We start from the raw sequence: 57,671 nt of genomic DNA, 5'->3' as shown, positions 1-57,671 counted from the left end.
ATAGCTCTCTCCGCGGACCGTGAGCGAGCCGTTCGGGAGCTCGAACATATATTCGGCCGAGAGGTCGATTGTATAATCGGGCGCTTGCGGCAGTGCATTGCCAGCGAGGTTGAATGCGGGGATGCCATTGCCGTCGACGGTCGTGCCGTCGCCCGCGGGACGCGCCTGGTCAGCGGTAACGTAGCTCTTGAACCGCGCGTGAAGGTAGCTCGCGTTCAAGCCCACCGTAAAGTTGCGAACCGGCTCGAGCGTGAACTCGCCTTCAAGGCCGTAGATTTCGGCGGTGGCGGCATTTTCGAGCACGAGGAGCTGGCCGCGCACTTGGCCGACCTGAAGGTCGGAATAATCGTAATAGAAGCCCGACAGATTGGCGCGGAGCGCCCCGTCGAGGAGCGTCGACTTCAGGCCGATCTCGTAGGCGTCGACCTTCTCGGGATCGAGGGCGGGCCCGGCAGCCCCGAGGTTGAACGTTCCCGCCTTGAAGCCCTTCGAGAAGGACGCATAGATCAAAGTCCGTGGTCCGAGATCGAAGTCGAGGCCGACCTTCGGCGTGAAGGAATTGAACGACTTCGCTTCTTCATGGACCGGGAAGCGCGGCAGATTATCGGGCGAGTAGAGACGATCGAAATCGAAATCTGACTGGTCGGCGACCCTCTTGCGCTCCCAGCTGTAGCGTGCACCGAGCGTCAGGCGCAGCGTATCGGTCAGGCTGAACGTGTCCTGCGCGAAGGCGGCCGCGGCTTCGGTCTTGAGGCGCCCGCCCGCAAAATAGCCCTGCACGAAGAGATCGGGTCCGCCGACGGCGAGCAGGTTGAAGGGCGCCGCCAGAAAACCGTCTATCTTTTCATTGAGATAGAAGACGCCGATCACCAGCTTGTTGCGGTCAGTATCCCAGTTGAGCTGGAACTCCTGCGTATATTGATCGGACTCTTCGGCGTTAGTGAGCGGGAAGATGTCGAGCCCCAGCGGGTCGATGTCGGTTCGGTTGACATATTGGCTCCGCCGATAGGTGATCAACGAACGCAGCGACACCTCGTCGCTCACCTCATAGTTGATGTCGGCGCGGACACCCCAGAATTCGGCGTCGGACTTGGGATCGCGCGCGCTCGCAATGTCGCGCGGACTTGCCGGTGCGGTACCGCCGAGAAGCAGCGATGTCGGCGTAACCGGGTCGCCCGCCGCAGTCAGGCCCGCAGGCCCGAAGTAGCGGTAGCTGTTCGACCGGTCATCCGACCGGTAATAATCGGCACCAACGAGAATGCTGAGGCGATCGCTCGGCTCGAAAAGAATCTGGCCGCGGATCGCCTGCGAATGCTTGGTGTCGATATCGGTACCGGAGACGATATTCGTCCCATAGCCCGAATGATTCTGAATCTGTCCCGACAGACGCACCGCGACGGTGTCGCTGAGCCCGCCCGATATATAGGCCTCAGCGTTGATCGTGTCGTAATTGCCGCCAGTCAGCGAGACCCCGCCCTTCAAGTCGAAGGTCGGCTTGCGGGTCAGGATGTTGACCGAACCACCGGTCGCATTGCGGCCATAAAGCGTGCCTTGCGGACCGCGCAGTACTTCGACACGCTCGATATCATAGAAGGAGGCGAGCGCGGCCGCCGAGCGCGAGAAGAAGACGCCGTCCTGGTTGAAAGCGACGCTGCTCTCAGCGCCCGCCGAAATATTGTCGACACCGATCCCGCGCAGCGTCAGACGCGCCTGGCCGACCTGCTCGGACACGTTGAGCCCCGGAACGGCCGAGCTGATCGCGGACAAATCGCTCGACGCCCTTGTCGCCAGCGCATCACCGCCAATGGCAGACACCGCAATCGGAATTTTCTGGAGGGATTCAGCGCGGCGCTGCGCGGTGACGACGATCTCTCCCTGCAGCGCGGCTTCGTCGGCTGTCGGTGTTTCAACAGCCCCGCCATCCTGCGCCAATGCGGGCGAAGCAAGTCCAATGGCCAATGCGATGGTGGCAACCCCGCAAAAACGTTCGTGTATGGTCATGACCCTCTCCCCAGTTCTTCTGTTCTGGGACGTGGGGTAGGAGCGCCAGGGGCGAGCGACAAATCACTTTGGTCATTGATTACCACAAATGAGATTTGTAGTAGGGTGCCACTCGCTCGGGTGCGCGTGATATTTGATTTCCCTCGGCCAGCTATGCGCGACCGTAACGCGATCGAATCGGGATGAGTGATGAATTTTTCGCACTTCGACCTTAACCTGCTCAAGGCGCTCGACGTCCTTCTCGAGGAGAAGAATGTTACGCGCGCCGGCGAACGGCTGTTTATCACGCAGCAAGCGGCGAGCAGCGCGCTCAATCGGCTCCGGTCGCATTTCGACGACGAACTGCTGGTACGTGTTGGCCGCAAGCTTGAGCTGACCCCGCTTGCACGCTCGCTGGCCGTGCCGGTCCACGAGGCGCTTTACGCCGCGCGAATGGCGATCGAGACACGCCCCGATTTCGATCCGCTCCGCGAGGTACGCGAGTTCTCGGTAGCGATGAGCGACTATTCGATCGCGATCTTCCTGCCGCGGATCATCCGCAAGCTTGCTGTCGCGGCGCCCGGTTTTCGCGTGAATGTGCGCCCCTTCAACAAGGAAAGCTTCAATCTCATCGACAGCGGGCGCATCGACTATTGCATCACCGCGAACGACTGGCGCCTCTACGGCGAACGCCGCTCGTCGAGCGACATCCAGTCTCGAATATTGTTTACCGACGATTTCGTGTGCGTCGCCGATAAGGACCTACTACCCGGCCGGGAGAGTCTCGACTTGGAGACCTACGTCGGGCTTGCGCACAATTCGGTCTTCTTCGGCGAAGGCATAGCCACCCTGGTCGAGCGCGCGTGGAAGCAGGCCGACCTCGACATCGACGTGGTGCTGACCGTTCCGACATTCTCCGCTCTGATCACCGTGCTACCCGGAACGCGGATGATTGCGACGACGCAGCGGAAGCTCGCGAATGCCCTCGCCCCGCCACTCGGACTGCAGATTCTCGAATGCCCGCTGGGCATGCCGCCGCTCGAGCAGAATATCTTCTGGCACAGGCGCAGCGCTAATGATCCGGCGAACAAATTCTTCGTGCAATCGATCGTCGAGGCGGGCGCGACGATGTAACCGGAGGCGGCAAACAAGCCGTCGGCTGCTTGCTAAAGGAAGATTCCCAGGTTCGGCGTCTGGAGGATCGTCTCGGCTAGAATGATCGTCCGGCGCACCAGCCGGCAGCCATCGCTCTCGACGCGAATGAGATCGGAGCGGCGCGCTGGAATCCACTCATAGGCGCGGTCGAGCGCACGTTGGCGGTAAAGTGTGAGCGCGCTGTGCACCCGGAATACCTTCGCGTCGTCGGTCGGCTCGATGAAGATCGAGCTGACGTTGCGCACGGTGCGCGATGGCGGATCCTCGGCCCAGTTTTCCGCCGTGCCATGCCGCTCGATCCGCTTCTGGATCATCGCGAGATCGTCGCGAACGCGGAAGCTGCCCGGCGGAAATTCATCGTCTGCGCCGCCCTTCGCGACGATCCGCATCGGGATTTCATAGATGATCGCGGGATCAAGCAGCGCCGCCCAATCCGCGAGCCGGTTCTGGTCGAGGAGCAGCGCTTCGTAACCGAGGAACTGGCGGATCGCGTGCTCGGTCGCGGGTGCGATCGACGGCGGGGTAATGCTCATGCACGATCCCCTTTCATCTCGTTGATCCAGTGCCGGTAGAACGCGCGCTGGCTCGGCTCTCCCGGTCCCGGACGATAGGCCTCGCCCGGTCCGTCCCAGCTGTCGTCCCGCGTCTGCTGGCCGACACCTTCCATGCCCATTTGCATGTTGAACGCAGCGCCGGCCTTGCGCGCCCAGACGCTGCGCGCTGCCTCGGGCGCGCCTTCCCACACCACAGTGTCGTCCTGCTCGAAGATGCCTGCGGAACTGAACCCGTACTGGCCAGCGGCATAGCTCGCCTGCGCCTGCGCCTCGTCCATGAAGTTCCACTTGAGCTGCCAGCTCCAGAGCTCCATCTCGCCGGGCCCTGACGGCTGCCACTGTCGCCACGACGTATAGACGACGGGGGGCTGCCCGGGCGACGGCGGACCGAAAAAACGGATGAAGCTGAGGTTAGGGAAGATCGTACCGACGATCGGCGGATTCTTCTTCACCACCTCCTGCAGCAGCGGGTCGAGCCGCTCCAGGTCGAACTGGCTGAGCACGTCGGGCGGATAATACCAGACATGCCCGGCCTCGCCGAACATCGTATCAAAATCATGCCCCAGGAAGCTGTGCCCGCCGCCGAGCACATAATGGGTCGAATGATCGTTGAGGACGTCGAAGCCCTGCGCGAGATCGATCGTCTGGACCGACCCGTGCGCGACGCTGACATGATAGATGTCGCCGCCGAAATTCTCCGCGCCCGTCTTCCAGTCACCGCGCACCTTGTAGCGGTCGGGCGGCCCCATTGCGCTCATGCCGTCGGGGTGGAGATCCATCAGCCCCTTCATCATCCACGCGGCTGGACCGAGATACTCCAGTAGCGTTGGTGCATCGGGGGCGAGCGACGCGAAAATCATGCCGTAGATGCTATCGACGTGCGGTGCCTTCAGCAGTCCCCATTCCTTGGTGTCGAGCCCTTTATAGGCTTTGTTCTTGTCTGGCGCGCCGATCCAGTCGCCGTTATTCTTGAAAACCCAGCCATGATAGGGACAACGAAAATGGCTCTGGTTGCCGACATCGGTCTGGCAGAGCTTGGTGCCACGGTGACGGCAGAAATTTGCGAGGACATGGATTTCGCCCTTGCCGTCGCGCGTCACGATGACGGAATCGCGGCCGATCTTGCGCTGCATGAAATCGCCGGGGTCGGGAATTTCGGACTCGAAGCCGATGAACACCCAGCTCTTGGCAAAGATGCGTTCCATCTCGAGATCGAAGATGTCCGCGTCGGCAAAAATTTCGACCGGTACGAGGCCATTCGCGATCTGCGCGTCGACGCGGTCGAGGAGCACGCCGACATTCTGGCGGGGAGCGGGGCGGCTGGGCGCTGCATGTAATACCATGATGGCCTCCTCAGCCTGCCGAGATAATGGGGCGGTTGGCGAGCCCCTGGTCGGCCATGATGATCTCGCCCGTCAGGACGCGCTGCCCCGGGTCCCCAAGAAGGGCATAGGCTGGGCCATATTCATACCCGCTCGGCAGATGGTCGAGCAAAGTGACCTTTCGGATCATGCCCATGAACATGTCCTTGGGGATGTCGTTCTGACTTTCCCCGTCGAGGCCAAGTGCCCCCGGGCCGCGGAGATCGCTGTTGGCGATCCCGCACGGCGAGACCGCATTGACGCGAATGTCGGGCGCGAACTCGAAGGCGAGCTGGCGCACGACGCCGAGCACTGCATGTTTCGAGGCTGTGTAGAGCAGTCCGCCCCCGTCCGCACAATAGGAGGCGTTCGACGATGCCGTCAGGACGATCGATCCCTGCCGCTTCGCCAGTTCTTCCCGGAACAGCGTCGCCGACAGTATATAGCCAAGGACATTGATGCTCATGACCTCGGCAAACGCGTCGGAGAGCTTGTCGACCGGCAACTCGGATATCGGGCGATTGCCGTCGAAAATGCCCTGTGCACCTACGAGGCAATCGACCCCGCCGAACTTCGCGACAGTGGCATCGCGAAACGCGGTCAGCGCGGCGACATCGCGGACATCGCCCTGCATCGCGAGAATCTCGTCACCAAAGGCGTTGCGGAGCGCATCCACCTTTTCCGCCGAGATATCGAACAGCGCAAGCTTTGCGCCCTGCTCGCGGAAATATTGCGCTAGCCCGAGACCGAGGCCGGAGCCTCCGCCGGTCAGCGCGATCACAGAGCCCGATAAGCCAGCCATTCTGCATTCCTCTCCCGTATTTCTTGTTATGGTCAGCAATAGGAGGGAGCTGCGAACCGAACAAATCACTTCGGTGATTGTCTATCACAAATCGCATTTGTGGCTGATTAGGTCCATGTTTGACCATTTCCTGACTGTCGACCTTGCCAGCCATGGTCGCCGCCAGATGAGGCAAGCACACGTGGCTGCGGCCGTGTAGATCGGGCGAGCCTGCAACGGCAGATCAGGGGCACGCGCTCTTAAGGCAGGATACGCAATTCCCCCTCGCCCGCCTCACGGCCCATGCAGAAGGGCTATAGGCATTTCAGGCGCCAGGCTTCCCGATGGCGGGGCTCGCGAGCAGGCGCCTATATCCACCGGCCGTCATGCGCTGCGCGTCATGCGCAAGCCTCCGCAGTCGGCTCTTCATAAAATCAGACCTACTGTTCCAGGCGGCCCTGACGGTTGCACAGCCGAAAACCAATTCGCCCGCTTCCCTCAGGCTCGCCCCCGCCGCGCGGGCATCAAGCACAGCCAGCATGGCCGCGACGCGCGCTGCACCTCTCACCGGAGGCCAAAGGGCGGATCTGCGCCTCTCAAGCATCATCTTGCATCGCCGGAGCGCAAGCGACTGGGGTCCGATCGTTCCAAGATCGACAGTGAACCTGAGACCCGTCATGCCCAGGTCCAGGGCATGACCGGAAAGATCGATGGCCACCCGCCGGCCTTCGCTCAGAAACACGACATGCGCCTGCCCCGGCTTCTGCAGGACGGAGGTCCGAAGCGGAAGTTTCGAAATGTCGATCCTGAAGCCGCCCCCCGCCTCGTGCGGCTCGGCTGCCAGCACGAACGGATCGCACTCGGCTGTCCAGAACAACCGGGCATCGGCCGCCGGGGTTTCAGGGTGCTCGGCGAAAGTGCAGCCCCCAGACACGCGCCGCGGCGTCGGAGGCTTCCGGGGTGAGGATGGTCAGCGCATGGGGACCGCGCGCTGCCGGGGCGACCCGCGCCGCCGGAACCGAGGCCCTGTATGCCGGATTGCGCCGAAGAAACTCCCAGGCCAGCGCCGACGTATCGAACGGCGCGATATGGAATTCGGTATTCATGGTCACCTCGCGGAAGGCGTGTGCATGGGCGCCCTGCGCGTGCACGTTTGTTGCAATTCCGTTTCGAAAGGCAGCAATGGACCGATGATTGGCGCCGGCAAATCCCCTTGGCAGAGGATCGACGACACTGTCGTCAATGACGGCCGCTCGGGGGAGAACTCAAAAAAGTCGATGATTCGCGTTTTGGAGGTCAGATCATTGTGATAGTCTGACAAGACAAGGCAGCGTCACTTCAAGACGCTCGAACCGGACCCGATGGTCGCGCTGTAAACAACCGGGAGTGTTCGAAATGATGTCTGCTTTTGATTTTGGCGCGTTTGTACGGCGCTTTTCTTCCGTTGCAAGCGAGGGCGATCTTTTTTCTATCCTTGACGACCTGACACGTGAGCTTGGCTTCAAACAGTTCGCGCTCGGCCACAATATCGATCTGTCGCGACCGCCTACCGATGCGATCCGCCTGACGAGCTACAATCCGGAGTGGGTCGAACGCGTTGCCGAACAGAACTACCTGCCGGACGATCCGATCCATGCCGCGAGCATGCGCCGCGTCGCGGGGTTTCTCTGGCATGACGCCATCGCCTCGCTTGTGCTCACCGAGCGCCAGGATCGCATTCTGAAGGAGGCCGCGACTTATGGGCTGCGCGCGGGCGTCTCCATTCCCGTCCATGTCCCCGGCGAATACTATGGCGGCTGCTCCTTCGGCGCGGCCGCGCTCGACGATCTGCGGCCGAACGCGCTCTACCTTGCACAGCTGGGTGGCCTCCTTGCCTTTGAGTCGGCGCGTATGCTGATGCTGAAACGCGATGGCCGCTCGCCGCCGCCCCCACCCTATCTTACGCCGCGCATGCACGAAGCTTTGATCTGGGTGGGGCGCTCGAAGACCGACAGCGAGATCGCAACGGTGATGCACGTCTCGCGCGCAACCGCCCACGAACATGTCGAAAGGCTGCGCCGCGCCTACGGCAACGCGCAGCGCACCCAGCTCATCGTGCGCGCGCTTTTCAATGGTCAGGTGACCTTCGCCGACCTGCTTCGCCGCTGAAGGCAACCCCCTACCTGGAGGGTATGGCGTCGGTGCGTTCCATGCAAAGCCCCTGCCGATCAGCAGGAGACTTTGCATGGGACTATCCCATCAAACGCAAGCCTCCGGGACGCAGCAGGCGAAAATCGCCGCGCGGGAAACCGCGCTGCTCCTTGAGCACGGCTATTGCGTGATACCGGGCGCGATGACACCGGATGCGGTTGCCGCGTTGTCCGATGACCTCGCGGACGCGTTCGCGCGGACGCCCCGATCGAGTGGCGCATTCTACGGCTCTGGATCCAAGCGTTTCCACGGCCTTCTCCGGCGCAGCCCGAAAGTCGCAGCCTTTGTCGCGCACCCCGTCATCCTCGAAATGGCCGAGGTCGTGCTCGGCGCCCACTGCGATCATATCCAGCTCAACCTCACGCAGGCGATCGAACTCCTCCCCGGCGCGGAGATGCAGCCCCCTCACCGCGACGAGGAGATGTGGCCGCTGCGCCAGGCGGGCGCCGAATATCTGATCAACGTCATGTGGCCGTTCACGCCGTACACCGGGCAGAACGGTGCAACGATCGTCTGGCCGGGCAGCCACAGGCGCGACGGCGATGACAGCGAGCGGCAACCAATCGCGGTGGAGATGGTGCCCGGCGACGCGCTCGTCTTCCTCGGCTCGACGCTGCACGCAGGCGGCGCGAACATGTCGGAGCTCTCGCGCCGCGGGATGATCGTCAGCTACTGCCTCGGCTGGCTCAAGCCCTACGAGCTCCCGTGGCTCGCCTACCCTCCCATCGTCGCGAACGATTTCCCCCGCGATGTAGCCGCGCTCACCGGGTACCGCGCGCACCGGCCCAACCTCGGCACCTTCGAGGGCCGCTGTCCTTCGACGTTGCTGGCAGGCCCGCAGGGCGCCATCGACGCGCTGTTGCCGGCGCAGGAGGACGCGATCAGGCACTTCCGCGCGGAAACCGCGGGCGGCGCTTCGTCGTGAGCCGCGCGCGTCCAGTCTCGGTGACGACGACGGCATGATCGCAAGGACCGTTACGGATCCTGCCGCAGTGCGCCGGCATATGATGTGCCGGTTCCTGATCGCGGAGCAGCGCACCGTGAACGCAGAAATCAACCTTAAGACGCCCTACAGCCCCGAGTGGGCGATGCTGCTTGATCTTTATGAGGCAGAGCACGCAGGCGCGATCGTCAGCCTGTCGGCGCTCTGGGCGGTCACCGATATCCCGACGACAAATGCCTTCCGCAGAACTCAGCGCCTGCTCGCGCGCGGGATCATTGAGCGCCGCCGCGACCGCCGCGACCGTCGGCGCACGGACGTCGGTTTGTCCGATTCGACGCGCTCGTCCATGAATGCGGTCATGGACCGGCTCGTTCAAAGGCTTCCCACGCGCGAAGCCGATGCTCCCGATGTTGCATAAATCGCATTCAATGATTATAATGCAGTCATTGACTAATGGAGACGCGCTATGGCCGTCATGACCATCCGCAACATCGATGAGACGATAAAGGCACGGCTTCGCGTACGCGCGGCCATGCATGGCCGCTCGATGGAGGACGAAGCCCGCGATATCCTGCGCTCCGCGCTGTCGAGCGAACTGCCGCCGACGCGTGACCTCGCGCGCAGCATCAGCAAGCGGTTCAAGGCGCTCGGCGGCGTGGACCTGCCGGAGGTTAAGCGCGACGCGGCCCGGGAGCCGACACACTTCGAATGATCGTCCTCGACACGAACGTGATTTCCGAACTGATGCGTGCCGAGCCGCATCCGACCGTCGTCACCTGGCTCGGCCGGCATCCGAACACGAGTCTGTTCACGACAACATTGACGCAGGCGGAAATATTCTACGGGTTACGCCTGCTTGCCGATGGCAAACGCCGCACCGCGCTGATGGAAGCCGCCGACTACCTCTTCGAAACCGACATGGCGGGCCGCGTGCTTCCATTCGACACGGACTCGGCGCACTTCTTCGCTCTCATCGCTGCGGAGAGACGCGCTGCCGGTCGCCCCGTCAGCCAGATCGACTGCCAGATCGCGGCCATTGCGCGCTCACGTGGCGCAGCACTCGCAACGCGCAACGTTCGCGATTTCGAAGGCTGCGGCATCACGGTCCATGATCCGTGGGAGGAATGATACCGCGCAAGCTCAGCGCCTCCAGCTTCGGTCACGCCCGCTCCAGATTGCTCGAACCGAAGCCGCCATTCGCCAAGAGACGCCAGTAGCATCCTGAATGACTGGGCTGGCGGACGATCCGGAAAGTCTGCTTTCGGACAAGGGAAGCGTAAAGTGGACGTTCGGGTAATTGGATCCTGGCGATAGCTTCGCGCCCAAAAAATCGGTCAATCGGCGCCAAGCCAACTCGGTTCACTTCAGGCGTCCCAACGATTGGACAACGGGATGCCGCTGTCGGCGCAAACATGAACAACTCCACTCCGGACCCAAAAATGCGCGAATGAACCAGCTGTCTGTCGAACCGATGGATTTATGGTTGCTCGCCGGAGCCAATCCCAGCGGACCCGCCAACAGGGGCGATGTTTCTGCATCAGCGACAACTGAATGATCTCGGTACGATCTGCAGGGCAGCGGAAGTACGCCCATTTCACGTAACCCTTCCCACCCACCACGTAGATGATCCCATCGAGGATTTCGTCATCGACGGGATGTTCATCGACGAGACGAACGAGAAAGTCGGGCCTGCGGATAAGGCCGAGGAATATGAGCAAGCGCCGGATTAGCTCGATGGTGGCCTGCATGCTCAGCTCACCCGACCGATGAACGGGTCCACATCGCCGCGGCCCCACAAACCGTCATCGTCGCAAATGCGACAGCCCGTCCGCGGGCGATAGCCGGGGCGACGATCTTCGCAGAGGTGGAATTTGCGCACCCGGTTTGCTGCGCTTCCTTCCACGGCCCGGAATCCAGTCATGCGTTGGATGAGCTCATTGACCGCCATGCAGGCGACTTCCGTTGTGAAGGTCACAACCGCAGGCGCCGAATTGCCCTCTCCGAGAACGTAAGCCTCTCGCTTCAGCTTTTCGTATTCGTCAGGATGCTCGCGCTTCAGCGCCTCAGCCCGCGCGATCTCAGGGTCCACCAGCCCAGCACAAACCAGACACGGGTTTTCCGGCCCCAAAACCGTTACCCGCCCATCCATGGACTCGATCTCGGGCGGATCGCTGTCAGAAACATCGATCGCAAGGCCCATATCCATCACGGGAACAAGATAGTAGTAGGCGAACCGGCTCAGAAACATCCGCCCCTCGTGGTCGTCGGTACAGCCGAAGATGGCATCGCACGCGCGGAGAGCGTCGCGGTTGGTCTTGTCGCCGACCCAGCCTTCAAATGGCACCGCTCTTACGCCTAGCCCCATCTGTGCGATATGGTCGGCAACCACCCTCACCTTGGGCTTCATCGCATCCGCGTCACACTGTGAAGCACCATGCAGGCGGTTCAGATTGCTGGTCTCGACGATGTCGTTGTCAAACAACGCGATCTGCCCGACGCCGAGCCTCGCGAGTAACATGGCGAGGGCACTGCCCGTGCCGCCGCATCCGACAACCCCGATCCGCATGCGCTTCAGATCGCCATTGAGCGCGTTTCCGAATGCCAGGGCCTGCCGAGTCAAAATCTTGGAGCTTTGCACCGCCTCGCTGCCGGAAAACCAGAAGTGCAGGTCGTTCCCCCACACCTTGATCATCCGCAGCTTTTCCCATCCTCGTTTCGAAGGTTCCAGCCACACGCGCCCAAAGAGTTCGTTCTCATCCGCAAGGACCAAGCTGATGAGCTTCGTACCAGGACCATTCCGGTTGACGGCGAGCTGAGCAAGGTCCTGTTCGTTTTCATCGTCCTGCTGCGAAAACGCCGGGAATCCTTTGGGGTGAGAGTGGACGATGGCCACGGTATGGTTGTTCGCTTCGGCATCGCGCAGGGCTTTCACGTAGGAGTCCGTCAGCCAGCTCACATGGATGCTGTCTGCGCTCACGATATCTTCGAACGGAATTTCTCGGACGTTGGCCGACAAAAATTTCTCGTGGGATTCGCGGTCCCACGGGTCCCGCTGAATATCAGCGGAGCTAAAAAACACGTACGCCGCGCGCTCCTTGCCATCGTCCCGAAGCAGCAGGGCTTTGAGCCGCTCAAGATGTCGCTGCTGAAGCGTGGCGCTGTACTGGGTCATGCCGCCACCAGCAGAGCGTGCTCGACCCGCTTGAGCATGGTCCAGATACCGTCGATGCCAGGACGCCAATCGTCGCAGTGGCGCGACCAGCGCTGCCAATTCCCGCCGTTGAAACTCACCGCTTGATCCGCTGCTTTCGGATATCTGTTGCCATTGGTTAGTTTCACCCAAGGAATCAGGTGGAACATGTCTGGCTTGACGTCGGGATATCCGTTGGGAATGAGGATCAGGACATCGACCCGATCAGCATCGTACATCCCATCCGGCAGGAGCCAGCTACGGATGATGACGCCCTTCTTCTTCCCGTCCACGCATTCCTCGAAGACGATTTGCTTGGCTTTGAGGTAGTCCAAGTCCTCCGGCGGTAGAAAGCTCATCTAGCCCTCCGTGGAAATTTTCTTGCCCGTGAAGAATTTCTCGACACCGGGCGCGGTCAGGTCGACCGACTGGTTATCTGCGATCGGCAGGTCCTCCGGTCCCGGGACATCCTGCCAGACGTTGTATTTGGCCACGTCCACGCCGGCGAGGTTTTTGATCTGGAGGCCCGTGATCGTGTCCTTGTCCCAGTCGTACTTCTTGCGGTCGATGAAAATGTGGTCGGGCCTGTTCGGTTTGTCTGCCATTTTGATTTCCTTTCGTTAGCCTTTAGGCGGGTGAGGGTCGTTGCCGTGGCTGTCGCTGCTGGCGATGCGACCATCCCGGTTGTGAATGCGCAGTTCGGTCGACTGATTGCGGCTGATTTCCCGCCCCCGGCCGATGGCCTCCTGCTTCGTATCGTGATGGCTGCTCGCCCGGCTGCCGCCGCCGCGTTTCACATCCCAACCGCCGCTCGGGTTGGGCACCACGTGATGTGTCTTTGGTCCTTTGCTCATAACGCGTCCTTTTCGATGCCGATCCGCTGTTCCGCAAATCCGCTAATTAGCGTACTTTACTTCGCGGGATTTCGCAACGAGATTTTAAAGACCAAAAATCAGTGGGTTATATGCTAAAGAGCGAGGGGCCAGCGTCGACGGCGCCGAGTACGTTCAGCTTCAGCAGCCGGATTCGCGCCGCGTCCGCCGAGACCTGGAAATGCTGTTGTACCTTCTGAATAAGCGCCTGACCGTGCACACCTCCGGTGCCAATAGCACCGAAAAGGCCGTTGGTTTCCTGATATGCCGTCACGATCTGGCGGACATGGGAGAGGGGCATCAGCAGTGCACCGCAGCAATAGCCTGCCTGCCACTCCATCCAATCGGTTTGCGAAGCGTCCAGAATTCCATCGCGCTTGCAAATCTGCTTGTCGGCGTTCGGTCGCTGCCGAAGCAAGTCCGGACCTGGCGGCTCCATCTCCCACAGATAGGCATGAAACCGGACGTGACCATATTCGTGGGTCAGCGTTGTCCGAAGCCGGTTCTCACGGCGCTCATCGTTTGAAAGAGCCTCGGCGATCTTCACGTTTGGCTTTTTGCCGACACGAAATTCGGTGACGCCTTCAACGTCGTGGCCATATATCGAGAGGTCAGCGTAGGGGTCGAAATCCTCGATGTCCCTTTCGATCAGCAAGGTCAGGTCATCAGTGGAAACCGGGAATTCGACCTTCCCATACTTGTCTCGCAGGAACTGGCTAATGATCGTCTCGCATTCGCGATCCAGTTCCTCGGGCTTGTAGTGAGGTCTCTGCGAGAAGCGTCCTGTCGTGTCTCGAACGTACCTCACCATAATGCCTACCTCTTCTTAGGAGGTGCGCGAAACGCCAACATAGCTGTCGTGAACTGTGTCTCCGACAGCTTATTCTGGCGAACGTCAGCAGGAAATCTCCCTGCGAGATAATAGAGCCAATCGGTCTTGATGTTGAGAACGTCGGCGAATTGCTGAACCATCCTGTCGGATGAAGGACTCCGGCGGTCATGTTCGATGTCGTTCAGATATTGAGGAGAAATCGGTTCGTCATCCTCGCGAAGAATTTTAGATGCAAGTTCCTTCTGGCTCATCCCGAGAGCCTTGCGCGCCTGGCTGATGGCGCGGCCAAATGTTTGATCTGCTTCTGTCATGGTATCCTTGAAAATACGCTCATTCGCTAATTAGCGTACTCGCGAGCCCGATGCAGGTCAAGATTTTTGGTAGATTGCTGGCATTGCCTTCGGCCCGCGCTCTGGCGCGCGATGCACTCCGAGCCGATGTTCCATCTTTTCGGCCTTAACCCCAATGGCCTGCCTGAACGAATGGCAGCTTTCGTAATGACGTGATTGACTCGCTAACGACTGCAAAGTCGGCGGCTATCGACATAAAGGAAGGCCGCGCCAATGCCCGTTTTGGTGTTTCCTGCCTGATGCGGGGCTTTCAGCCCTTCGCGGCAGCTTCGAGTTCAGCAATCCTCTCGCTGCACACGGCGTGCACGACGCGGCCGAGTTCCTCGACCTGCTCCCCGAGCCACGCGAGTTCCTCGGCACTGATGCGGTAATGCTTCGAGTAGCGCGCCTTGACGTAGGCCTCTTTCAGCTTCTCGAACATCGCGCGCTGCTTGCGGTTATCCTCGGGCCAGACGTAGATCAGTCGACGGTCGATGAGGTTGGCCTGCGAGCGCAGAAAGCCGAGATTGTGAACGTGCGGGGTATAGAACGTGCAAACCAGAAGCACGCAGTGGTAGAGCATTTCGGTTGACTGATGAAGATTGAACGCCGCTTCTTTCAGGCGCCCCTCCTTTTGAACGTAGCGAGCAGTATCCAACCTTCCTGCACCTGAAGGAAACCACTCATCGAAGTACTCCTTGGCCATGGCGAGCGCCTGACCCGGCGTCTTCGGCTTCGGCGTATGGAGCACGCTGTCGTCGCTCTGGTAGAGCGCGATGCCATCCTTCGCGACGTCCATGAAGAAGTAGCGGCCATGGGCAAGGCCGTCGTTCACCTCCTGCAGCGTGTGCACGATGAAGTTGACCGGCGTCTTGATCGACTTGGTGATGCCGTACTCACGGTGGAAGCGCTCCTCGGCCTTCGCCCAGTACGTCACATAGTCGGTGAGGCGCTTGTCGTTGACGATGACGAGCAGGTCGAAGTCTGACTTGTAGCCCTTGGCGGTGTGCGGTTCGTCGACCCAGCCGCCGCGTGCGTAGCTGCCGTAGAGAATGACCTTGGTGATGCGGCCTTTCTTCTTCCATTGGTGCTGGGCGAGCACGAGGACGTCATTGAACTCCTCGAACAGAATCTCGACGACACGCTCGAGCTCGCGCTGCTTTGCGGGCGGAAGATGATCGAGGCTCGTGCGCATATGAGACCTTCCTAGCAACTCAGACATGACTTTGCACTGCAAGAACAGGCTGTTGCCACCGGCATGACAATGGCAACCCCCTGATCAGAGGGATGCGCCGCCTTCGCGCGCGCTGCGCGCGCGGCTCCCCAAGCAGGTTTCGGCCTCGGAGACGAGTGCCCCCTGCCCATCATGACGGCCCAGTGCATGGGCGTCCCTCCCCATCGCCGTGCCCGCCGCGCGGCGGCGACGCTCGCCACGGCGAGCAGGCCCTACCCCCAATCACGCGGCTGCCGCCCTCCCTATCGATGCGCCTGCAGTTCGGCGGCGACGCCCGGCACGACGCGGGCGATGCCCCTCGCGAATGCCCAGCGCATCGGCGTCCCTCCCCATCGCCGCGCCTGCCGCGCGGCGGCGCCGCCCGCGAAGAGCGCCCCATACCCGCATCCCCGCGCAGCGCGGTTCCAGAGGCACACCGGTCCCGTCCCAGCGTGCCCCCGGCACCCTCCTCCCGCACATCGGCGCCAGCGCCCTTCCCATCCACCGGTTCCCCCCAGCACGCTGCGCCACTCCAACCGCGCCCGGCGCCGCTCCAACCCCGCCCCGGCGCGGATGACGCGCGCGTCCCGTCCACCGCCGCTCCCCTTTCAAAAGCCGCGGCCCCGGCCGGAAGGGCGGGGGCGGGCGGCAGGAACGGGATCCGGCGGGCCGCATGCGGCGGCGTGCACCCGAAGGGCTGCAACGAAGAGGAAGACCCGCGCCAGCGGGTTGCAGGCCGGCGCGGCCCGCCCAAGAACCCGTGACGCCCGGCCCCGACCGCGAGGCCCATACAAAAAAGCATCGCCCCGCCCGAAGGCGGGGCGAGATGGGCTTCGGCGCACGTCGCGCAGCCGGCCGCGATCGCTGATCACGCCCGGTCGGTTCAATGCCGCCGATCAGACCAGAATGAACCCCGCGCCGCCGCGTGCGGCGGGGCGGCGACTGCGACCTCAGGCCTTCTTCTTACCCCGGCCTGATCCGGTGCGCTTGGTGCCAAGACCGATCTTCTTCGCCAGTTCCTGACGCTGCAGCGCGTAGTTCGGAGCGACCATGGGATAGTCGGCCGGAAGCCCCCACTTCGCGCGGTACTGGTCCGGCGTCAGGTTGAAGTGGACCATCAGGTGGCGCTTCAGCATCTTGAGCTTCTTGCCGTCTTCGAGACAAACGATGAAGTCGGGCTTCACCGACGCGCGGATCGAGACGGCCGGTTCCTGCTGAACTTTCTCGGGCGCGACAACGCCGCCGAGCGTCGCGAGCGATGCGTAGACGTTCGCGATGAGGGTCGGCAGATCGGAGACCGCAACCGCATTGTTCGCGACATGCGATGAGACGATCTCGGCGGTGAGCGTCAGAAGATCCTGATGCGCGGTGTTCTGCTCTGTCATGAAAATCGGCTTCCTGTTCATGATGCCGTGCAGTCCTGCGCGGCGCTGCCCCCCGGCTACACCACTTCATGTCTACTCTCAATCCGGGCCTGCGCCGCTTCCCACATTCGCTGCGGCACGTTGTTCTTGCCATCCGCTGCCGTTCTCGCCATCTTTAGGGCGTGCTCCGTAATATCGCTGGCAAGCGGACACAGGATTTTCCTGCCAGGCATCATACACACCCGTCGCCCGCGACGGGTGGCCCACACGGAACCAGCATGGCCCGCCATGCCTGACGTCGGCGCATTCCTGCAGAGCCGTTTCCCCTCGGTCATTTCCCGGGGGGTTCGAACCTATGCCGGCATGCGGGCCGTTTCCCGATGTCGTTGCTCCGACCCACGGACGCGATCACTGCCGACCTCCAGGGTCGGGAGCGATACAGCGCCCGGACAGATGACGCCGAGCGCGGCGCGCGCGGACGCGACCGCGTGCTCGCCGACGCGCTGCGCGCCCAGCAGCCGTGGCTCATCGGCTATTTCCGGCGGAATGTCCGCGTCCCCGAAGACGCGCACGATCTTGCGCAGGAGACTCTCCTCCGCTTCCTGCGCGCAGCGTCGCGCACCGCGATCGACACGCCGCAGGCCTATCTGCGGACGATCGCCGCGAACGTCGCGCGCAACTGGGCGGCGCGGAGCAGCACGCGCATTGAACGCCATTCGGTGCCGCTCGAAGATGCCGCCCGCATCGCCGGCGACACCACAGCGAACGACCTCGCCGCGCGAAGCGATCTTGCGGCGTGCGCCGCGCTTCTGGGCGCTCTCGACCCGGAAACGCGCGAGATCTTCCTCTTGAACCGTATCGACGGCATGACGTTCAAGGCCATCGCGAAACGGCTGGGCCTGCGCGAATGGACCGTGCGCCGCCGCATCCTCGCCGTCCTCGACCAGCTCGAAGCCGCGGTGGACATCGACTGATGCCGCAGCCCCCGAAACGGCCGCTCTCGAAGCTCGAGCGCGAGGCGCGGCAATGGACGCTGCGCATGCTCGACGATCCTGCAAGACATGGCCCGGCGTTCGAAGCCTGGATTGCCGGGGATGCCCGGCGGCGCGCCGCCTACGCACGGATGGAAACCAGGCTCGGCCGGCTGACGACCGCCGCACGCACGCTCGACATGCCGCGCCTCGCCCCTGCGGCCCCGCGCCGCCGGATGGCGGCGGCGGCGATGCTGAGCGCCGGGCTTGTCGCCGTCGCCGTTGCCGCCTGGCAGATCGCCGCGCATTTTCGCGCGCCCCAAGTCACCGACCTCGCGCGCGAAAACGGCATCCGCGTCGCCGCGCTCGCCGACCGCTCGGTGGTGACGCTCGACAAGGGGGCGCGGCTTCGCGTCGCCTACACGGAAAAGACGCGCCACGTGACGCTCATCGGCGGCCGCGCGCGCTTTTCGGTCAGCGCGGATGCCGCGCGGCCGTTCGTGGTGCTTGCGGGCGGGGGCAGCGTCACCGCGCGCGGGACGCTGTTCGACGTGGTGAGCACGGCGCCGTGCACGCTCGACGTCGTGCTCATCGAAGGGACGGTCGACGTCGTGCAGCCCTGCCCCTCGCGCGCGGCCCACCGCGCAGCGGTCAGGCTCACGGCGGGAACGCGCATCACGTATGCGCCGGGCACGCCGCCGGATGCGCCGCCGCACATGACGCGCGGCGCGGACACGGGCTGGGCGGGCGGACGCCGCACCTTCCGCGGCATGCCGCTCGCTGCCGTCATCGCCGAGACCAATCGCTACGCACTGCGCCCGATCGTGCTCGCTGACGCCGAGATCGGACGCGCGCCCGTCGTCGCCGAATTCGACGTGCGCGAGACCGAGCGCGCCGCGCGGCAGCTGGCGCGCGCGCTCGGTCTCGCGGTCGACGTCAGCGATCCCGACGAGATCGTCCTCCGCCGCGAATAATTTTTTCGCACCTTCTGCAATTTCGGGTGCGGGCGCCTGTCTAGCCTCCCGAGCCGCACGAAATTCGCGGCGCAGGGAGGCAAAACACATGACCATCACCCGAATGCATCTTCTGGCCGGCGTCGCGGCCATCCAGCTCGTGATCGCGGCGCCCGCCGCCGCCGCGCCCGCGGAGCGTTACGACCTGCCGCGGCAAAGCCTCGAGGCGTCGCTGCTCGCAGTCGCCCGCAAGCACGGCCTCGAATTCTCGGCGCCTGCCGCCGCGCTCACGGGGCGCGAGGCACCGCCGCTTCACGGCACATATACGGCGCGCGAGGCGCTGGGCGTCCTTCTCGGCGGCACCGGGCTCAGCGCCGAGGTCACCGACACGGGCATCGTCGTTGCGGGGCGAGACACGCCGCCGGACCCGCAGGTGACGGCTTCGGCGGACGACGAGACGATCACCGTGACGGGCACGCGCATTCGCGGCACGGAGACCGCGTCGCTGACGATCGCGCAGACGCAGCAGCAGATGCGCGACGCGGGGTTCAACACGCTCGGCGACGTCGTGCGCAGCATTCCCCAGAATTTTCCGGGCTCGCTCAATCCGGGCGCGGGGCTCAACGTGCCCGAGCGCAGCGGCACGAGCCTCGGCGGCGGCTCGTCTATCAACCTGCGCGGTCTCGGCGGCGACGCGACGCTGACGCTGCTGAATGGCCACCGGCTCGCCTACAACGGCGCCTTCCAGGCGATCGACGTATCGGCGATCCCGCTTGCCGCGCTCGACCGTATCGAAATCGTGGCCGACGGCGCCTCGGCGCTTTACGGATCGGACGCCGTCGCGGGGGTCGCCAACATCCTCCTGAAGCGCGATTTTAAAGGGCTGAACACGGCGGCGCGGTTCGGCGCCTCAACAGGCGGCGGCAACGTGCAGCAGCAGTACAGCCTTGTCGGCGGCGACGTATGGAACACGGGCGGCGTCATGCTCGCCTTCGATTACGCGCGCGACACGGCGATCCTCGCGCGCCAGCGCGGCTACGCGGCAACGCGCGCGCCGGGTCTGACGCTTTACCCCGGGCAGACGCGCCGCAACGTCGTGCTGACCGCGCACCAAACGCTCGCAGACGGCGTCGTGCTGGCGGTCGACGGCCTCTACAACAACCGCCGGTCGCAGAACGGCTATGCGTTCGACACCGCCGGAGATCCCGCGACAAGCGGCGGCATCGTCACCGCGCGGAACCGCTCGTTCGCGCTCGCGCCCTCGCTGTCGGTCGACCTTCCCGGCCGGTGGCGAACCGAGCTGAGCGGCGTCTATGCACGCGACCGGACGCGGTACGGGATCGAGGAGGCGTTCGGCGGCCTCAGCTTCGCGACGCAGGGCTGCTATTGCAATGATGCGTGGTCCGCCGAACTCAGCGCCGACGGTCCGGTCTTCACGCTTCCGGGCGGCGAGGTGAAAGCCGCAATCGGCGGCGGCTACCGGGAAAACGGCTTCCATGCCTTCCGGACCGTGGGCTCGGCGCAGGACATCGACGTCCGCCAGGGCACGTGGTTCGCGTTCGGCGAACTCAATCTGCCGCTCGTCGGGCGCGCGCAGGCGATCCCGCTCGTCGACAGTCTGACGCTCAGCGCCGCGCTCCGGCACGAGCGCTATCCGGGGATCGACAGCGTCACGACACCCAAGCTCGGCGCCGTTTACGCGCCGACGCCGGACGTCGCGATCAAGGCGTCGTGGGGAAAATCGTTCCGCGCGCCGACGCTCTACCAGCAGTACAGCGTGCAGAGCACGCAGCTCGCCTATGCGGCGAGCTACGGCGGCGCATCCTATCCGGCGGACGCGACCGCGCTCCTCGTCTCGGGCGGCAACCCCGCGCTTGCACCCGAGCGCGCGACAACGTGGAGCGCCGCTTTTGTCATAGAACCGCGCGCCCTGCCCGATGCACGGCTCGAGATCAGCTATTTCAACGTGAGATATCACGGCCGGATCGTCGCACCGATCGGGTTCACCGGACGGGCGCTTTCCGATCCGGCGTTCGCGGCGTTCGTCGCGTTCAGCCCGTCCGATGCCGAAAAGGCCGCGGTGACCTCCGATCCGAGCACGTTCTTCAATTACACAGGCGCGGCCTATGACCCCGCCTCGGTCGTCGCGATCATCCGGAACACGAATTTCAACGCGGCGCGGCAGACCGCCGAGGGCGTCGACGTGCTTGCAGCGTACAGCTTCGCACTCGCCGGCGGCACGCTCGATCTCACCGCGAACGGGAGTTATATCGATACGCACCAGCGGCTGAGCGACCTTCAACCTGATCGCACGCTCGCCGGCACGATCTTCAACCCGCCGCATGTCCGGGGCCGTCTCGGCCTCAGCTGGCGGCAGGACGGGTTCGCATTCACCGCGAACCTCAATCATGCAAGCGCGCTCAAGGACCGAAGATCGGACGACGTCGACCGGCTCGCGCCGACGACGACGCTCGACCTCGCCGCGCGTCAGGCGATCGAAAGCGGCCCGTTCGCGGGCGTGACGATCACGCTCGGCGCGCTCAACATCCTCAATGAAAAGCCCGACGTGCTCGGCACCACGCAGGTCTACGAGGCCCCGTACGATTCGATCAACGGATCGCCCGTGGGCCGGTTCGTCAGCCTAGCAATCAGCAAGCAATGGTGATCGGCATGGACGCGCGAAAAAAGGCCCTGCGCCGCATGGCGCGGCTGTCCACGGCTGTGGTGCTGGGCGCGGCGGCGGCGTCGACCGCGGCGGCACAGGCGCCGTCGCTCGCCGACATCGTCGAGGTTCGCACGATCGACAGCCTGCACCTGTCGGCTGACGGCGCGCGCATCGCCTACCGCGTGCTGACACCCTCGCTCGGCGCGAACCGCGTCACCGAACAATGGTTCGCGGTCGATGTGGACGGCAAGACCCCGCCGCGCGCGCTCGGGCGGGCGGCGGACCCGGTCTGGATGCCGCTCTATGACATCGTCGAGGACGGCATCGCGGCATGGAGCGATAGTCCCGACGCCATCTACGCGCGCCGGATGCGCGGCGACGAGATCCAGGTCTACCGCCTCGCTACGGATGGCCGCGAGGCGGCGGTGACGGACGACGATGCCGATGTCGTCGACTTCACGCTCGCGCCCGGATCGCGCGATCTCAGGTACCGCACGCGCGCGCCGCGAAGCGAAATCGAACGCGCACAGCGTGACGAGGAACGCCGCGGCATCCGTGCGGACCGGACGCTCCTCGTCGAGGGCCTCCGGCTGACGCGCAACTTTCGGATCGGCAATCGCGAGACCACACTCCGCTGGCTCGACGGCAACTTCGGCGTGGAGGCCTTCGCCGGTCCGCTCGTCGAGAAAGCGAAGACACTGCCGGCGACGCTCCCCGGCGCCGAGCCCGCACCGCGCGCGGCGCCGCCCGGTTACATCAACCCGTACAGTGATGGCCCCAAGGCGACACCCCTTCCCGTCCCCGGCACCGGGCTCACGGTGGGCCTCACCGAAATCGCGCCGGCGCCCAAACCCTACGGACAGCCGCTGTACCAGATCGTCGCGCTCGGCGCGGACGGCACGCGCATTCGCTGCGAGGCGCATTTCTGCCGCGGACCGGCGCCGTCGATGCGCGCGGTGACGACGAACGCCCGCGGCGAGGTCGTCGTCATCCACGAAGCCGACTTCTCCGCGCGTTCGAAGCTCTATGCGTGGAACCCGCGAACCGGGCGGACGCGGCGCATCCTCGACGTGGAGGGCTCGCTCGACGGCGGCTCGGGCTACAGCGTTTCGACGTGCTCGAGAAGCTGGACGCAGCTCATCTGCGTCCACGAGGCGCCGACCCTTCCGCCGGAGCTCATCGCCGTCGATGTCGAGACGGGCGCGATGACGCGTCTCGCGCGGCCCAATGCGGCGATTGCGGCGCGCACGTTCCCGAAGACGGAATTCCTGCGCTGGACGGACGACGCGGGGCGCACGACGACCGGGGTTCTCGTTCTGCCGGCGCGGCCGCCGAAGAATCTGCCGCTCGTGCTGACGACCTATCGCTGCCGCGGCTTTCTGCGCGGCGGCACGGCGAACGTCGCGCCTGAATTCCTGCTCGCGGAAGCGGGATTCGCTGTGCTCTGCGTCAACAACAACAACGGATCTCGCTCGGTGCCGGCGGACACGCCGCTCTCCGAACACAAGGCCGCGATCGCGGGTTATGCAGCGATCGTCCGGCAACTCGCCGCACGAGGAATCATTGATGCCGCGCGCGTCGGTATTGCCGGGCACAGCTACAGCAGCGTCGTCGCGGCGCATGCGCTCAGCCACGATGATCTGTTCGCGGCGGCCGTGATCGGCACGGGCGTGACGACCGACCGCACGTCGGCGCTGCTTGCCGCGCCCAACGTCGATTCGTGGCGCCGCTCGGTCCCGGTCCTGCTCGGACTTCCGCAACCGCTCGACGATACAAAGGAACTCTGGAAGACGGTTTCCCCCGCCGCCAACGCCGCGCGCATCCGGGCGCCGCTTCTCATCCAGTCGCCCGAGAACGAGTATCTTTATGCGATCGAGCTCTACAATGCGCTTCAGAGCGCCGGCGGCATCGTCGACATGTATGTCTTCCCGAACGAAGGGCACATGGTCGGCCGCGAGCCCGTTCACCAGTATCACCGCGCAAGGCGTTCGATCGACTGGTTCAAATTCTGGCTCGCCGAAAGAGACGGTCCCAGAACCCTGGACACATGGCTGGAAAGCCAGAAACCGGCATCGGTCACGCCGGCTTCATGAGCCCGCGCGCAGCGCCTCGCGGTGCCGCACCCACGCCTCGACGTCGGCGATGCACAGCAGCCGGTAGTGCGCGAGGCCTGCGGCGGGGTCATCGCGCGCGAGGCAGGTCTCGACGGCCGTGAGGTCGAGCAGGCGCTCACGGGCGAGAACACCGTCCAGGAGCATGTCCCGCAAGGCGGCGCGGTTCTTCTCGAACAGCTGCAGCGCAAAGCCGAACGGCGTTCCTTTTTCCGTCCGCGTGAGGATCGCGGCCGGCAGGCAGTCGGCAAAGGCTGCGCGGGCGAGCGCACGGTCGTGCCCGCCCATGCACCACATCCAGGTCGGGATGCGCAGGCATGCCTCGACGAGAGGCTGCGACAAGAGCGGCGCGGCCATGGGCGCAAAGGCCTCACGGCCATAGCCCTCAAGGTGGTTCTCGATCCCCATGATGCAATGAACGTGGCGCACCTTGCCCGGCAGAATACCCGCCGGCGCTCCGAGCCAAGGATGATCATGTACCGAGATCTCCCGCCCGGCGGCGTCGGCGATAAATGTGCCATCGGTTGGCCACGGCACCTGCCGCCGCGACAGTCCCGAACGCAGCGCCTTCAGCAGAACATGCGGAACGCTTGCGCCGCACATGTCGGCAAGGTCGAGCGCATTTCGAAATGTCGCACGAGACCCAAAACCACCAAGACACGTATCGGCGACGCTCGCGGCCGACGTCAGGTTCCAGAAGATATTGTCGCCCCCGGCACCGCTGAAAAAGGCGTCGATGCCCCGCGCCTTCGCAAGCGCGATGAGCGCGTCGTCCGACGACTGCGCGAAGCTCCGCGCGTGCGGTCTCGGCAAATGTCCTGAGCGGCTGACATGCACATCGACGCGCGCCACATCCTCGAACGCCTCGATCAAGGGAAGACGGAGCCTACCTGCGAGAATACGCGCATAGGCACGCTCGTCGCCGGCACGGTCTGACGCCGCCATCGTCACCAGCGTCGTTTGTACGCGCGCGCGCGCCGCGACGGCGGCCACGATCGACGAATCGAGGCCGCCCGATACGCCGAGGAGAATGTGCGTATATTGTCGGCAATGCGCGCCGACGACCTCGTCGATCGTACGGCGAAGCATGATCCGCGCCTCACGCGCGTCCCTGAGCAGCGCGCGCCTGCTTGCAAACGGCCACGGCGACCAAGCCGTCCTTAGATGGATGTCTCCGTGCAGGATCGTGAGGCTGCAGCCGCCCACAAGCTCCCAGACCCTATCAAGGCAAGTCGCTTCGGCGCGCAGCTCGGGAGCGATCAGGAAGCGGCCGACCGCGTCCCAGTCGAGCGCCGGCACGGGAAGTCCGATCGATTTGAGAACTCGGATATCGGAGACGAGGATGACCGCCGACTTCCAGCGAACATAATAGCAGGGCAATCGGCCGAACGGCGCACGAAGGACATGAGCGCCCTGCGTGTCGCCGATGACGGCGATATAGTCGCCCCACGCATCAAGGCATTCGCCGAAAATTCCGTCGCCGCGCGCGGTTTCCGCGCCTCCGATCCGCCCGCCCCCGGCAAACGCATGAACCGGTCCGAGGATTGTCACGCCGCGCTTGCGGGCGATCGAAACGTCGCTGCCCGCAAACACACATGCGTTCGGGTAATCCGCCACGCACGGTAGCCCGGGATGCTGAAGACCGAGCCCCGCGAAGTGCTCAGCCCAGGACGTTCCTGACGGCTTGTTGTCCGCCACAATAAGGTACGGCTTGCGCATCAGATCACCAGGATAGGCGTGAAGGTCCGGATCCTGGCGGGATCCTCGTTGACGACCAGCCTATCCAGCTGAACCCAGGCGTGCGCAACGAACGGCCAGGCGGACACGGCAATCACGATCGTTGCCGGAAGCCTCTGCCGTCGCAGCGCCGCACCGAGCGCAAAGGACCACAGCAGGCAGCGATCATGGCGTCCGAAAACCCGTGACGCACGGGCGTAAGCCGAAGCGATCCTTGCCGCCGGTTCGATCAGGGCCGGGGTAAATTCCCGAGCTTCGCGTCCGAGCGCATGCAAATACGCGGTCGAACCCGACAGGCCGTTCAATCGCAGGTACAGCATCATCCGCGCGAGGCCGACAAGCGCGGAAATGACCGAGCCGGCCCGCGCGTGATTGCAGGGCAATCTCGAACCGGCAAGGAGCGGCGGCGCGCACAGAACAGGTACATGGCAAGTGTCCGAATGCTCCAGTATTCCAAGCCCGAGCAACTCCGCGATCGCCTCTGAGAAATTCGGCGTTTCATCCTTCAACAGATTAATAAAGGATGATTCGAGCTCTTTCCCGAGACAGAAATAGCGGTCTTCGTGCAAGTTCAGGAAGATCGGGCGACCGTCTGATATGCAGGCTGAAATGCCTTTGCCGAGCGCGTATCCCATAGAGCACTGGCGGCAGTGCGGCGTGCGCATTATCACACGCCGCACCTCCGTTCACGCGTTCGAAAGGCCGGTCACGCGCTGACCGCCGAACGAGTCCGGCCCGCCGATCGGCGGTCCCTTCGTTTCAGCGCGCGCAGCACCGAGATCGACGATGCCCGTGCGCTTTTCAGTCGTGGTTTTCATGCTTCCCTCCATGATCTCCGCCAACAGCAGCGGTATCCGGAAGATTAGATGAAAGCTCCAAGGCGTTCGAGTTTAGATGGTTTCATATTCGGAACTCGACGAAGCAATCCTTCTTCTCCCAGGTGCTTCGCGGACTGAATTCGCTGGCGCGAACGCGCGAAAATTGCCCCGCACACGCGATCGTTCGGGTTGTCCCGGTAGTCCATAGGAGGGACCCGCAGACGCCGCCGCGCGTCGCCGCGAGCGCTGGCGGCGGCGGCCGTGGGAGGTGCCTGTGGGCCCACCGGGGCAACCTGGGGATCGGGGACTCAGAGGAGTCAAGCAGGCTTCGCGGCGCAGCGATGGGCGACCCGTCGCCCAGCCTTGGTCGTCCTGGAGGCGCCGACGAACAGACGACATGGGCACGACATCTCTGTTGTCATTGCATGATCAGCTGTGAGACCTGCCGCCCGATCAGATCGGACAGCGCGCCGGCTTTGCGGATGCGCTTCCCATGGTGGGCGTGCTCGTCCGCGACCTTGTCATACACGAGCGGAACCGCTCGTCCTTGTCGAGACCGGGCTCCAGGAAGAAGCTCCCTGCGTGGTCAGCGCTTTGGTTCCAGAGCGACGGAAGCCGGGAAGGATTTAAGACCGCTATGTGTTGTCCTGGCGACACGGCCTTTTTCCCGTTCAGCCGGGGTAGATTGCCGACCGAGGATGCCTCCAAAATTCCGAGGAATATTCCTGTGATGTCTATCGCTTGAAACAGCCTGAATAGCTGGCATCGAGCCCGGGTATGTGCGCCGGTAACGTATGGCGCTGGTCGCCGGTTACGTTGGCATGGAACATCACGACAACAGCGACCCGCTGTTGCGGAAAATACTTCATCGCGGCTGAATAGCCGGGGAATGTGCCGAGATGACCAACTGCTTGCCGCTGATCGTGCTTGGCTACGGGCCGGATCCCACGCAAACATGCCCAGACCGTACGGCCCAATCCGGCGAGCATCGTCGGACTGCGGTCCGAACGAGGCCAGGGCCCGCGTTACATAGCTTCCGTTATAAGTACGATTCTCGTCGAGTAGCTTGCCCAGCGCACGACATCGCCCGCTGTGGACGTGTACCCACGCCCCGCCCCCCGAAGCGATTGATGCTGCCTGCAAGGTCGCCACTGAACACGACCTATCCAGTCTTATACGATCAAGCTTGCAGTAGCCTTCGCACTACCCACAACACCTGGAATGCCCGCGCCAGGGTGGGTCCCTGCGCCAACAAAGTAAAGGTTGGAAAAATGATCGTCGCGGTTGTGACCGCGCAGCCATGCGCTCTGGGTCAACACGGGCTCGAGGCTGAAAGCGCTACCGAGGTGTGCGCCGAGATCGTCATGGAAATCCTGAGGAGTATAGTGAAAGCAGGTCTCCAGCCGCTCGTAGAGATCGGGGATCAGCAGGTCGCAGATCCGGCCCAGAACAACATCGCAATAGCGCTGACCTTCGACCGCCCAATCGACGGGTGCGCGGCCCATGTGGGGTACAGGCGCCAGCGCATAGAATGTGGACTTTCCAGCAGGGGCCATATCCGGATCGGTCGCGCTGGGATGGTGCAGGTAAATCGACGGATCTTCCGCCAGCTTTCCGTGCTTGTAGATGTCCTTGAGCAGCGAGCCATAGCGATCGGAAAACAGGATCGAGTGATGAGCGATCCCGGGAAACGAGCCGTCGAGACCGAAGTGGACCACGAACAGGCTGGGCGAAAAACGCTTACGCCTGAGCGAGCGGACCTTGGCAGCCGCGTAATGCGAGCCCTCGATCAAGCCGTAGCTGTGGACCAGATCGCCATTGCTTGCGACCATTTCGGACTTCAGCACCTTTCCCGATGCCGTCTCCACTCCCGTCACTTGCTTGCCCCTATGCGTGATGCGGGCAACCTTTTCGCCAAGCAACAAAGCGCCGCCCAGCCGCTCGAACAGCGCGACCATCCCGCTGACGAGGGCATTGGTCCCGCCCTTGGCGAACCACACGCCACCCTGCTTTTCCAACTGGTGAATCAGGGCATAGATGCTGCTGGTTTGCATCGGATTGCCGCCGACCAGCAGCGTGTGAAAGGACAGGGCCTGGCGCAGCTTTTCGTTTTGCACAAAGCTGGAGACGACCGAATAGACCGAACGCCAGGCGCCGTGCCGTACCAGCGCCGGCGCGGCTTTCAGCATGGACGTGAAGTCAAGAAACGGCACCGTGCCGAGCTTGAGATAGCCTTCTTCGTACACACTCATGGAATAGTCCAGAAAGCGAGCGTATCCAGCGACGTCCGCCGGGCTCAGCCGGGCTATCTGGCGATCGAGTTCGGCATCGACATTGGAATAATCAAACCGGGTCCCGTCGTTCCAGATCAGGCGATAGAACGGAGATACGGGAAGCAGGGTGACATCATCGGCAAGGCAGCAGCCCGACAGCGCCCATAGCTCCTCCAGGCAGGCAGGATCGGTAATCACCGTCGGACCGGCGTCGAATATATAACCGCCACGTTTCCATGCGTAGGCGCGCCCGCCGGGGCGGTCGCGCGCCTCGACAATGGTTGTTGCAATGCCGGCGCTCTGCAGCCGGATCGCAAGGGCGAGGCCGCCGAAACCAGAACCAATAACGATCGCTGAGGGAGGAGAAGCCATGCGAGGTGCCTAAGCCCGGCTTGGCCTCAAGCAACCTGTCCCAAGGGGAGGATACCGCAATACTGTGCTGTGTTGCAGAGTCCTTCGGGAAAGCAACGCTATGGTGCCCAGCTTGACCCCGACCCCGGACGTGTGCCCCCCTAAAGTGTCCCCGCGTCAGGTCTTGTTGGCGAACCCTCGCGGCTTTTGCGCCGGGGTACAGCGGGCGATCGAGGCCGTCGAGCGGGCGCTGGAGCATCACGGGGCGCCGGTCTACGTGAGGCGTGCGATCGTGCACAACCGCACTGTTGTGGAACGCCTGGAACGTCTCGGCGCAGTGTTTGTGCAGGAGATTGACGAGATTCCGAGCGGCGCCGTCGCGATTCTCTCCGCCCATGGCAGCGCCCGCTCGGTCATGCGTGCAGCGCAAGCTCGCGCGCTGCGGATTATCGACGCCGTCTGCCCCCTGGTAACCAAGGTTCACGCCGAGATTGAGGGATGGTACCGGGCCGGTCGCCACGTCCTGCTGATAGGACATATCGGGCATCCCGAAGTTGTCGGGACGCTCGGGCAGCTACCTGCAGGCGCGGTTTCCGTGGTTTGCAGGCCCGGGGATCTCGAGGGACTGGATCTCGCGCCGAACATGGCGCTGGCCTACGCGGTGCAGACCACCTTTTCCCAGCGCGATGCCGCAGAGATGATTGCCGCGATCAAGACACGGTTTCGCGATGTCGCCGGGCCGCGCTCCAGCGACATCTGTTATGCGACCAGCAATCGGCAGGATGCGATTTCGGCGATTGCCGCGCAATGCGACCTGGTGCTGGTGGCCGGCGACACGATGTCTTCGAACGCCCGGCGTCTTGTGGAAGTGGCGAGTGCTGCCGGTTGTCCGGATGCGCGCCTGATCGGCGGCGGAGCGGATCTTCCGCGAGGCGCCGTGCTGGGAGCGAAACGCATCGGCCTGACTGCGGCCGCATCTACCCCCGACAGCGTGGTTGCAGAGATTTGCGAAGCGCTGCGCGAACTGGATTGCACCATTACCGAATCCCCTGGCGCCATCGAACGCGTCCGCTTCCGCCCGGTCTCACTGGAGCCGCTCACCCTTGAAAGCCCGGAAGGGTCGTTGAAAGACCGGCTGTCACGGCTACGCAAGGATATCGATACCACGCTTGAAGCTGCGATCGGCCATACCCGCGGGCGTGATCGGCGCTTGGCCGAAGCGATGCGCTATGCCACAATCGGCGGAGGCAAGCGGTTTCGTGCACTGCTGGTAACGGCGGTCAGCGATCTGGTTGGCGGCTCCTATGACCAGGCGCTGCGCGTCGGCGCGGCAATCGAATGCGTTCACGCACAATCGCTGGTGCATGACGATCTGCCCTGCATGGACGACGATGATCGGCGTCGCGGCCGCCCGACCCTGCATCGCAAATTTGATGAAGCTACCGCCGTTCTCGCCGGGGACGCCCTGCTTGCACTTGCGTTCGAAATCCTGGCCGAGGAAGCCACCCATCCTGATCCGGCGGTACGCGCGCAACTGGTCCTCTCAATGGCCCGTTCGATTGGCCAGGACGGGCTGGCCGGCGGGCAAATGATGGACCTTTATCCCTTGGCGCGGCCCCGTCCCGAAGACATCTTCGATTGCGAAAGCCGAAAGACCGGTGCGCTGATCCGCTACGCGGTGGAGGCAGGATCGTTACTCGGCCAATGCAGCGCCGAGGACCGCAACCGCCTGATCGCCTTTGCCGACAATCTCGGACTGGTATTCCAGATTCGCGACGACATGCTCGACAGCATCGGCGACGCCGCGGTCGTCGGTAAGGCCGTCGGCAAGGACGCGAGAGCCGGTCGCAAAAGTGCGACTACGCTTCTGGGACTCGAGGGGGCCGCAGCGCAGGCTAGTCTACTGGAAAGCGCCTGTCATCAGGCACTGGACGGGTTCGGTCCAAAAGCCAGCCCGCTGCGCGAGCTGGCGCGCTTTGCCGTCAATCGGATGCATTGATGGAGGGGTACTGACAGGCCTCACCCTCTCATCATCTGCGCGCATTTACATCCCGGCTTCGATCGCAATCCGTATTGCTTCGGCTACGGTGCGCACGCCAAGCCCGCGGAGCATGGCGGCACGGTGCAGCTTGATCGTTCGTTCGGTCAGGTCGAGTTCGTAGGCAATCTGCTTGTTGAGGCGCCCCTTGGCCAGCGCCTCGAGAATCTGACGCTGCCGCCGGCTAAGGCTATTGACGAGTGCAGGGTACGCGACATGAACGCACTCGTCGAAAACCTTCAGCAGGCGATGCGGGAGGAAAGCGTACCGTTCCCGGCCCAAAACCGCTTCCTTGGAAAACTGGCTCCCATGTCGCCGGAAGTCATAACCAAATAGCCGCGACACCTCTGTTCATCGTTTACTGCAAATCTCATTCATCGCCATTATCTTGGACGAGATAAGATTAGGTCACCGAGATGAAATTATCATGTAACATATGCGAAAAGCAGGTATTAGGTGCGTCCGTCTTGGTCATAGCTCGATACAATGAGGCGTGAATCTGCTGTTACGTTTCATGCCCCGCTGTATCCGCTTTGATTTTCTCTTTTCTACCCTAATACCTGCCCAACAGTGGTGATCCGGTAGGCTTAGCGGTACGATCGTGCCGTGCTTGAGTACTTAAAAGCGGCTTTTCGGACTGTGGCGTGTGGGCGCATCGACGCATCTGCGATATCCCTGCCATGCCATGCCATGCCTGACCATACCCGGCGCATCATCCATATTGATATGGACGCCTTCTTCGCGTCGGTGGAACAGCGTGACGACCCCGAGCTCCGTGGCCGCCCGGTAGCCGTCGGTTATGCAGGCGCACGCGGGGTCGTCGCCGCCGCGAGCTATGAAGCACGAAGGTTCGGCGTCCGATCCGCCATGCCTTCGTCAACAGCGTTGCGAAACTGCCCCGAGCTTCTGTTTGTAAAGCCCCGGTTCGATGTCTACAGGGCTGTGTCGCAGCAGATTCGGACGATTTTCTCCGACTACACACCTCTGATCGAGCCGCTATCACTGGATGAAGCCTACCTTGACGTGACGGCAAATCTGCGTGGGCTTCCATCTGCGACAGCCACGGCAACCGAGATTCGAGGGCGTATCCTTACCGAAACAGGTCTCACCGCGTCGGGAGGCATCTCTTACAACAAGTTCCTTGCCAAGCTGGCATCAGACCAGAACAAACCCAACGGCCAGTTCGTTATCACGCCGGCACAGGGGGCCCGGTACGTAGAGGGCCTGTCTGTCGGTCGCTTCCATGGAATCGGCCCCAAGACCGCAGCAAAGATGAATGCCATGGGAATAGCAACGGGAGCCGATCTCAAAGCGCAACCATTGGATGTCTTGCAAGCCCACTTTGGCAAGGCGGGGGCTTGGTATTACGCTATCGCGCGCGGCGAGGACGACCGGCCAGTCAACCCGAACCGGAAACGTAAATCGTCGGGATCGGAAACCACGTTTGACACAGACCTGACCGACCCTGCCGCGATCGAGGCAGGGGTGCTGTCGCAAGCGGATGAGGTCTGGGCCTGGTGCGAGAAAACCGGCATGTATGGCCGCACCGTGACGGTGAAGGCGAAGTATGCTGACTTTCAGATCATCACGCGCAGCCGCACGCTGATTTCCCCGGCGAGCGATCAGGCAATCCTGCGCGCGGTCAGTCTGGACCTCATCCGTTTGGTGCTCCCACCTGCGAAGGGTATTCGCCTGTTGGGCGTTACCGTGTCGGGCTTTGATCTCGCGCGTCCCGCAAAGGGCGACGCTGAGCAACTGGCGTTGAAGTTTTGAGCGGCTTTTGTCAGCCGTTCGACTGAGATGGAGAAGCCTTCGGACGGAGAAATCGTGAAAAACCCGGGATTGAGCCATGCCTCCAATTCCGTTCAAACGCGATGACTGTACCCGTCAAGCCTGCGACAATGAGGAAACCTGCGATTGCAAGGACTGCATGGCGATGGGCACGTGCAAAAAACCGACCGCATCATGGCGCTCGGCGAGACGGTCGTTGCGTCGTTTCCGGCGGGAACCTAGATCTTGCTCTTATCAAGCAGTGGCTTTGATCGCACGCTCTACACGTCGACGAACTGTGTAAGCCCTGCCGCCAGCGCCTTCTCGAAAACATATCCGGCGACCGCGAGATCCTGAAGCGAAATTCCCGAGCTGTCGTAGATCGTGATCGCATCGTCGCTGGAACGTCCTCGCGAACGCCCGTTGATCACCGACCCGATCGCCGTTACGCGGTCGCGCTCTTCGGTCTCCGCTAGGTACTGGAACTCTCCGATCGAAAAAGTCTGATCGAGCGCATCCGCGAAGAGTTCAGCACGCGCGGCAAGCGCTGCAGGCAGTTCCTGCTTTCCAGGTCCATCTGCCCCCATCGCCGACACATGCGTGCCCGGTTTCACCGCGCATTCGGAAAATAGCGGCGCACGCGACGCCGTCGCCGTCACCACCATGTCCGCCTGTTCGAGCGCCTTATCTGCGGACGCAGCTTCCGCATCCAGTCCCGCGGCGCTCAACCGCTGCGCGAGCGCTGCGGCCCTGCCCGTATCACGACCGCAAACGAAGACGCGTGAAAGTGATCTCACGCGCGAGATGGCGATCGCTTCATGGAAGGCCTGATGCCCGGTCCCGAACACGGCAAGAACCGACGCATTCTTCCGGGCGAGGAGGTCCACCGCAACGGCGTCCGACGCTGCGGTTCGAAGCGCATTCAGATACGTCGCGGAAACAAGCGCCAACGGGAAGCCGGTCGCGTCATCCAGAAGCAGCGTTGTGGATCCGTGGTTGGGAAGACCCCGATCCGTATTGTGCGGCCAATAGCTGCCGACCTTGAGGCCCGGTAGCTGGCGACGGCCGTCGTAACCGGATTTTACGCCAAAACGCGTGGCCTTGTCGCTGCCATGCCCGCTTAGCGGTGGAAAGCCGATGGACAACCCGCTGTCGAGATCCGCAAAGCATTGGCGAACAACCTCAATCGCCTCGTCTTGGGAAAGCAGGCTGTTCGCGGTCGGCGCATCAACGATGTGAATGGCGGATCTCCCGGCTGGCTCACGATAGAGGACGTCGATACACGAACTAGATTTCGCGGACAAAGGCAACCAGAGCAATGCTGATGGCCCGCCGCTTGGCGTCAGGGCCGCTTGCCGTTAAAGGCATCGCCCATGCTGCGCCTGTCAGGACTCACCTTGCCGCTCGATCACTCGGACGACGCGATGGCGCCTGCGATCTGCGCGCGGCTCGGTGTCGCGCCGGAGCGATTGCGCGGATTCACGGTGTTTCGCCGGGGCAATGATGCGCGGCGGAAGAGCGCGATCCTGCTCGTCTATACGGTGGATGTAGACATAGTAGACGAGGGCGAAGTGCTTGCGCGGTTCGCGAAGGACCATGACGTCCGTCCCACGCCGGACATGGACTACCGGTTTCCTACACGTGCACCGGAGGGCTGGTCCGGGCTGCGGCCGGTCGTTGTGGGCGCGGGGCCGTGCGGGCTGTTTGCGGGGCTGATCCTTGCGCAGATGGGGTTCCGGCCGATCATCATCGATCGCGGAAAGATCGTGCGGGAGCGCACCAAGGACACGTGGGGCCTCTGGCGGCGATCGGAGCTGAACCCGGAATCGAACGTCCAGTTCGGCGAAGGTGGTGCAGGCACATTTTCGGATGGAAAACTCTACTGCCGGGTGAAGGACCCGCGCTTCCTCGGCCGCAAGGTGCTCGAGGAGTTCGTGAAGGCCGGCGCGCCCGACGACATATTGTTCGAGGCGCACCCGCATATCGGCACGTTCCGGCTCGTCACCATGGTCGAAAGCCTGCGCGAGACCATCGAAGCGCTTGGCGGCGAATATCGCTGGCAAACACGGGTGGAGGACCTGGAGCTGGAGCGCGCGGCGGACGGCACCCTCGCCGTGCGAGGGCTTCATCTCCACAATGGCGATTTCCTCGAAGCCGATCACGTCGTCCTCGCCGTGGGGCACAGCGCGCGCTCCACATTCGAGATGCTGCATCGGCGCGGCGTCCATATCGAGGCGAAGCCGTTTTCCATCGGCGTGCGCATCGAGCACCCGCAGGCATGGATCGACGAGGCGCGCTACGGCAAATTCGCGCGCCATCCGATCCTCGGCACGGCAGCCTACAGCCTCGCGCACCACTGCGCGAACGAACGCACGGTCTACAGCTTCTGCATGTGCCCCGGCGGGCGGGTGGTCGCCGCGACATCGGAGGAAGGCCGCGTCGTCACCAACGGCATGAGCCAGTATTCGCGCGCCGAGTTCAACGCCAACTCCGGCCTCGTCGTCGCCATCGATCCCGCGCGCGATTACCCGGACGGGCCGCTCGCAGGGATCGATTTCCAGCGCCGCTGGGAATCGCTCGCCTATGCCGCAGGCGGATCGAACTACAACGCGCCGGGTCAGACCGTGGGAGATTTTCTGGCCGGGCGGGCATCCACGCAGCTCGGCGAGATCATTCCGTCCTACAAGCCGGGCGTCACCCCGACGGACCTGTCCACATGCCTTCCCGAATTCGCGGTCGAGGCGATGCGCGAGGCGCTGCCTGTGTTCGGGCGCCAGCTCGCGCGCTACGATCACCCGGACGTGGTGATGACAGGCGTCGAGACACGCACCTCCTCGCCCGTGCGGATCACGCGCGGCAAGGACTTCCAGAGCCTGAACACGGCGCGACTGTTCCCGGCGGGCGAAGGCGCGGGCTATGCGGGCGGTATCCTTTCCGCCGCGATCGACGGCATCAAGATCGCCGAGGCGGTCGCCGCCAGCATCACCCGTGAACGCTGAGAGCTTCGACGCCATCGTCCTCGGCGCGGGGGCGGCGGGGATGATGTGCGCGGCGACAGCGGGCGTGCGCGGCAGGCGCGTGCTCCTCGTCGACCATGCCGACGAACCGGGCAAGAAGATCCTGATCTCGGGCGGCGGGCGCTGCAACTTCACGAACATTCATACCGCGGCAGACCGCTATCTTTCGGGCAATCCGCACTTCGCCAAATCCGCCCTCGGCCGCTACACGCCGCAGGATTTTCTGGCGCTCGTCGAAGGCTATGGCATCGTGTGGCACGAGAAGACGCTCGGCCAGCTCTTCTGCGACGGGTCGGCACGGCAGATCGTCGACATGCTGATGGAGGAATGCGCGAAGGCGGGCGTCACGACGATGTTGGGTCACGCGGCAACCGCCATCAATCATCGCGACGGCCGGTTCGAGGTGTCGATCGGCGGGCGCGAATACGCAGCGCCCGCGCTCGTCCTCGCCACCGGCGGGCCGTCGATCCCGAAGCTTGGCGCGACCGGCTTTGCCTATGATATTGCGCGCCAGTTCGGGCTTTCGGTCGTGCACCCGCGCCCGGCGCTTGTGCCGTTCACGCTGGGAGGCGATGAAGCGCTGTTCCGCTCCTTGTCCGGCGTCTCGGCGGACGTCGAGGTGCGCTGGCAGAAGGTGCGCTTTCGCGAGGCTGCCCTGTTCACGCACCGTGGGCTTTCCGGCCCGGCCATGCTGCAAATATCCTCTTACTGGCAGCACCGGACGCCGATCGGCGTCAATTTCCTGCCCGATGCCGGGCCGGACTGGCTGATCCGCCAGAAACAGACACAGCCCCGCGCCTTTCTGAAACGCGTTCTCGCCGCGCAGCTCCCTGCTCGTCTCGCGGACGCCCTTGCCGAGCGGCTCGGGCTTGAGGGTGAGCTTGGCAACGTCTCGGACAAGGCACTCCGCGCAGCCGAGGCGCGGCTTACGGACTGGAGCTTCACGCCGAGCGGCACCGAGGGCTTTGCAAAGGCCGAGGTGACGGCGGGCGGGATTTCCGTGGACGGACTTTCGTCGCGCACGATGATGGCGACGCGCGTGCCCGGCCTTTACGCCATTGGTGAGGCGGTGGACGTTACCGGCTGGCTTGGCGGCTATAACTTCCAGTGGGCGTGGGCGAGCGGCAGAGCTGCCGGGGAAGCGATTTAGAGCGCGCTGCGTGAAATCCGACGCAGGACGCGCGCTCTATCTCTTTATTGTCGCATCGTTGGGTGCGGAAAACCGGTTCCCACTTTTCCGCACGATGCTCTAGTGCAGCCCCGAGTGCTTCGACTGAGACGGTGCGGGCTCGGCGAGGAAGGCGTGGATGTCGCGGGCGTCCGCCTTGCTGAGGATGTCCGCGAAGCCGGCCATGCCTGCGTCCGCGAACACGCCTTCGAGGACGATCGCATCGAACGCGTCGTGCGTTTCGGGGGCCATCTTCCAGAGGTTCGGATAGCCGCCGATGCCGTCCTTGCCGCCGTGGCAGCGGCCGCAGTAGGCACCGTAGAGCGCGCCGCCGCGCTTCACGGCTTCGGCGTCGCCGCGATACTGCGCGGGCGCCTCGGTGAACGCGATCGTTTCGCGCAGCGGTGGCAGTTCGGGCGGCTTGCCGCCTACCTTGAAGACGATCAGACGCTCGCGGTTCTCGCGCTCGGCGGCCACGGCGCCGGGCGGATAGGCGACGTTGAGCGCGCCGCCGAAACCGGCGTTCACGGCGACATACTGCTCGCCGTCGATCTCGTAGGACATGGGCGCGGCCATGATGCCCGTGCCGACGTTGATCCGGTGCAGCACCTTACCGGAGACGCCATCGTAAACGGTGAGATAGCCGTCCGCCGATCCCTGCATGACAAGTCCGCTTGCGGTCGCCATCACGCCGCCGCTCCAGAACGGCAGCTCGCTGCTCGTCCACGCGATCTTGCCGGTTTTCGGGTTCCATGCGGTGAGCACCGCATCGAAACGCGGCTTCGGCTGGCCGGGAAAGGCATCCTCTGAATTGGCGCCGCCCTTGCCGAACGCGCCGAATGCCGGGAACGCGGCGATCGAGCCCTGAATGCCGCTGTAGGGCTTGTAGGGCTGATCGTACATCTGGAAGGTCATCGGCGCCTGCAGCACCGGGATGTAAACAAGGCCGGTCTTCTCGCTGTACGCCATCGGCGGCCAGTTGTGCCCGCCCGCTTCGGACGGCCAGACGAGCTTCGTTTCCTTCGAATAATCGGACTGCGCGGTGATGACCGGCCGCCCGGTCTTGAGGTCGACGCGCTCCGCCCACGTGACGGTCGTGAACTTCTCCGCCGAGAGCAGCTCCCCGGTCACGCGGTCGAGCACGTAGAAGAAGCCGTTCTTCGGCGCCTGCATGATGACCTTGCGCGGTTTCCCACCGAATTCGATGTCGGCGAGGATCATGTTCTGCGTCGCCGTATAGTCCCAGCTATCCTCGGGCGTCGTCTGATAGTGCCAGACCTTGCGGCCGGTATCGGCATTCACCGCGACGATCGACGAGAGATACAGATTGTCGCCGCCGCCGGGGCTGCGCGACCAGAGCGGATGCGGCATCCCGTTGCCGGTACCGAGATAGACGATGTTCGTGTCGGGATCGTAGACGATCGAATCCCACACCGTGCCGCCGCCGCCGAGATCCCAGCGCGAATTCGGGCTCCATGTCTTGCGCGCTTCGGTGACTTCGGGATGCTCGTCCGGCCCCGCGCCCGGTACGGTGAAGAAGCGCCACACGAGCTTGCCGGTCTTGCGGTCATAAGCGCTCGCGTAGCCGCGCACGCCCATCTCCGCGCCACCGTTGCCGATGACGACAGTCTTGCCGGAAACACGCGGCGCGCCGGTGATCGCGTAGCTGCGCGTGCGGTCGGTGATCGTGTCGGTCTTCCAGAGCTCCTTGCCGCTCGCGGCGTCGACGGCGGCGAGATAGCCATCGAGCGTGGCGACATAGACAACGCCATCCGCGACATCGACGCCGCGGTTCACGGCATCGCAGCAGGTGCGGCGCGCGAACTGGCCGTCGACCTCCGGATCATACTGCCATTTGAGCGCGCCGGTCTTCGCATCGAGCGCGTAAACGACGCTCCACGGCCCGGTGAAATACATGGTTCCATCGACGACGATCGGGGTCGATTCAACGCCCCGATGCGTGCGCCCGCGGACGACGAAATCATTGAACTCCCACGCGACGCCGAGCTGGGCGGCGTTTTCAGCGGTGATCTGCGTGCCCGTGTAGTAATAGGCCGTGGCGCGTTTCCAATCGGGCGCCGAGGCTTCGCCGCCCGATTTCTGGGCGCCGCACGCAGCGGCGAGGGACAGGGCGGCGATCGCGGTTATCCGGGCGGCGGACTTCATCGTCCTGACCGAACGGAACCATGCGGACCCGGCACGCGTGGCAATCATCACCCTGTCCCCCCTCATACGCTCAACCTTAGAACTTCTGACGGACCTCAACCCCGATCGTGCGCGGACGCAGCGTCGTTGCATAGTCATTGCCCGATCCGAGTTCCATGTCGATGAGCGGCTGCACGTCGAAGAGGTTGTTCACATAGAGCCGCAGCACCGTCGATCCATTGTCGGCGGAGAGCGACGCGTTCACGACATCATAGCTTTCACGGAACTGCGCGAGGTTCGGCACGAGACCCTTTCCAGCGTCCGCGTAGGTGACGGCCTGCACGCGGTCGAACATCCGGCGCGCCTTGCTCTGGTACTGGTATTCGGCGCGGAGCTGCGCGCGCCAATCAGCACCGATATCGAAGCCGTAGCTTGCGAAAGCGCTCGCCATCCACTTCGGCACGGCGAGCACCTGATCATCGTCCTGCACGGCAGTGCCGACCGCGGCGTTGGTGATCTTTGCGCTCGTGTAGGTCGCGTTGCCTCCGATCTGGAAGCCGCCCGCGACATTGACGCGCCCTTCGATCTCGGCGCCCTTCACCTCGGCGCTGCCGGCGTTGCCCGTGAAGGCGAAGCCGCAGTTGATGAGATTGAGCTGTTGCTGGATCTTCTTCCAGTCGGTGAAGAACAGTGCGCCGTTCAGCGTTACGCGGCCGTCGGCGAACTGGTTCTTGGAGCCGAGTTCGTAGCTCCAGAGATTATCGGAATCGAAGCTGTTGGGCGCGGCGGTGAGGCCGAGGCGTTCGAGATCGGCCGCACAGAGCACGGGGTTGATCTGGAAGCGGTTCGGGCCGCCCGGCCGGAAGCCCTTCGCTGCCGAGGCGAAGATCATGTTGTCGGGCGTCGCCTTGTAGGAAACGCCGACCTTGGGGTTGACGCCCTTCTCGTTGCTCTTGCGGCCTTGCACGAGCGTCAACCCGCCGTTGAAGGGGCCGTCGCCCAGGATGTCGACTTCCTGCTTGATCTGGAACAGGCGGACACCGGCGGTGACATCGAGCTGATCGGTGATCGAGAAGGTCACCTCGCCGAACGCCGCGTATTGCTTCGTCTTCGTCGTCGTGTCGCCGACGTAGCCGGTGACGGTGCCGATGAACGGCTCAGCACCCGGCGTGTTGACGATCTGATAGAGGTTGTCGTCCTGCCACGAGTAATAGAGACCGGCGAGCCACTTCAGACGGTCGCCGGGACCGCCGGAGGAAAGCCGCGCTTCCTGGCTGAACTGCTTGGTGCGGCTGGCCGACAGGTTGTGGCTGGTGAGCGGGAACATCGGCGGCACGAGCCCGCCGATGAAGAAGCTGTAGTCGCGTTCCCAATTGAGCTTGCGGTCGAAATAGGCGGTGAGCGAGGTGAACTGCACGGCCCCCAGCGTCTTTTCGACGTCGAGGCTATAGATGCCCGCCTTGTCGACCGTCGGCTGCGCGAGGCGGAACGAGGAGGTGAGCTTCTCCGTATCGCCGAGGAAGAACTGCGCCGGATTTTTCTGCTCGTAGCGCTGATAGAAGAGCGCGGGGCGGATCGACCAGGTCGCGTCCGGCTCCCACTGGAACGACAGGCGGCCGACGAAGCTGTCCGCCTTGTTGTGATCCGACATGGTGCGGCTCGTCAGCGCATCCTGCGCGAGCGGCGTGTAGGTGGGCGACGGCGCGCTCGAATAGTTCGAATTCTGCACGAGGCCGGGTGCGTTATCGATGTAGCCGCCGTCGCGGCGGTAGAGGAATCCGGTGCGCATCGCGAGCGTGTCCGTCACCAGCGGCAGGTTCAGTATGCCTTCCACATTGTAGGAAGGGTCGCCGTGCGCAGTGGTGGCGAAGCCCGCCGCCGCGCTTCCCGAGAGCATGGACGTGTCCGGCCGGGCGCTGACGTACTTGATCGCGCCGCCCATCGAGCTGCCGCCGTAGAGCGTTCCCTGCGGGCCCTTGAGGATTTCGAGGCGCTCCATATCGAAGAAGATCGGGTCGAAGGCGCCGCTGAACGTGGTCGCGATCGTCACCAGCGAGATGTCGTCGAGATAGATGCCGACGGTGGGCGCCGAGGCGACGGTGCTGACGCCGCGGATGTTGTAATTGCCGAGACCGCGCTCCACGCCCGCGAACGACAGGCCGGACACGTTGCGCATGACGTCCTTCACGTCGACCGCGCCGTTTTCGCGCAATTGGTCGCCGCTCAGCGCGCTCACCGAGATCGGCACATCCTGAAGACGCTCGCTGGTCTTGCGCGCCGTTACCACGATTTCGCCCGCGTCAAGCGTCGGGGTGGTTTCAGCCTCCTGCGCCTGCGCGGCGCCGAGCGCGATCGACGAGACGCCGAGTGCCAGCAGGCCGCGGCTGAAAGTGATGGAAAAGGCGCTTTTCTTCATGTGTTTCCCCTCTTTTGTCGTTCGCCGCCGGGCTTTCGCCTCTGGATGAGCGGGCTGAGTTCGCACCATGCGGCGCGGGGGCGGCAACGTCTTTTCCATTCTCCCGAACTTTGTTTGCGCTGCCCCGAACCGGGCAATCGCAGGCGGATTTGGAGCCCGCTCATAGATTTTTCGCGGCACCGCAAAAGCACGGCGCGGCAACATCTTCCACCCTTCCGGAAACCCGCATTCCAAAGAGCAAGCCCATGACCACACCCATCGACTGGCACGCCCGCGCTGCCGCGCTTGCGCTCCCCACGCGCCCGTTCATCGACGGCCGCTTCACCGACTCCGCGAGCGCGACGAGCTTCGAGTCGATCAATCCGGCCACCAGCAAGCCCGTCTGCACGCTCCCGGTGGGCGCCGGCGAAGACGTGGACCGCGCCGTCGCCGCCGCCCGCCGCGCGTTCGAGGACGGCCGCTGGTCGAAAGCGACGCCGCTTCACCGCAAGGCCGTGCTGCTGCGCATCGCCGACCTCATCGAGGCGAACGCCGACGATCTCGCGCTGATGGACGTGCTGGAAATGGGCAAGGCGATCTCCGCCGCGCGCGCCGAAATCGCCTTCGCGACCGGTTTCTTCCGCTATTACGGCGAGGCGGTGGACAAGCTCTACGGCTCCGTCGCGCCTTCAGACAGCATCACGCTCTCGCTCGGGCTTCTGGAGCCGCGCGGCGTCGTGGGCGCCATCGTGCCGTGGAACTTCCCGCTCATCAACGCGGCGCTGAAGGCCGCGCCTGCGCTTGCGGCAGGCAACAGCGTCGTCCTGAAGCCCTCCGAAATCGCCTCGACATCGGCGCTGCGGCTTGCCGAGATCGCTTCGGAAGCGGGGCTGCCGGACGGCGTGCTCAACGTGGTGCCGGGGCTTGGCCCGACGGTTGGCCAGGCGATGGGGCGCCACGGTGACATCGACCTCATCAGCTTCACCGGCTCCACCGCGACCGGGCGCCTGTTCATGACCTACGCCGGGCAATCGAACGGCAAGCCGCTGCTCCTCGAATGCGGCGGGAAATCGCCGCAGGTCGTCTGCGCGGACATGGCGGACGACCTTGAAGCCGTGGCGGCGCGCGTTGCGCACGACGCCTTCTGGAATCAGGGCCAGTGGTGCGCGGCGAAAACGCGCCTGATCGTGGAAGACAGCTTCCACGACCGGCTTGTCGAGGCGGTGATCAAGGCAGCTGAGGCGCGCGTCCCTGGCGATCCGCTCGATCCCGCAACCGGGTTCGGCACGATCGCCACGCGCGGCCAGCTCGAAAAAATCCGCGGCTTCATCGATCATGCCCGCACCGAGGGCGCGAGCGTGGCGTTCGACGGCGGCACGTGGGGCGAGACTTCGACCGCGCCCGCCGTGCTCACCGACGTGCGCCCGGACATGACCGTCGCGTGCGAAGAGGTGTTCGGCCCGGTGCTCTCGGTGCTGCGCTTTCGCGATTTCGAGGAGGCGCTCGCGATCGCCAACGACACCGCCTACGGGCTTGCCGCCAGCCTCTGGACGCGCGACGCGCGGCGCACGCAGGCGGCGGCACGCGGCCTCCGCGCGGGGCGCGTCACCGTGCGCGCAAGCGCCGCGGCGGGCGAGCACAGCGGCTTCGCCATGGGCGCGGAGCCGTGGGGCGCCTCCGGCTTCGGCATCGAAGGCGGCATGGACGGGCTTCGCTCCTACGCCCGGATGAAGGCTGTGGAGATTGTTTGCTGATGCTTTCCGACCACGCCTTGACGGAAACGGGCGGATCTCTGGACTCGGAGGCGAGCGACCGTATAGTCGGCACGCTGCATTTTTCAGGGACGCGTGTGTTGAACAACAGCCTCGACATCGCCGAGAACCTCTTCGACCCCACGCTGCAATCGGTCGTCGAAGCTCTCAAGGTCAATGTCGAAAGCCGGCCCGGCCCGGTCGGCCAGGCCTTCCATCTGCGCCCCGAAAGCGAAATCGTGAGCGGCTGGTATAACGGCGTCACGATCCGCCCCGGCTTCTCGCTGGTGCTTTCGGACCTCCGCTACGCCGAGGAATGCGTGTACCATCACGTCTGCGGCGAGTATCTGAAGCTGCATTTCAAGCTGGACGGCACCAGTCTTATCGGCAGCGATCAGGAAGAGGATGTTCCGGTTCCGGCCGGGCTCATGTCGTTTCTGGTCCAGCCCACGCACAGCGTGAAGTACGAACGCATCGTGGGGGAAAGCCGCGAACGGTCGATCACGATGATCTGCAGCAAGGACTTCGTTTCCGGGCTGCTATCGCCAAACACACCCGACCTCCCCGTTTCGATCGCCGATTTCCTTCGCGCCCGCGCTTCGCACTTCTCGTACGACAGCCTGCCGATGCACCCGCAGATGCGGCCGATCGTCGAGGACATATTGAGCCCCCCGCACACCGGCGCGCTCGGCAACCTGATGATCGAGGCGAAGGCGCTCGAACTGCTGTGCTTCGCGATCAAGCATATCCTCGGCAGCTCGCGCACGGCCGAAACGGTACGACCGCGCGATCGCCGGAAGATCGAGGAACTCTGCCAGATTCTCGACGAGGATACGCAGGCGGCGCTCTCGATCGCCGATCTCTGCCGCCATCTTGCGTGGAACGAAACGCAGATGATGGAGTGCTTCAAGCAGGTCACCGGCATGACGATCTCGAACTACCGTCAGCGCGTGCGCATGGACCATGCGCTGCGGCAGCTCTGCGATACGGACGCGTCGATCACAGAGGTGGCGTTCAACGCCGGTTACGAGCATCCGAGCAACTTCGCCACCGCCTTCAAGCGCACGTTCGGCTACTCGCCGCGCCTCGCACGCGCGCGGCTGAACTAGGCGGGACCCGCCTGCGCACAACTTCAAACGGGAATGATGATGAACTCCGCCGCCAGCTTCAGCGCCGACTATCAGAGCGCGCGCGTCAAATTCCTTGAACAGGCCGCGGCTACGGGCGCGGCGCTGGAAGCCGTCAAGCACCCCGAGCGCGGGCCGGACGGCGGCGAGCTGTTCACCGATGTCGCCGCGTTCGGCGTTGAGGGCGCCGAGCGCGTGCTGGTGCTGATTTCCGGCACGCACGGTGTCGAGGGCTTCTGCGGGTCGGGCGCCCAGGTCGATCTGCTCCGGCGCGGCGAAATCGCGCGGCGCCCCGAAGGCGTCGGCATCCTGATGATCCACGCGGTGAACCCCTATGGCTTCGCGTGGCTGCGGCGCGTGACGCACGAGAACATCGACCTCAACCGCAACTGGATCGACTTTTCGCGGCCCCTGCCCGAAAACCCCGGGTATGACGTGCTGCACCCGGCGATCTGCCCGGCGGTGTGGGATGAGGCCGCACAGGCCGCCTCCGCCGCGGCCGCTGCCCGCTATGCCGCGGAAAACAGCGCGCTTGCCATGCGCGCGGCGATGATGGGCGGGCAATACGGCCATGCCGACGGGCTGTTCTACGGCGGTACGGCGCCGAGCTGGTCGCGCACCACGCAGAGCGCGATCCTGACGCACTACCTCATCGGCGCGGCCAAGGTCGGCATCATCGACTATCACACCGGGCTCGGCCCGTGGGGCTTCGCCGAGCAGATCATCGTCAGTTCGCGGGAAAGTGACGGCTTCCGCCGCGCCGCGCGCTGGTACGGCGCGGCGCTCGCTTCGGTGGCGGACGGCCAGTCGGCATCGGTGCAGATTGCTGGCGACGGCCTCAGCGCCGCCCCCGCACTGCTGCCGAAGGCGGAGATCACGGGCATGGCGATCGAGGTCGGCACGCATCCCACCGATCATATCCTTGCCGCGCTGCAGGCCGATTGCTGGCTCCACGCGCACGGCGATCCCATGTCTCCTGCCGCGAAGCCGATCAAGGACACCATTCGGGGCGCGTTCTACGGCGACGCCGACGACTGGAAGGGCATGGTCGCGGGCCAGTCGCTGCTCGCCGTGCGGCAGGCGCTCGCCGGGCTCGCCGAAGGGCGCTGAAACCTTCCCCCTGCCTTCCCCCTCTGGCGCGACGCGTGCAAAGATGAGATGCACGCGGAAACAGAATGTTGCGGGGAGGTAAGATGCGTCATTTGCCGTGGATCGTGTTTGCGGTGGTGGGCGCGTTCGCGCTTTCGGTGATCGCCACCCAGCGGGGTGAGCCGATCAACGCGCTATGGATCGTGACGGCGGCGGTATGCGTCTTCCTCGTCGCCTACCGCTACTACGCGCTCTACATCGCCAAGCATGTGATGCGGCTGGACCCCAGCCGACCGACGCCCGCGCTGCGGCGCGCCGACGGGCTCGACTATGTGGCGACCGAAAAGACCGTTCTGTTCGGCCACCACTTCGCCGCGATCGCGGGCGCCGGGCCGCTCGTGGGGCCGGTGCTCGCCGCGCAGATGGGCTACCTGCCGGGTACGCTGTGGATTCTCGCAGGCGTCGTGTTGGCGGGCGCAGTGCAGGATTTCATGGTGCTGTTCATCTCGATGCGCCGTGACGGGCGTTCGCTCGGCGAGCTCGTGCGCATGGAAATGGGCGCGGTGGCGGGCACGATCGCCCTGTTCGGCACGCTGATGATCATGATCATCCTGCTCGCCGTGCTGGCGCTCATCGTCGTAAAGGCGCTCGCCGAAAGCCCGTGGGGCATGTTCACCGTCGCGGCCACCGTGCCGCTCGCGATGGCGATGGGCGCCTACGCGCGCTGGATCCGACCGTGCAAGGTCGGCGAGGTGTCGCTGATCGGCTTCGTAGGGCTGATCCTTGCGATCATCTACGGCCAGCAGATCGCCGCTTCGCCCGTGTGGGGGCCGATCTTCACCTTCACGCCGGTGCAGCTCTGCTGGCTGCTGATCGGCTATGGCGCGGTCGCCTCCGTACTGCCGGTGTGGCTGCTGCTGGCGCCGCGCGACTATCTTTCCACCTTCCTCAAGATCGGTGCGATCGCCGCGCTCGCGCTCTGCATCGTCATCATGGCGCCGCCGCTTCGCATGCCCGCGCTCACGCAGTTCGTGGACGGCAGCGGGCCGGTGTGGGCGGGGACGCTGTTTCCATTCCTGTTCATCACCATCGCCTGCGGCGCGGTTTCGGGCTTCCATTCGCTGATCGCGAGCGGCACGACGCCGAAGCTGATCGCCAGCGAAGCGCACGCGCCGTTCATCGGTTACGGCGCGATGCTGATGGAGGCGTTCGTCGCCGTGATGGCGCTCGTCGGCGCCTCCATCCTCGATCCCGGCATCTACTTCGCCATGAACAGCCCGGCCGCGGTGCTGGGCCCGGACGCGGCAAGCGCCGCAGCCGCGGTGACGAACATGGGCTTCCCGATCACGGCGGACGCGCTAACGCAGGCCGCGAAGGACGTCGGCGAGGCGACGATCATCTCGCGCACGGGCGGCGCACCGACGCTTGCCGTCGCGATGGCGGAGATCTTCAGCCACGTGATCGGCGGACCGGGCATGAAGGCCTTCTGGTATCACTTCGCGATCCTGTTCGAGGCGCTGTTCATCCTCACCGCCGTCGATGCCGGAACGCGCGCGGGACGCTTCATGCTGCAGGATCTGATCGGCCTTGCCGCGCCGCGCTTCCGCGATACAAACGCGCTGCTGCCCGGCCTTGTCGCCACCGGGCTTTGCGTCGCGGGCTGGGGCTTCTTCCTCTATCAGGGCGTCACCGATCCGCTCGGCGGGGTCAACACGCTGTGGCCGGTGTTCGGCATTTCGAACCAGATGCTGGCGGCGATGGCGCTGATGTTCTGCACCGCCGTGCTGTACCGCATGAAGCGCGAACGCTATGCGTGGGTGACGGCGATTCCGACCGCGTGGCTGCTGATCTGCACGGTGAGCGCGGGTTGGCTGAAGCTGTTCTCGCCGGACCCGAAGATCGGTTTCCTCTCGCACGCCGCAAAGTTCTCCGAAGCGGCCGCGCGCGGCGAGGTGCTCGCGCCTGCGAAGTCGATGGCGGAGATGGACCGGATCATCTTCAACGACCGCATCGACGCCGCGCTCTGCGCGTTGTTCCTTGCGGTCGTGCTGTCGCTGCTGTTCTTCGCGGTGAAGACGTGCATCGCGGCGCGGCGCAGCAGCGAACCCACGGCGCGCGAAATTCCTGCCTCGGCGGTTCCGGCCGAATGAGGGGTTTCCTCGCCCGCCTGCGCGAAACCGCGCACCTGATGGTGGGCCTGCCCAGCTACGCCGCGTATCTGCGGCACATGGCCGAGCGGCATCCGGAGCGCACGCCGATGAGCGAGCCGGAATTCTTTCGCGACCGACAGGAAGCGCGCTATGGCGGAAAAAACGGCGGCCGCTGCTGCTAGGGCGGGGAAGAGACCACGAATGCCAACCCGCCGTACTGCCGGTGACCCGAAAGGGAAATCCATCTCTGCCGACGCTTCAAAACGCCTGCCCCGCACGCAAAAGGGTTGGCGCACGCGCGAGCGGCTGATTGCCGCCGCTGCCGCCGTCATCAATGCCGAGGGCTATCAAGCCTCCACCGTGGAGAACATCGCGCGCAAGGCCGAAGTGCCGATCGGGCTCTATTACCGCTACTTCAAGGACAAGACCGACATCGCCTTCGCGGCGCTGGGGAAAGCCGCCGAGGAATACCGGGGCGGCGTCCAGTCGCTGGCAGCGCAGCGTTCGCTGTTCGGCCGCGAAATGGCAGTCCACGAGCTGCTTTACGAAACGCTGCGCGACAATTTCCGTATGCTCAGCAGCTATTTCTCGGCGCGCAAGGAAGACGGCAAGCTGGTCGAATTCTTCCAGCACCAAACCACACAGTTCATGGAGGACTTCTATGTCTTCCTCAACGAGCTGAATGTCACCCCGCCGATCACGCGGCGCGGGTTTGAAGTGCTGGGCCGCGCGCTGATCGGTTTTTCCGAAAACACGCTGCACCGCAATTTCGCAGGACTGGATGCCGGCGTGGCGGTGCCGACCCAGAACCGTTCCATGATGGTGCGCATCATGTCTGAACTGCGCTACCGCGCGCTGACCTGCGCGGACCCTTCCGCCGCCGGATATACGCCGGTGTGGACCATGCGGCTGCGGCACGGCAAACGACCCGCGTTCACGCCGCTGGTGCTGGACAGGGCATTCAACATTCCGATGGAAGCGGCATCGAGCGTGGCACAGCCGCCTCCCCAACGTGCCGACGCGCGCGCCACGCTCGCGCAGATCGAGGCGGGCACGCTCGACGGCCTCAATATCCATGGCTCGGCAGCGCTGAAGCTGAGCGACATCGAAGCGGAATCGGGCATCACGCGCGGCGCGATCTATTATCACTTCAAGAACAAGGACGCGCTCGTTCGCAAAGTGCTGGTGGATTGGCTGAGCCCTTTGGAAGGCGATCTGGACGATGCCCACGACAGCGCCGACGCCCCGCCCTACGACCGCCTGCATGCCGCGGTGAAGACCTTTGTAGAGGCGTTCTGCAACGCGCCCGGCGCGCTCCGCGCGATCCACGAACTCGAACCCGTCGACCCCACCGTTGCCGTGGCCTATCGACGCTGCCGCTCCGTCTTCGCGCGCCGGCTCGCCAAGATCATACTGGATTGCGGCGAAGGGCCTGAGCCCACGGCCGAAGCGCTGGGCTTCGTCGTGCACGGCATGATCGCCATGATCGAACGCCTTGCGCGCGACCGCTTCATCATACCCGATGCCGCGCTGCAGGAGGCTCTACCCGGTGCCGACGAGATGATCGCCGCGCTCGCCGCCATCCTTCATCGCATGGCCTGGAGCGTGGACCCGGCGGGCGAGCACGGCCTCCCCGCGCCGATTGCCGCGAAGCGTCTATAGTCCCTTGAACACGGGCTTGCGCCGTTCCTGAAACGCGGCGACGCCTTCTCGCACATCCTCGGTCATCACCGCTTCCATCTGGAGGCGGCGTTCGAACATCAGATGTTCGCGCAGATCGTGTGCGAACGCGCTGCGCATTGCCCGCTTGGTGAGCGCCAGCGCCTTCGTTGCCTTGCACGCCAACGTCGCCGTGAGCGCTTCAGCTTCGGCGTCGAGCGCATTCCGCGGAGCGACCTTCCACACAAGGCCCCATGCTTCGGCCTGCCGCGCGGAGATCGGCTCGTCGAGCATCGCAAGCGCAAGCGCGCGCCGCTCGCCGAGCAAACGCGGCAAGTGAAAGCTCACCCCGGAATCGGGCGCGAGCCCGAGCCGCGAGAAGGCGCACATGAAGGTCGCGTCTTCGGCCGCAAGGATGTAGTCGCACGCCAGCGCGAGCCCGAATCCCGCGCCCGCCGCCACGCCATTCACTGCGCACACGGTCGGGAACGGCGCATCGGCCAGCGCCTGGACAAGCGGGTTAAGACCCTGCGCGATGGGTGCCGTCAGCGCCTCGGCCGAACGACCATCGAATTCGAAGCCCTCCCCGAGATCCTGCCCCGCGCAGAACCCGGCCCCCTCGGCACGCAGGAGTACGGCACGCACGGCAGGATCGCCGGCGGCCTGTTCCAACGCTTCGCGCAGCGCGCCCTGCAGCACGGCGTCGAGGGCATTGCGCTGTCGGGGTCTATTGAGTGTCAGGCGCAAATAGCCATCGACCCGTTCGACCTGCAATGACGGCTCGGACATCATGCGCTGACCTTAGCGCTTGTCGCGCTGGCGCGTGAAGACGGGATCGATGGCAAACCAGGGAGTGCTGTCGAAACCGATGCCGCGCAATCCGCCGATCGATCCGTCCGCCGCGAGTTCGATGTCGAAGGCCCAAACGGGTAGCGCAGGATTGTCCCACCTCACCGCGTAACGCCCGCCGGAGAGATGGGTGAGCGCGCCCTCATAGCCGGTACGATCAAGCCGTATACGCGCGCCGTCGGTGATGTGAAACGCGCCCAACCGATTGGCATACGCGCCCACGAGCGCCGAGGCTGGCGCGATCGCGGGCAGGCGCTCGCTTACCTGCGGCAGCGAAGGCCCCGCGGTCAGTGCGCTGCGCAGAGGTTCGACGCGCGCCAGAACGTCGTCATCCGGCAAACCGATCAGCGGTCGAACGGCTTTGAACATCATTGCGGCCGGCACTGCGATATTGCCGCCGTTGGTCAGTGCAACGAAGCCGATATCGTCCTCGGGCGACCACGCCATCCAAGACGTCATCCCATCGATGCCGCCGCCATGCAGCGTGTAGGTGGCGCCGTCATAGGTCATGCTTGCCAGACCCAGACCGTATCCAAGATTGGTGATGCGCCCGGGCTCCTGCAGGGCACCGATCAGCTGGCGCATATCCATCATTTCGTCATCGACGAACACGTGGCGCAATTGCTGCACGCGCGCCGCCGTCTCCGGCCGCAGAACCTGCACGCCGTCAAGCGTGCCGCCATTCATCATCATGCGCACATAGCGCGCCATGTCGCGCGCGGTGGAGTTGATCGATCCGGCGGCCGATGCGCCCAGCACCGGATGGTACGGCACCGGTGTCGGCACGCCGGCGACGTACGCGTGCGGCGTGGCGACGTTGCCGCGCGCCGTGATATCGAGCGTTGAGCTGGAGCGCGTCATCCGCAGCGGCTGCAGCACTTTCGTGCGCACCAGCTCTTCATACGACAGACCCGTCGTCGCCGAGGCGGCCGCGGCGGCCACGGCAAACATCGTGTTGTTGTACGCGAAACCGGCGCGGAACGGACGCGCAGGCGGCATGTGTGCGACCGAGGCGACGAGTTCCTCCACATTCGCGCCGAACATGTACCAGGCCGCCAGCCCCGATTGCGTGGCGAGGCCGCTGCGATGACCGAGCGCATCCTCGAACGTCACATTGTCGTTGGCATAAGCGTCCTGCATCCGAAAGCGCGGAAGCGTATTCACGATCGGACTGCGCAGGTCGATCGCGCCGCCGTCTTCGAGCGCCCCGAGCGTCACCGCCGTGAAGCTCTTGCCGTTCGAGCCGATAGCGAACACCGTATCGGCATCGACCGCGCCGCTCTTGCCCTCCTCGCGCACGCCATAGCCGCGCAAATGCAGCACGCGGTCCCGCCGCACGATGGCGATCGCCATGCCCGGCACACGCCAGGCCCGCATCGCCTGTTCGACATAGGCGTCGAACGCAGCGAAGCTGGGCGCTTCCTGTGAAGCGGGTTCACTGGCGCGGGCCACCGGCGTAGCAAGCCCCAGGAGCAACGGTAATCCGGCAAGGAGCCGTACCAAAGTCTTTCTATGCACCACAATTCGCCTCCGCTTCCGCTCGCACCGCGCGACCCTGTTTACGCTCGATCAAAATGAAAAGCCCAGTTCGACACCGAGCGTTCTGGGAGCGACCAACATCGTGTAGTCGGTGCCGAGGAAATCGAACGACAATTCCGAAGCGTCGTTATCGAAGATGTTCTTGCCCCAGAACGTGAGCCGCCAGCGCCCTTCCGCGCCTTCGATGCCGACCTGCGCATTCACGATCGTGCGCTTTTCGTGCAGGTAGTTCGGATTGTTGAGCGAGGACACATAGGCGTCGTCCCGATAGGCAATGTCGCCGCCGAGGAAGGCGGTGAGATTGTCGCTGATCGGCTGCTCGTAGCGGCCAGCAAGGCTCGCGGTCCAGCGCGGGGCGTTCTGCAACCGGTTTCCAGAACAGTCCACCGGATCGCCCAGCCCATCGACGCTGCATCCGAGGTAGGTTCCGTATTTCGCATCGGTATAGCCGATGCCGCCCATGATCGTGAGGTGATCCGTCGGTGACGCGAACAGTTCGATTTCGAAGCCGTCGCTATCGGCCGACGCCGCGTTGTTCACGATGAAGGTCGTGCCGACGAGGCTCTGCTCCTGCTTGTCGGCATAGTCGATGTGGAACGCCGCGATGTTGAGACGCACGCGATCGTTCATCCACGATGTCTTCAGGCCGATTTCGTAGCTGTCGACGAACTCGGCGGCGAACGACAGATCAGACGGCGTGGTGCCGATGATCGTGGCATTGAAACCCCCGGCCTTGTAACCACGCGAATAGCTCGCATAGGCGAGGATGTCTTCGGTTGGCTTGTAATTTATGTATGCGTTGCCAGACCATTCGCCTTCGTCGGTCGAATTCCTGAGCGCCGGGACTTCAATGGCGATGCCGAGCAACGGCAACAGGAATGCGCCGGGCGAAAGCGTCTGAGCAAAGTCGAGATCCTTGTTTTCCGCCGTGTAGCGCAGCCCGCCGCCGATCGCGAGGCGTTCGCTGAGATCGACCTCGACGTTGCCGAAGAGCGCCCATGAGTCGGAATTGACGTCCGCCGTTGTAAAGGCTGTTTCCGGCGAGCCGAGCACATCGGCGCCAAGGTTCGCAGTGGTGATCGAATCCAGCTCTTCGTGGAAATAATAAGCGCCCACGACGTATGAGAACGCTGCGTTGGCCGGCGATTGCAGGCGGATTTCCTGGCTGAACTGCTCCTGCTTTTCGGTACGCCCGGTGAAGGAAATATCAGCCACACTGAAATCCTGATCGAGCAGGCCCCTGGTTTCATGTCTGCGCAGCGCCGAGATCGACACCAAATTCGTCCATCCAAGGTCGGCATCGAACCGCACCATACCGCCAAGCGACTCGCGGCTACCGAACGACTTGAAATTCGTACCGATGCGGCGCTTCGATACCGGATACGGATCCGCCGCTGCAAGCGCACCGCCACGAATGTCCATCATGGAATCGACATTGTCGTCTTCGTAATAATCCACGGCCGCGCGAATGCGCACCGTGTCGCTGGGCTCGAAAACGAAACTGGCGCGGGTGTTGATGGATGACTGGCCGTTATAGTCCGCGCCCGTGGCGAAATCCTTCAGAAAGCCGTCGCGTTCCCTGATTTGGGCAGACAGGCTCGCCCGGAAGCCGTTCCCGCCAATCGGGCCGCTCAGCCGGAAACCGCCTTCGACAAGATCATATTCGCCTGCCGAGACCTGCGCGGACGCCTCGAACGTATCGCTCGGCGCAAGCGTGGTCAGGCTGATCGCGCCGCCGATCGTATTGCGGCCGAACAGCGTGCCTTGCGGGCCGCGGAGCACTTCGATCCGCTGCAGATCGAAGATCGGGGTCACGAACGCGAACTGACGGCCGATGTAAACCTCGTCGATATACATGCCGATGCCGGTTTCAAATCCGGGATTGTTCGATGTGGTCGAAAGGCCGCGGATCGCGAACGTATCGCCGCCCTGGCCGCCGCCGGAATTCACGACGTTGGGCAGGATGCCGGCAATATCATCGACGTTGGCGAGCTTCATGTCCTTGATCTGCTGCGCGCCGATCACGGAGATTGCGATCGGAACGTCTTGCACGCTTTCCTCGCGCTTGCGCGCGGTGACGACGATTTCTTCCGAAACGGTCTGCGCCACGGCCGGCAAGGACACGCTTGCCCCGGTGCAGCTTGCAGCGAGCAGACAGAATTTGAGTGTACGTGACATAAGGTTTCCCTCCCCTTTTTTCGCGAATCCGTGTTGCTAAATCGCCGCGTACGCCGTGACGACGCAGGCGCCTCCCAAACCGAGATTGTGTTGAATCGCGCGCCTGGCGCCATCGACCTGACGCCCCTCTGCATTGCCGCGCAATTGTTCGACGAGTTCGAAGCATTGCGCGAGGCCTGTTGCGCCAAGCGGGTGGCCCTTGGACAGGAGCCCACCCGAAGGATTCATCACCCAGGCGCCGCCATAGGTATTGTCTTCATCGCGCACGAGCTTCTCGGCTTCGCCCTCCCCGGCAAAACCAAGCGCCTCGTACATCACGAGTTCGTTGACGGTGAAGCAGTCGTGAAGCTCCACCACCTGCGCATCGCGCGGCCCCCAACCGGCTTGTTCGTATACCTTCCGTGCGGCGGCGGCAGCCATCGTCGGGCCAATGAGCGCCAGCATACTCCCCGTATCGAACACATCGTCATGATCGGTTTCGAGCGCCTGCCCGACGATCTCGACACGGGGCGTGAGCCCATGCCTGCGCGCGAACGCTTCCGTGCACAGCACTGCCGCCGCGCCGCCGCAGGTGGGCGGGCACGCCTGCAAGCGTGTGATCGGCGGACTGAGCGGCGGCGCGGCCATCACCTCTTCCAGGGTGATCGGGGTGCGGAACAGCGCCTTGGGATTGTGCGCCGCATGGCGGCGTGCCTTCACCGCGATCTGCGCGAATGTTTCCGACGCCGCACCGTAGCGCTGCTGGTATTCCTTGCCCGCGTAGCCGTAGAATTCGGGCAGATATGCGCCGTCCGTCTGGCCGCCCGCGGCAGCGAGCTTTTCGAGATGCCGCCCGAGCGGCGCGGGGCGATCGCCATAGGCCATCAGGATCGGCCCCGGCGCCATCTGATCGAACCCCACCGCCAGCGCGCATTCCGCCTGCCCCGAAAGGATCGCCTGCCGCGCCAGAAAGAGCGCGGTTGAACCCGTGGCGCAGGAGTTGGTGACGTTGAAGATCGGCGCCCCCGTGAGGCCGAGCTGATAGATCGCGCGCTGGCCCGCCACGGAATCGCCAAACACGTAACCGGCATAGACGTGCTCGATGTCCCGGTAGCCGATCCCCGCATCCGTGATCGCGGCAAGCGCGGCGTCTCTGCCGAGTTCGGTGTAATCGGGGCTTTTTCCGGGCTTGTAGAAGTCCGTCATGCCCACACCGGCGACCAACACTTTTGTCATAATGAATCTCCCTCCTCGCCCCTCTCAGAGGCCTTGTGTTTCGCCCGCGGCGCCGCTCGACCAGGGGCGCAGTGGAATATCGATGAAGCTTGCGTCGGCGCCGCCGACATCGAGGCTCCAGATCGGGTCGCCCGTGGTCGGATAGCGCGCGAACGTGTCCCGGTCCGCGCCGGCGAGCAGCAGCACCAGCCGATCCCCGGCGCCGATGCGCGCCGCGACCGGAAATGCATCGAAGACGATGCGCGCCATTTCGCCGGGAACCATCGGCTGGACGTCCGCGCGCCGGAACGAGCGCTGAAGCGCGCCGCCGTCTTCTTCGCGCACGCGCCGATGCAGCACGCGGAGCATCCCTTCCGTGAGATAGACCAGGCGGCCGTCGGGACGCTGAACCGCGAGATAGGCGAACACCGCCCCATCTTCGTGCGTTGAACTGAGCGTCAGGGCGATGCGCGGCGCGCCCGCGAGTTCGAAATCCTGCGTGAACGGCGCGGAGGTGAAACGCGCCAGCGATGCATTCCTACCGGGCCATCCCGCGTAATCGGGAATGACGCCGTTGTTGGCGGTCCAGCGATTGGCCGACCCCGTCGTCGCGTTGAAATCGACCTTGTATGAGACCACGATCTCCGACGCGCCGGCGTCGCCGCGCAGATCGCTTTCGCCGAGATAGAATCGACGCGGTTCGATGCCGACCGGCGGCCACACCGGGGTTTGCCGCCATACATCGGTGCCGAGGATGGCGTAGCGAATCGCGCGTGTCGCCGCGCCGGAAAGCGCACGATCGGCGAAATCCGCGAGCAGATCGAATTGCCGCTGCACCGAAGGAACCGGCGGCTGCGGTTGCGGCTTGAACGGATCGGCCCCGGCGTAGGCGCCATGCGACGCGGCGGTGATGCGCACCTCCACCGGCACACCTTTCGAAAGCGCGAAACGCTCCAGCGCCGATTGCGCGGTGCCCGCGTCGAGCCAACTGCCCCACACCTGTGCCGGCACGCGGGCTTTGCGCACGGCGTCGGCGCGTGCGACCGTCCCCATGCTCGCGATGGAAAAATTTCGCCCGGGTAGAGGATCGTCTGCGTAGGTGACGCCGAGCAGATCGGTATCGAGCCGCGCATTGGCGAGGTGATCGCGCAGCGCCGTGCGCGCCTTCGCATAGTCTTCATCGCCATCGACCGGCCCGATATGGACCATGCCGGCGCAGGCCGCCGCGTCGGCGATGCACGCCACGCTGCGATCCTTGCCCGCGACGGCCGAACCCCACAGATCGCGCATCATCGCGTTGGCGACCCCGCCCGGGAAGAACAGGTGGCGATAAGGATCGCTTTCGGCGGAGCGCACGATCGCAGCGCGGATCGCAGGGTCGCCCAGCGTCGTGCCGAGATCGGCCGTATCGGCGCTGTACGAGAGGCCCATCAGCACGACTGCGCCATTGCTCCAGCCTTGCGACGCGGCCCAGCGGCTGATCGCGCCCACATCCGCGATCTCCGTGTCGCTGAGTTCCGCCTCGCGCACGCCGCTCGACGCGCCGCTGCCGACGGAATCGAACACCACGAGCGCATAGCCGCGCTGCGTCCATTCGTTGGCGAAGTGCACCTTCACTTCGCCGCGGCGGCCATAGCGGCTGCTCACCACTAGCGTCGGCACGCGTTCGTTCGCAGCGCGCCGGGGAAGATAGAGATCGACCGCAAGGCGGTCTCCGCCTGAGCCCTGGACGTAAAGCGAATGCGCGCGCTGAGGCAGATCAGCCGATGGATAATCGGCATGTCGAACCGCAGGCCCGGCGACCGGCGCGCACGCCGATATCGCCGCAAGGGCAAGCACGCTCGCCACGATGCCCAGCGGAAGGGAGCGGGCGCCGTACATCTCAGTTCACCGCGCGTTCGGCACTGGCCCAATAGCGGGCGCGGAGCGCTTTCTTGTCGGGCTTGCCGAGCGGCGTCAGCGGCAGTTCGGCGACGAATTCCACGCGCTTGGGCGCACACAGCGCGCCCTTGGCATCGCGCACGCACGCGATCAGAGCGGCCGCGTCGGCAAAGTCCGCGCGCTGCGGCACGACAACCGCCAACACCGCCTCGCCCCACTTCTCGTCAGGCGTCGCCACCACGGCTGCGATCGACACGTCGGGGTGGCGATTGAGAACCTCTTCGATGTCGCGCGGGATCACGTTGAAGCCGCCAGAGATGATCAGGTCTTTCTTTCGATCCTCGATGAAGAGGTAGCCGTTCTCGTCCATCCGCCCCATGTCGCCGGTGCGCAGCCAGCCCCCGCCCATCGCCTCTTCGGTTGCGTCGGGGCGCTTCCAATAGCCTTCCATCACCAGCGGACCACGTGCGCAGATCTCGCCGATTTCGCCCATCGGTACGGGATCGAGATTGTCGTCCATCAGCGCCACCGAAGTCGCCGCGCTTGGAAATCCGCACGATTTCAGCATGTGCGGACGCATGAGATCATGATCGGCCTTGCCGAGCACGCTGATGATGTTGGGGCACTCGATCTGCCCATAGACCTGCACGAAGATCTGACCGAAAGCCTCGATGGCCTTGGCGAGCTTCGCGGGCGACATCGGCGAGGCGCCGTAGACCAGCGTCTGCAGCGGCCCTGCGCCGCGCTCCCAGATTTCCGGCCGGTCGAGGAGCACATAGATCATTGTCGGGACGAGGAAGGTCGCCGTGATGCGATGCGTGTGCAGCTCCTCCACAAACCGTGCAGGATCGAACTTGGCGCGCAGCACGAGTTCGCCGCCGCGCAGCAGGGTGGGAAGAATGAACAGGAACGAGGCATGGCTGATCGGCGTCACCGCCAGAAAGCGCATCTCCTGCGGCAATTCGCATTCGCTCGTCTGCAGCAGCAGATTGGTCACCAGCGAGCGATTCTTGTGCACGACGCCTTTCGGCCGCCCGGTGGTACCGCCGGTGTAGACGACGAACGCCGGCGTATCGCC

General features: G+C 64.2%; 49 protein-coding genes and 1 pseudogene (1 of these 50 running past the window's edge). 20 read left to right on the top strand and 30 right to left on the bottom strand.

Annotated features, from left to right (window positions below; genetic code table 11):
- Positions 1–2,001, bottom strand: the 5' portion of a protein-coding gene (locus H2052_RS12010) for a TonB-dependent receptor (RefSeq protein WP_293781942.1). 249 nt of this gene lie to the left of the window's left edge; the window shows 2,001 of its 2,250 coding nt (coding positions 1–2,001); it begins with the start codon at positions 1,999–2,001; its stop codon lies off the left edge, out of view.
- 189 nt (positions 2,002–2,190) lie between these two features.
- On the opposite strand from H2052_RS12010, the gene H2052_RS12005 reads away from it, so the two are divergent.
- Positions 2,191–3,114: a LysR family transcriptional regulator gene (locus H2052_RS12005; protein WP_293781940.1), complete on the top strand. Its 924-nt coding sequence runs from the start codon at positions 2,191–2,193 to the stop codon at positions 3,112–3,114.
- Between the two features lie 32 nt (positions 3,115–3,146).
- Here the strand turns inward: H2052_RS12005 and H2052_RS12000 are convergent, their stop codons facing one another.
- The 5 genes from H2052_RS12000 to H2052_RS11980 form a co-directional block, all read right to left on the bottom strand.
- Positions 3,147–3,668, bottom strand: coding sequence for an aromatic-ring-hydroxylating dioxygenase subunit beta (locus H2052_RS12000; protein WP_293781938.1), 522 nt, complete (start codon positions 3,666–3,668; stop codon positions 3,147–3,149).
- Entirely contained in the window at positions 3,665–5,032 is a 1,368-nt protein-coding gene (locus H2052_RS11995; protein ID WP_293781936.1) for a Rieske 2Fe-2S domain-containing protein, read from the bottom strand. Before H2052_RS11995 ends, H2052_RS12000 begins: the two co-directional genes overlap by 4 nt.
- A gap of 10 nt (positions 5,033–5,042) precedes the next feature.
- Positions 5,043–5,852 (bottom strand): SDR family oxidoreductase, encoded by an 810-nt coding sequence (locus H2052_RS11990; RefSeq protein WP_293781934.1) that lies wholly within the window; start codon positions 5,850–5,852, stop codon positions 5,043–5,045.
- A 304-nt stretch (positions 5,853–6,156) separates the two neighbouring features.
- Positions 6,157–6,708, bottom strand: a complete 552-nt coding sequence (locus tag H2052_RS11985; RefSeq protein WP_293781932.1) for a DUF2285 domain-containing protein — start codon at positions 6,706–6,708, stop codon at positions 6,157–6,159.
- Positions 6,709–6,730: 22 nt separating this feature from the next.
- Positions 6,731–6,937 (bottom strand): DUF6499 domain-containing protein, encoded by a 207-nt coding sequence (locus tag H2052_RS11980; protein ID WP_293781930.1) that lies wholly within the window; start codon positions 6,935–6,937, stop codon positions 6,731–6,733.
- A 289-nt stretch (positions 6,938–7,226) separates the two neighbouring features.
- On the opposite strand from H2052_RS11980, the gene H2052_RS11975 reads away from it, so the two are divergent.
- The 5 genes from H2052_RS11975 to H2052_RS11955 all read left to right on the top strand — a co-directional run bounded on the left by H2052_RS11975 (position 7,227) and on the right by H2052_RS11955 (position 10,092).
- Positions 7,227–7,979, top strand: coding sequence for an autoinducer binding domain-containing protein (locus tag H2052_RS11975; protein ID WP_293781928.1), 753 nt, complete (start codon positions 7,227–7,229; stop codon positions 7,977–7,979).
- A 76-nt stretch (positions 7,980–8,055) separates the two neighbouring features.
- Positions 8,056–8,946, top strand: a complete 891-nt coding sequence (locus tag H2052_RS11970; protein ID WP_293781926.1) for a phytanoyl-CoA dioxygenase family protein — start codon at positions 8,056–8,058, stop codon at positions 8,944–8,946.
- Between the two features lie 34 nt (positions 8,947–8,980).
- Entirely contained in the window at positions 8,981–9,382 is a 402-nt protein-coding gene (locus H2052_RS11965; protein WP_293781924.1) for a MarR family transcriptional regulator, read from the top strand.
- A gap of 48 nt (positions 9,383–9,430) precedes the next feature.
- Complete coding sequence (locus H2052_RS11960) at positions 9,431–9,676, top strand: hypothetical protein (protein WP_293781922.1); 246 nt, start codon at positions 9,431–9,433, stop codon at positions 9,674–9,676.
- Positions 9,673–10,092 carry a type II toxin-antitoxin system VapC family toxin gene (locus H2052_RS11955; protein WP_293781920.1) on the top strand — a complete coding sequence of 140 codons (420 nt, stop codon included), beginning with the start codon at positions 9,673–9,675 and terminating at the stop codon, positions 10,090–10,092. Before H2052_RS11960 ends, H2052_RS11955 begins: the two co-directional genes overlap by 4 nt.
- A gap of 236 nt (positions 10,093–10,328) precedes the next feature.
- On the opposite strand, the gene H2052_RS11950 is transcribed toward H2052_RS11955, so the two are convergent.
- The 10 genes from H2052_RS11950 to H2052_RS11905 all read right to left on the bottom strand — a co-directional run bounded on the left by H2052_RS11950 (position 10,329) and on the right by H2052_RS11905 (position 16,785).
- Complete coding sequence (locus H2052_RS11950; protein WP_293781918.1) at positions 10,329–10,712, bottom strand: DUF6527 family protein; 384 nt, start codon at positions 10,710–10,712, stop codon at positions 10,329–10,331.
- 2 nt (positions 10,713–10,714) lie between these two features.
- Positions 10,715–12,136, bottom strand: coding sequence for a ThiF family adenylyltransferase (locus H2052_RS11945; protein ID WP_293781916.1), 1,422 nt, complete (start codon positions 12,134–12,136; stop codon positions 10,715–10,717).
- On the bottom strand, positions 12,133–12,513 hold the full coding sequence (locus H2052_RS11940; RefSeq protein ID WP_293781914.1) for an E2/UBC family protein: 381 nt from the start codon (positions 12,511–12,513) through the stop codon (positions 12,133–12,135). Before H2052_RS11940 ends, H2052_RS11945 begins: the two co-directional genes overlap by 4 nt.
- Complete coding sequence (locus tag H2052_RS11935) at positions 12,514–12,759, bottom strand: multiubiquitin domain-containing protein (protein WP_293781912.1); 246 nt, start codon at positions 12,757–12,759, stop codon at positions 12,514–12,516.
- Between the two features lie 15 nt (positions 12,760–12,774).
- Positions 12,775–13,008 carry a DUF2188 domain-containing protein gene (locus H2052_RS11930; protein ID WP_293781910.1) on the bottom strand — a complete coding sequence of 78 codons (234 nt, stop codon included), beginning with the start codon at positions 13,006–13,008 and terminating at the stop codon, positions 12,775–12,777.
- Positions 13,009–13,114: 106 nt separating this feature from the next.
- Entirely contained in the window at positions 13,115–13,837 is a 723-nt protein-coding gene (locus H2052_RS11925; protein WP_293781908.1) for an ImmA/IrrE family metallo-endopeptidase, read from the bottom strand.
- 5 nt (positions 13,838–13,842) lie between these two features.
- On the bottom strand, positions 13,843–14,169 hold the full coding sequence (locus tag H2052_RS11920) for a helix-turn-helix transcriptional regulator (protein WP_293781906.1): 327 nt from the start codon (positions 14,167–14,169) through the stop codon (positions 13,843–13,845).
- Positions 14,170–14,458: 289 nt separating this feature from the next.
- Positions 14,459–15,382: a nucleotidyltransferase and HEPN domain-containing protein gene (locus tag H2052_RS11915; RefSeq protein WP_293781904.1), complete on the bottom strand. Its 924-nt coding sequence runs from the start codon at positions 15,380–15,382 to the stop codon at positions 14,459–14,461.
- Between the two features lie 281 nt (positions 15,383–15,663).
- A complete protein-coding gene (locus H2052_RS11910; RefSeq protein ID WP_293781902.1) occupies positions 15,664–15,837 on the bottom strand; it encodes a hypothetical protein in 174 nt (57 codons plus the stop codon).
- Positions 15,838–16,350: 513 nt separating this feature from the next.
- Positions 16,351–16,785, bottom strand: coding sequence for a MucR family transcriptional regulator (locus tag H2052_RS11905; RefSeq protein ID WP_293781900.1), 435 nt, complete (start codon positions 16,783–16,785; stop codon positions 16,351–16,353).
- A gap of 359 nt (positions 16,786–17,144) precedes the next feature.
- On the opposite strand from H2052_RS11905, the gene H2052_RS11900 reads away from it, so the two are divergent.
- The 4 genes from H2052_RS11900 to H2052_RS11885 all read left to right on the top strand — a co-directional run bounded on the left by H2052_RS11900 (position 17,145) and on the right by H2052_RS11885 (position 23,446).
- Positions 17,145–17,738 carry an RNA polymerase sigma factor gene (locus H2052_RS11900; RefSeq protein ID WP_293781898.1) on the top strand — a complete coding sequence of 198 codons (594 nt, stop codon included), beginning with the start codon at positions 17,145–17,147 and terminating at the stop codon, positions 17,736–17,738.
- Positions 17,738–18,709 carry a FecR domain-containing protein gene (locus H2052_RS11895; protein ID WP_293781896.1) on the top strand — a complete coding sequence of 324 codons (972 nt, stop codon included), beginning with the start codon at positions 17,738–17,740 and terminating at the stop codon, positions 18,707–18,709. The genes H2052_RS11900 and H2052_RS11895 overlap by 1 nt, the downstream gene beginning before the upstream one ends.
- Before the next feature lie 88 nt (positions 18,710–18,797).
- Positions 18,798–21,353, top strand: a complete 2,556-nt coding sequence (locus tag H2052_RS11890) for a TonB-dependent receptor (protein ID WP_293781894.1) — start codon at positions 18,798–18,800, stop codon at positions 21,351–21,353.
- A 5-nt stretch (positions 21,354–21,358) separates the two neighbouring features.
- Positions 21,359–23,446 carry an Atxe2 family lasso peptide isopeptidase gene (locus tag H2052_RS11885; RefSeq protein WP_293781892.1) on the top strand — a complete coding sequence of 696 codons (2,088 nt, stop codon included), beginning with the start codon at positions 21,359–21,361 and terminating at the stop codon, positions 23,444–23,446.
- On the opposite strand, the gene H2052_RS11880 is transcribed toward H2052_RS11885, so the two are convergent.
- The 4 genes from H2052_RS11880 to H2052_RS11865 form a co-directional block, all read right to left on the bottom strand.
- Positions 23,441–25,183 (bottom strand): asparagine synthase C-terminal domain-containing protein, encoded by a 1,743-nt coding sequence (locus H2052_RS11880; RefSeq protein WP_293781890.1) that lies wholly within the window; start codon positions 25,181–25,183, stop codon positions 23,441–23,443. The genes H2052_RS11885 and H2052_RS11880 overlap by 6 nt on opposite strands.
- Positions 25,183–25,866 carry a lasso peptide biosynthesis B2 protein gene (locus H2052_RS11875; protein WP_293781888.1) on the bottom strand — a complete coding sequence of 228 codons (684 nt, stop codon included), beginning with the start codon at positions 25,864–25,866 and terminating at the stop codon, positions 25,183–25,185. Before H2052_RS11875 ends, H2052_RS11880 begins: the two co-directional genes overlap by 1 nt.
- A 21-nt stretch (positions 25,867–25,887) precedes the next feature.
- Complete coding sequence (locus H2052_RS11870; protein ID WP_293781886.1) at positions 25,888–26,019, bottom strand: benenodin family lasso peptide; 132 nt, start codon at positions 26,017–26,019, stop codon at positions 25,888–25,890.
- A 1,172-nt stretch (positions 26,020–27,191) separates the two neighbouring features.
- Positions 27,192–28,664 (bottom strand): phytoene desaturase, encoded by a 1,473-nt coding sequence (locus H2052_RS11865; protein WP_293781884.1) that lies wholly within the window; start codon positions 28,662–28,664, stop codon positions 27,192–27,194.
- A gap of 100 nt (positions 28,665–28,764) precedes the next feature.
- Between H2052_RS11865 and ispH the strand changes: the two genes are divergently transcribed.
- A complete protein-coding gene (gene ispH / locus H2052_RS11860) occupies positions 28,765–30,642 on the top strand; it encodes a 4-hydroxy-3-methylbut-2-enyl diphosphate reductase (protein ID WP_293781882.1) in 1,878 nt (625 codons plus the stop codon).
- Between the two features lie 45 nt (positions 30,643–30,687).
- Here the strand turns inward: ispH and H2052_RS11855 are convergent.
- Positions 30,688–30,879 (bottom strand): annotated as a pseudogene (locus tag H2052_RS11855) (LuxR C-terminal-related transcriptional regulator); the annotation flags it as partial.
- Between the two features lie 492 nt (positions 30,880–31,371).
- On the opposite strand from H2052_RS11855, the gene dinB reads away from it, so the two are divergent.
- Positions 31,372–32,454: a DNA polymerase IV gene (gene dinB / locus H2052_RS11850; RefSeq protein ID WP_293781880.1), complete on the top strand. Its 1,083-nt coding sequence runs from the start codon at positions 31,372–31,374 to the stop codon at positions 32,452–32,454.
- Between the two features lie 278 nt (positions 32,455–32,732).
- Here the strand turns inward: dinB and H2052_RS11845 are convergent, their stop codons facing one another.
- Complete coding sequence (locus H2052_RS11845) at positions 32,733–33,755, bottom strand: ornithine cyclodeaminase family protein (RefSeq protein ID WP_293781878.1); 1,023 nt, start codon at positions 33,753–33,755, stop codon at positions 32,733–32,735.
- A gap of 69 nt (positions 33,756–33,824) precedes the next feature.
- Here H2052_RS11845 and H2052_RS11840 point away from each other — a divergent pair, with 69 nt between their 5' ends.
- Together H2052_RS11840 and H2052_RS11835 are read left to right on the top strand one after the other, a co-directional pair.
- On the top strand, positions 33,825–35,450 hold the full coding sequence (locus H2052_RS11840) for an NAD(P)/FAD-dependent oxidoreductase (protein ID WP_293781876.1): 1,626 nt from the start codon (positions 33,825–33,827) through the stop codon (positions 35,448–35,450).
- Complete coding sequence (locus H2052_RS11835; protein WP_293781874.1) at positions 35,440–36,618, top strand: NAD(P)/FAD-dependent oxidoreductase; 1,179 nt, start codon at positions 35,440–35,442, stop codon at positions 36,616–36,618. The genes H2052_RS11840 and H2052_RS11835 overlap by 11 nt, the downstream gene beginning before the upstream one ends.
- A 99-nt stretch (positions 36,619–36,717) precedes the next feature.
- Here H2052_RS11835 and H2052_RS11830 read toward each other — a convergent pair whose 3' ends face one another.
- Together H2052_RS11830 and H2052_RS11825 are read right to left on the bottom strand one after the other, a co-directional pair.
- Complete coding sequence (locus H2052_RS11830; RefSeq protein ID WP_293781873.1) at positions 36,718–38,850, bottom strand: PQQ-dependent dehydrogenase, methanol/ethanol family; 2,133 nt, start codon at positions 38,848–38,850, stop codon at positions 36,718–36,720.
- 28 nt (positions 38,851–38,878) lie between these two features.
- Positions 38,879–41,197: a TonB-dependent receptor gene (locus H2052_RS11825; protein WP_293781872.1), complete on the bottom strand. Its 2,319-nt coding sequence runs from the start codon at positions 41,195–41,197 to the stop codon at positions 38,879–38,881.
- Between the two features lie 245 nt (positions 41,198–41,442).
- Here H2052_RS11825 and H2052_RS11820 point away from each other — a divergent pair, with 245 nt between their 5' ends.
- From H2052_RS11820 to H2052_RS11795, 6 genes are all read left to right on the top strand, one after another.
- Positions 41,443–42,930, top strand: coding sequence for an aldehyde dehydrogenase family protein (locus H2052_RS11820; RefSeq protein ID WP_293781871.1), 1,488 nt, complete (start codon positions 41,443–41,445; stop codon positions 42,928–42,930).
- Entirely contained in the window at positions 42,930–44,036 is a 1,107-nt protein-coding gene (locus H2052_RS11815; protein ID WP_293781869.1) for an AraC family transcriptional regulator, read from the top strand. Before H2052_RS11820 ends, H2052_RS11815 begins: the two co-directional genes overlap by 1 nt.
- A gap of 39 nt (positions 44,037–44,075) precedes the next feature.
- On the top strand, positions 44,076–45,164 hold the full coding sequence (locus H2052_RS11810) for a M14 family metallopeptidase (RefSeq protein WP_293781867.1): 1,089 nt from the start codon (positions 44,076–44,078) through the stop codon (positions 45,162–45,164).
- An 83-nt stretch (positions 45,165–45,247) separates the two neighbouring features.
- On the top strand, positions 45,248–47,293 hold the full coding sequence (locus H2052_RS11805; protein ID WP_293781865.1) for a carbon starvation CstA family protein: 2,046 nt from the start codon (positions 45,248–45,250) through the stop codon (positions 47,291–47,293).
- The gene (locus tag H2052_RS11800) at positions 47,290–47,475 is read left to right on the top strand and encodes a CstA-like transporter-associated (seleno)protein (RefSeq protein ID WP_293781863.1); all 186 of its coding nucleotides are present in this window, start codon (positions 47,290–47,292) and stop codon (positions 47,473–47,475) included. The genes H2052_RS11805 and H2052_RS11800 overlap by 4 nt, the downstream gene beginning before the upstream one ends.
- Positions 47,476–47,494: 19 nt before the next feature.
- Complete coding sequence (locus H2052_RS11795; RefSeq protein ID WP_293781861.1) at positions 47,495–48,955, top strand: TetR/AcrR family transcriptional regulator; 1,461 nt, start codon at positions 47,495–47,497, stop codon at positions 48,953–48,955.
- On the opposite strand, the gene H2052_RS11790 is transcribed toward H2052_RS11795, so the two are convergent.
- The 6 genes from H2052_RS11790 to H2052_RS11765 form a co-directional block, all read right to left on the bottom strand.
- On the bottom strand, positions 48,950–49,741 hold the full coding sequence (locus tag H2052_RS11790; protein ID WP_293781859.1) for an enoyl-CoA hydratase-related protein: 792 nt from the start codon (positions 49,739–49,741) through the stop codon (positions 48,950–48,952). The genes H2052_RS11795 and H2052_RS11790 overlap by 6 nt on opposite strands.
- A gap of 12 nt (positions 49,742–49,753) precedes the next feature.
- Positions 49,754–51,253 (bottom strand): serine hydrolase domain-containing protein, encoded by a 1,500-nt coding sequence (locus H2052_RS11785; RefSeq protein WP_293781857.1) that lies wholly within the window; start codon positions 51,251–51,253, stop codon positions 49,754–49,756.
- Positions 51,254–51,370: 117 nt separating this feature from the next.
- On the bottom strand, positions 51,371–53,518 hold the full coding sequence (locus H2052_RS11780) for a TonB-dependent receptor (protein WP_293781855.1): 2,148 nt from the start codon (positions 53,516–53,518) through the stop codon (positions 51,371–51,373).
- Positions 53,519–53,554: 36 nt separating this feature from the next.
- Positions 53,555–54,733, bottom strand: a complete 1,179-nt coding sequence (locus H2052_RS11775; protein WP_293781853.1) for a beta-ketoacyl synthase N-terminal-like domain-containing protein — start codon at positions 54,731–54,733, stop codon at positions 53,555–53,557.
- Between the two features lie 24 nt (positions 54,734–54,757).
- Positions 54,758–56,593: a CocE/NonD family hydrolase gene (locus H2052_RS11770; RefSeq protein ID WP_293781851.1), complete on the bottom strand. Its 1,836-nt coding sequence runs from the start codon at positions 56,591–56,593 to the stop codon at positions 54,758–54,760.
- A gap of 1 nt (position 56,594) precedes the next feature.
- Positions 56,595–57,671: AMP-binding protein (locus H2052_RS11765; RefSeq protein WP_293781849.1), on the bottom strand; the 1,077-nt coding region annotated here is incomplete at its 5' end.

Source organism: Sphingosinicella sp. (assembly GCF_013911755.1).
GTDB lineage: Bacteria > Pseudomonadota > Alphaproteobacteria > Sphingomonadales > Sphingomonadaceae > Sphingosinicella.
Note: the sequence above shows the minus strand (reverse complement) of the source record. Positions and strands in the feature narration are given on the sequence as shown.

Bases quoted from the DNA above. Each gene is read 5' to 3' on its own strand.
- H2052_RS12005 (WP_293781940.1), top strand. From the start codon at position 2,191: ATGAATTTTTCGCACTTCGACCTTAACCTGCTCAAGGCGCTCGACGTC.
- H2052_RS12000 (WP_293781938.1), bottom strand. From the start codon at position 3,668: ATGAGCATTACCCCGCCGTCGATCGCACCCGCGACCGAGCACGCGATC.
- H2052_RS11995 (WP_293781936.1), bottom strand. From the start codon at position 5,032: ATGGTATTACATGCAGCGCCCAGCCGCCCCGCTCCCCGCCAGAATGTC.
- H2052_RS11990 (WP_293781934.1), bottom strand. From the start codon at position 5,852: ATGGCTGGCTTATCGGGCTCTGTGATCGCGCTGACCGGCGGAGGCTCC.
- H2052_RS11980 (WP_293781930.1), bottom strand. From the start codon at position 6,937: ATGAATACCGAATTCCATATCGCGCCGTTCGATACGTCGGCGCTGGCC.
- H2052_RS11975 (WP_293781928.1), top strand. From the start codon at position 7,227: ATGATGTCTGCTTTTGATTTTGGCGCGTTTGTACGGCGCTTTTCTTCC.
- H2052_RS11970 (WP_293781926.1), top strand. From the start codon at position 8,056: ATGGGACTATCCCATCAAACGCAAGCCTCCGGGACGCAGCAGGCGAAA.
- H2052_RS11965 (WP_293781924.1), top strand. From the start codon at position 8,981: ATGATCGCAAGGACCGTTACGGATCCTGCCGCAGTGCGCCGGCATATG.
- H2052_RS11960 (WP_293781922.1), top strand. From the start codon at position 9,431: ATGGCCGTCATGACCATCCGCAACATCGATGAGACGATAAAGGCACGG.
- H2052_RS11955 (WP_293781920.1), top strand. From the start codon at position 9,673: ATGATCGTCCTCGACACGAACGTGATTTCCGAACTGATGCGTGCCGAG.
- H2052_RS11950 (WP_293781918.1), bottom strand. From the start codon at position 10,712: ATGCAGGCCACCATCGAGCTAATCCGGCGCTTGCTCATATTCCTCGGC.
- H2052_RS11945 (WP_293781916.1), bottom strand. From the start codon at position 12,136: ATGACCCAGTACAGCGCCACGCTTCAGCAGCGACATCTTGAGCGGCTC.
- H2052_RS11940 (WP_293781914.1), bottom strand. From the start codon at position 12,513: ATGAGCTTTCTACCGCCGGAGGACTTGGACTACCTCAAAGCCAAGCAA.
- H2052_RS11935 (WP_293781912.1), bottom strand. From the start codon at position 12,759: ATGGCAGACAAACCGAACAGGCCCGACCACATTTTCATCGACCGCAAG.
- H2052_RS11930 (WP_293781910.1), bottom strand. From the start codon at position 13,008: ATGAGCAAAGGACCAAAGACACATCACGTGGTGCCCAACCCGAGCGGC.
- H2052_RS11925 (WP_293781908.1), bottom strand. From the start codon at position 13,837: ATGGTGAGGTACGTTCGAGACACGACAGGACGCTTCTCGCAGAGACCT.
- H2052_RS11920 (WP_293781906.1), bottom strand. From the start codon at position 14,169: ATGACAGAAGCAGATCAAACATTTGGCCGCGCCATCAGCCAGGCGCGC.
- H2052_RS11915 (WP_293781904.1), bottom strand. From the start codon at position 15,382: ATGCGCACGAGCCTCGATCATCTTCCGCCCGCAAAGCAGCGCGAGCTC.
- H2052_RS11905 (WP_293781900.1), bottom strand. From the start codon at position 16,785: ATGACAGAGCAGAACACCGCGCATCAGGATCTTCTGACGCTCACCGCC.
- H2052_RS11900 (WP_293781898.1), top strand. From the start codon at position 17,145: ATGTCGTTGCTCCGACCCACGGACGCGATCACTGCCGACCTCCAGGGT.
- H2052_RS11895 (WP_293781896.1), top strand. From the start codon at position 17,738: ATGCCGCAGCCCCCGAAACGGCCGCTCTCGAAGCTCGAGCGCGAGGCG.
- H2052_RS11890 (WP_293781894.1), top strand. From the start codon at position 18,798: ATGACCATCACCCGAATGCATCTTCTGGCCGGCGTCGCGGCCATCCAG.
- H2052_RS11885 (WP_293781892.1), top strand. From the start codon at position 21,359: ATGGACGCGCGAAAAAAGGCCCTGCGCCGCATGGCGCGGCTGTCCACG.
- H2052_RS11880 (WP_293781890.1), bottom strand. From the start codon at position 25,183: ATGCGCAAGCCGTACCTTATTGTGGCGGACAACAAGCCGTCAGGAACG.
- H2052_RS11875 (WP_293781888.1), bottom strand. From the start codon at position 25,866: ATGCGCACGCCGCACTGCCGCCAGTGCTCTATGGGATACGCGCTCGGC.
- H2052_RS11870 (WP_293781886.1), bottom strand. From the start codon at position 26,019: ATGAAAACCACGACTGAAAAGCGCACGGGCATCGTCGATCTCGGTGCT.
- H2052_RS11865 (WP_293781884.1), bottom strand. From the start codon at position 28,664: ATGGCTTCTCCTCCCTCAGCGATCGTTATTGGTTCTGGTTTCGGCGGC.
- ispH (WP_293781882.1), top strand. From the start codon at position 28,765: ATGGTGCCCAGCTTGACCCCGACCCCGGACGTGTGCCCCCCTAAAGTG.
- dinB (WP_293781880.1), top strand. From the start codon at position 31,372: ATGCCTGACCATACCCGGCGCATCATCCATATTGATATGGACGCCTTC.
- H2052_RS11840 (WP_293781876.1), top strand. From the start codon at position 33,825: ATGCTGCGCCTGTCAGGACTCACCTTGCCGCTCGATCACTCGGACGAC.
- H2052_RS11830 (WP_293781873.1), bottom strand. From the start codon at position 38,850: ATGATTGCCACGCGTGCCGGGTCCGCATGGTTCCGTTCGGTCAGGACG.
- H2052_RS11825 (WP_293781872.1), bottom strand. From the start codon at position 41,197: ATGAAGAAAAGCGCCTTTTCCATCACTTTCAGCCGCGGCCTGCTGGCA.
- H2052_RS11820 (WP_293781871.1), top strand. From the start codon at position 41,443: ATGACCACACCCATCGACTGGCACGCCCGCGCTGCCGCGCTTGCGCTC.
- H2052_RS11815 (WP_293781869.1), top strand. From the start codon at position 42,930: ATGCTTTCCGACCACGCCTTGACGGAAACGGGCGGATCTCTGGACTCG.
- H2052_RS11810 (WP_293781867.1), top strand. From the start codon at position 44,076: ATGAACTCCGCCGCCAGCTTCAGCGCCGACTATCAGAGCGCGCGCGTC.
- H2052_RS11805 (WP_293781865.1), top strand. From the start codon at position 45,248: ATGCGTCATTTGCCGTGGATCGTGTTTGCGGTGGTGGGCGCGTTCGCG.
- H2052_RS11800 (WP_293781863.1), top strand. From the start codon at position 47,290: ATGAGGGGTTTCCTCGCCCGCCTGCGCGAAACCGCGCACCTGATGGTG.
- H2052_RS11795 (WP_293781861.1), top strand. From the start codon at position 47,495: ATGCCAACCCGCCGTACTGCCGGTGACCCGAAAGGGAAATCCATCTCT.
- H2052_RS11790 (WP_293781859.1), bottom strand. From the start codon at position 49,741: ATGTCCGAGCCGTCATTGCAGGTCGAACGGGTCGATGGCTATTTGCGC.
- H2052_RS11780 (WP_293781855.1), bottom strand. From the start codon at position 53,518: ATGTCACGTACACTCAAATTCTGTCTGCTCGCTGCAAGCTGCACCGGG.
- H2052_RS11775 (WP_293781853.1), bottom strand. From the start codon at position 54,733: ATGACAAAAGTGTTGGTCGCCGGTGTGGGCATGACGGACTTCTACAAG.
- H2052_RS11770 (WP_293781851.1), bottom strand. From the start codon at position 56,593: ATGTACGGCGCCCGCTCCCTTCCGCTGGGCATCGTGGCGAGCGTGCTT.